This window comes from Chryseobacterium sp. CFS2 (assembly GCF_036543225.1).
Classification (GTDB): domain Bacteria; phylum Bacteroidota; class Bacteroidia; order Flavobacteriales; family Weeksellaceae; genus Chryseobacterium; species Chryseobacterium culicis_A.
Genome location: NZ_JAZHQU010000011.1, coordinates 57,672 through 115,342, shown reverse-complemented (window position 1 = coordinate 115,342; position 57,671 = coordinate 57,672). Strand labels below are relative to the sequence as shown.

Below are 57,671 nucleotides of genomic sequence, written 5' to 3'. Positions count from 1 at the left end.
AGTTATAGCTCACTGTTTTACTTAATCCTACATAAATTGCTTTTTGACCTGCAATCGCCAATTCTCCACTTGCCGGTGGCACAGAACTGGTCGTTAAGACCGTTTCATAGGCAGAAACCCCATCATTTTCCCAGGATACTGTAGCTTCAAAAATAGAAGAATTTAAAGAAGAGGTTGTTTTTGAGTACATTGCATACCCTGGTTTTATACAAGTTGTGGTATTGCTGGCCAAAACGGTAACAGGTCCTGCCCAGTCGCTTCGTCCATTGCCTATCCCACAATTTTTTCTCACATACAGATCATATTTATTATCTTTATAAAGAGGGAGATTATAGGAATTCTTATAGGTGACAACTGTAGTTCCCTTTCCTAAAGAAAAACCCTGTTCCCCGTACTGTATTTCATAATATCCTTCGCCCTGACTAATAAAGCTCCATGAAAGCAGGTTAGTTCCTTTTTCAAATATCAGGTTCGTTGGAGTTCCACATTTAGCCTGCGGATCATACGGGCTATCTCCTATACATCCTGCAGTACATAATCCAAAGAAGAGTAAAATCGAAATTATTCTTTTCATCGTTATTTTTCTGACCGTGAATTTACTGTAATTTCCTTAATGAATAAACGTGTTCCATCTTGAATATCTCCAAGTGAAAAGTCATGTATTTTATAAATGTACATTCACTATCTTTACAAAAATTTAATACAGCTATGTTAAAAGCAGGTTTGGTAGGTGCCGGACACTTGGGAAAAATACATTTAAAACTTCTTAATCAGTCTGATAGATATGAATTTGTAGGTTTCCATGATAAAGATGTTGAAAACGGAAAGAAATTAGAAGCCGAATTCGGGTATACATATTTTGAAAATTTTGATGATTTGTTGGAGCAGATTGACATGCTTGACATTGTGACGCCAACAGTTTATCATTATGATTATGCTTTAAAAGCCATTGAAAAAGGGCTGCATTTTTTTATTGAAAAACCGGTAACCCAGACTCTTGAACAGGCGGAAGAAATCCTTCGTCTGTGCCAGGAAAAAGGAATCAAAGCACAGGTAGGACACGTTGAAAGATACAATCCTGCTTTTATTGCCACTAAGGAATATATCAGCAATCCGATGTTTATTGAAATCCACAGGCTGGCAGAGTTTAATCCACGTGGTACGGATGTTTCTGTGGTATTGGATCTTATGATTCACGATCTTGATATTTTATTAAGTATTGCGAAATCTAAAGTAAAAAATATTCATGCAAGCGGTGTTTGTGTAGTAAGTAAAACTCCGGATATTGCCAATGCAAGAATAGAGTTCGAGAACGGATGTGTGGCGAACCTTACCACTTCCAGAATTTCTATGAAGGCGATGAGAAAAAGCAGATTCTTCCAGAAGGATGCTTATATTTCTGTTGATTTCCTTGAGAAAAAAGCTGAAGTAATCAGAATGAAGGATGCTCCTGAAAGCCCTACTCCATTTGATATGATCATTGAAAATGCAGAAGGAGAAAAGAACCAGATCCTGTTTGAATATCCGAATATCCAGCCTAACAATGCTATTTTGGATGAATTAAATTCTTTCGCAGATGCTATCACAGGCGACAAAAATGTAGAGGTTTCTCTTGAAGATGGAACTGAAGCTTTGAAAGTGGCTTTAGAAATTATGAAACTGATCAGTTAAAAATATACTGTTTTCCTAAACAGTAACAGAGATAATGCTATCTTATTAATCAGAAGAAATTGGTTATGAGATAGCATTTTTAATTTCTAATCTTATTATTGTAAACGTAAAGATTCCATCTTAGCTATGTATTATTTTAAGCAAGCGAAGGTTGAATCGATTAATAATCGATTTGATGAAGCTGTAGTACTCATTCTGTTAATTTCTGCTTGTGTTCTTTAAAACTTGTAATGAAATAAAAACTTTTTATCAATAATTACTGATTTATTAATAAAAAATCCTTTTCAAAATAAAAAAACAATATATTTGAGGAATAATTCAATAAAGTATTGAAAGATTTTGTTTTACATATATGGATATCAGGCAACCTCAATGAACTGAATACAGGTTCAGCTTGTGCTGTCATCATTCATTATAATTTCTAATATTTTCCTATTATTTTAAACCATTGAAACTACTATGAAAAGAGCCATTCTATTATCCGCACTTTTATTGTCTCAATTTGGGACATCACAATTACTGAAGACTTCAGGACAAAAAATCGTTAATGATAAAGGTGAAAATATTCAATTGAAAGGTCTTGGACTTGGCGGTTGGATGCTGCAGGAAGGATATATGCTGAAAACTGCTGATTTTGCAGGAACTCAGTATAAGATTAAAGAGAAAATTGCTGAATTAATTGGCGAAGACGGATTGAATGAGTTCTACAAAGCTTATCTTAAAAATGGAATCACCAAGCAGGATATTGACTTTTTAGCCAAAGCTGGATTCAATTCTATCCGGCTTCCGATGCATTACAATCTTTATACGCTGCCTATTGAAAAAGAACCTGCAAAAGGAAAAGATACATGGCTGGAGGAAGGTTTCAAAATGACTGATGACCTGCTTCAATGGTGTGCTGATAATAAAATTTATCTGATTTTAGACCTTCATGCTGCTCCGGGCGGACAGGGAAACGATGCCAATATTTCTGATAACGATAAGTCAAAACCATCGCTTTGGGCTAATGAGGAGAATCAGAGAAAAACGGTTGCTCTATGGAAAAGGCTGGCTGAACGATATAAGGACAGTCCCTGGATTGGCGGTTATGATCTTATTAATGAACCTAACATCAATTTCACAGGGAAAAATCCGAATGGCACTGATGAAATGTCTAATGCTCCGCTCTGGAAACTTCAGAAGGATATTACAGCAGCCATCAGACAGGTTGATAAAAAGCATCTTATTTTCATTGAAGGAAACGGATGGGGGAATAATTATAACGGATTGCCAGCTCTATGGGATGATAATATGGCGTTCAGTTTCCATAAATACTGGAATTATAATGATGATCAGACGCTGAAATTTGCTCTGGAGCTTAGGGAGAAATACAATATTCCAATCTGGCTTGGAGAAACGGGTGAGAATTCCAATGTCTGGTTTACGGAACTGATCCAGCTTTTGGGTAAACACAACATCGGGTATGCTTTCTGGCCTATGAAAAAGATTGACAATATTGCAGGAATTACCAATGTGAAAACTACTCCTGAATATGAAAAGCTATTGGATTACTGGAAAAACGGTGGTGAAAAACCATCTAAAGAGTATGCTAAAAAAGCTTTACTACAGATTGCCGACAATTATAAGCTGAACAATACGGAAATTAAAAGAGATGTGATTGATGCGATGTTCAGACAGATCACGGATTCCTCCACAAAGCCTTTCAGAAATCATCAGGCTCCTGGAAGAATTTTCGCTTCGGAATATGATTTGGGAAGAATGAGTGCTGCCTATCTTGATAAGGATTTCATTAATCTTTGGGTAAGTGATCCGGCTAAAAGATCAGAATGGAATTCCGGACAACAGATGAGAAATGATGGGGTGGATATTTATCAGTGTAACGACAAGGTTACCAATCAATATTATGTAGGAAAAACAGAATCCGGAGAATGGCTTCAATATACTGTTCAATCAAAAGGAGACAGAACTTATACATTGGATATCCGATATGCAGCAGCCAATGATTCTAAAATAAGAATTGAAACGGCTTCCGGAAAAGTCTTAGCTACAGTATCACTGGCATCCACCGGAGGAAATGAGAACTGGAAAACAGTTTCTGCAAAAAATATCAGCCTTCAGAAAGGGGAAAACAAAATCAGAATTTTCTTTGAAAATGATGGTGCCAATCTGAATTATTTTGAACTAAAATAGTAATAATTATCTTAAATTGCAGCTCTCTTCCGGTCTTTGGAGGAGAGCTTTTTTAATTACATTATTATGAAAAAAACAGCCCTTCTTTTTCTTCTGATTTCAGCATTCACTTTTGCTCAGACATCACTATTGGAACAAAAAATAAATACAATTCTTAAGAACAAAAAAGCTACTGTAGCAGTTTCTGTCTTAGGCTTTGAAAACGGTTTCAAATATGATAAAAATGCAGACAAAAAGCTTCCGATGCAAAGTGTATTTAAATTTCACATTGCAGCAGCAGTTCTGAATTTTGTAGATCAGGGAAAACTTTCCCTGGATCAGAAAGTTCTACTGGACAAGTCCAATTTATTAGAAAATACATGGTCGCCGCTTCGTGATCAATACCCTGGAGGAAATGTTGAAATTCCACTAAGTGAAGTGATTGAATATACGGTTGCCAGAAGTGATAATAACGGCTGTGATATTCTTATCAAATTATTGGGAGGAACCCAGACCGTTCAGAAGTTTATGGATTCAAAAGGAGTAAAAGGATTTCAGATCAAATATAATGAAGAAGCCATGCATAAGGACTGGAATGTTCAGTATGAGAATTACAGCACTACAAAATCTGCAGTTGATGCCCTGAAAAAACTGTATGACGGGAAATTATTATCAAAAAAATCTACGGATTATCTGATGAAAGTTCTGTGGTCTACTTCAACGGGATTAAATAAAATGGTGGAACAACTTCCGAAAAACACTCCTGTCGCAAGAAAAACGGGAGCTTCCGGGAAGAATAAAGCAGGTTTAACGGGGGCAGAAAATGAAATAGGAATCGTTACTTTACCTAATGGCAAACATTATGCATTAGCTGTATTTGTCAGTAATTCAATGGAAACCGATGCGGTGAACTGCAGGATGATTTCGGATATTTCCAGGGAGGTTTGGGAATATTTTAATAAGTAAAATTTTAAGCTTATTTTTAAAGCGATTTAACATGAAAAAAATAATAATAACAACAGCTCTATTGGCTTTCACATTCTTTTATTCGCAGAAGAATCAGAATTATTTAGAGATAAGCTACGGAAGTGTATGCTGTGGTCCTGCATCTGACAAACCTGTCATGAGCTTTCTGAAAGAATTTAAGAATAAAAGCCAGATAAAAAGCATGGAAATCCTGATCCAAAAAGGAAGAGGCAGAGAGGGCGAATATACATTATATGTAGGCACTGATTTTCTTACCAAGAATCAAAAAAAACGACTGGTACGGGGATTAACAGCTGCTGTTTCCAACCAGAACAACAATAAGAAAAGTCAAAGTGTGGGAAATGTTTTCTTTGATTCCACAGCTGTTGTTACACAATCTGAACTTGCAGACGTAAAAAATTTAACTATCTATAAAAAATAAAGGAAAAATGATCAAAAACATTGTAGTTATCGGAGCGGGAACCATGGGAAATGGTATTGCACATACTTTCGCACAAAGCGGTTTTAAAGTAAATCTTGTAGACGTATCCCAGGACGCTTTGGACAGAGGTTTAAAAACCATTACTACCAATCTTGACAGAATCATTGCAAAAGGAAACCTTACAGAGGAGCAAAAAGCTGAAACACTAGGTAACATCACTACTTTTACAGCATTGAATGATGCCGCAGGATCCGCTGATCTTATTGTAGAAGCTGCTACGGAAAATCTTGATCTTAAACTGAAGATTTTTGGTCAGATGGATGAACTGGCTCCTGCCAACTGTATTCTTGCAACCAACACCTCATCTATATCTATTACAAAAATTGCTGCAGCTACCAAAAGAGCTGATAAAGTAATTGGTATGCACTTCATGAACCCGGTTCCTATTATGAAACTGGTAGAAATTATCAAAGGATATTCTACTTCCAAAGAGACTTTTGATTCTATCTATGAAATGAGCAAAACATTGGGTAAAGTTCCTGTAGAAGTGAATGATTATCCTGGTTTTGTAGCCAACAGAATTTTAATGCCTATGATCAATGAGTCTATCGAAACACTTTATAACGGTGTGGCTGGTGTAGAAGAAATTGATACGGTTATGAAATTGGGAATGGCTCATCCGATGGGTCCTCTTCAGCTTGCAGACTTTATTGGTCTTGATGTATGTCTTGCGATCCTGAATGTGATGTATGATGGTTTCAAAAATCCTAAATACGCTCCGAACCCATTGCTTGTAAATATGGTGACAGCCGGAAAATTGGGTGTAAAATCAGGAGAAGGGTTCTACGATTATTCTGAAAGCAAAAAAGCTGAAAAAGTTTCAAAAATGTTTTTGAAGTAATCTTAAATCAATAATTTTAATTATCTTTGAGAAAGTTAAAACATTAAAAAAATGAAATTACCAAAGTTTTTATTAGCAGATAATTCGGAATTTCCAGAGGATCTATTCGTGGTTCATACAGAATATCCAAGATTTATCTTAAACGTTGAGGAAGAAGAAGTTGAGTGGTTAGATGATCTTGAAGGTGATGATGAAGAAACGATGGCAGACGAGGCTACTAAAGTAGTAGAAGCAGCGTTCAAATGGTGCGACGAAGAATTGGCTAAGTACGACGAAGAAGAGGAAGATTAATAACACTCTAAACATAAAAAAGGAACTCAATTGAGTTCCTTTTGTTTTTTTATTCTGATTTTGTGAATTTCAATAGTAAAAGATTGTCTTTATACAATTCTAAAGTATTTCCGGAAATCACATATTTGTTTGCTTTTCCCATCATATCCATAAAGTTCTGCTCTACTCCGATGTTGTTGCACATCATTTTTGTAGATCCCATTTGTCCTGCAGTAAAACTTCCAGTAGACGGATCTATTGTAGCCGCTCCGAAATAGTTATTACATCCTGCATTTCCTGTGATCTTCTCTCCTTCAATGTTCAATGTTGGAACTTTACCTTTTACCGTTTCAGCCAAAGTCCATTTGGTATTGGTAAGAGCAGGCTGAGCTTTTCCTACTTTAGACGCAGACGGACTTGTCATTGATCCACAAGAAGCCAATACTGCAGCGGTACATATACTTAAAAAAAGATTTTTCATTTTTTTCTTTTTGAATTAACCCAAATTTACGGAAATTATATTATTTAAACGGGTTGCCATGAATTTTATTATTCTTTAACAGTTGATATTTTGAATATTTTTCCGGGATTAATTTCAGTTATAAATGCCTTTTTTTGTTTTAATAAGGTTGGAAAATGCTATTTTCTTTTAAACACGAATAACACTAATATTTCCACTAATATCACTAATACGATTCAATAGGAACGGGCTTTAGCCCGTTTTTACTTACAACCAATATTCAATTGGCTTTAGCCGAAACTTACTACATGAATACATTTTTTTTAAAAATTAAAAACAAAAAAACGGACTTTTTGTAAGTCCGTTTTAGTTATAATGAAATAAGTATTTTCAAGTATTAAGATCTCAACTCTGCGTTGAATTCCTTCTGGAAAGCTTTAATCAAAGAGTCCATTACTTCGGTAATCTCTTTTTCTTCCAGTGTTTTTTCTTCGTTTAACAGCTCAAAGCTCATAGCATAAGACTTCTTACCTTCAGGAAGATTTTTCCCTTCATACACGTCGAACAGGTTGATGCTCTTAATGAACGAAGATTTATTCTTTTTAGCAGTCTGATATAAATCCTGATAGTTTACATTTTTATCAATCAATAAAGCAAGGTCTCTTCTGATTTTGTTGAATTTCGGAATGTCTTTGAATTTCAATTCATTTTTAGAACGTAATTCCTGAGCATATTCCAGTTCAATTTCTGCATAGAAACACTCCTGGTCAATATCAAAGTCTTTTAACAAAGCTGGAGCTACTTTTCCGATTCTTACCAACGTTTTACCTTCTGCCTCATATGCCAAAGCATCAGAGAATCTGTCATCAGATAGAGCAACTTCTTTGTAATCTACCGCAAGTCTTTCCAATAAAACTTTTACATAAGCTTTAAGGTTATAGAAACTTACAGCAGACTTTGGCTGAAGCCAGTTTTCAGCAATATCTCTTCCGGAAACCAATAATGCCAATTGTTTTCTTTCTTCGTATTTATCTTTTTTGTGATAAATTTTTCCTAATTCGAAGAATTTAATATCCTGATTCTTTCTGTTGATGTTATAAACTGTATTCTGAAGAAGTCCTTCCAATAAAGACTTTCTCATGAACGCCAAATCACCGCTTAAAGGATTCAATAGTTTTACCGCATCCGTTTCATCTTTTACAGAAGTCAATGAATTGTTCATTACTTCATTGAAGCCAATGCTTTGTAAAGTTCTTGCCCAGTTGTTTTCCAGTTCATCCTGATCGTTAGTACTCAGCTTAACCGGCGTAAATGAAAACTTCTGTGGAGCATCAATTTTATTGTATCCGTAGATTCTTAAAATCTCTTCAATCACATCAATTTCTCTTGTCACATCTGCTCTGTAAGCAGGAACGGAGATTTCAAAACCATTAGGAATTTCATTTAATACCTGAATTTCCAACGCTTTTAAAATTTCCTTTACTTTTTCTCTGTGAATTTTTGTTCCTAAAATCTGCTCAATTTTAGAGAATCTGATAATCACATAGTTATCTTCTATTTTTTTAGGATATTCTTCCAGTAACTCTCCTACTAATTTTCCTTCAGCAATTTCCTGAATCATTTTAATAGCATGAGTGATGGCTGTTCTTGTAAGGTTCGGGTCTACTCCTCTTTCAAATCTGAAAGAAGCATCGGTATTCAAGCTGTGCGCTTTAGCTCCTTTTCTTACAGCAATCGGATTGAAGTAAGCACTTTCAAGGAATATAGTTTTTGTTGTTTCAGATACTCCTGAATTCTCACCACCAAATACTCCGGCAATGCACATTGGCTTATCTTTACCGTCTTTGATCATGATTTCAGAACCATTCAATGTTCTTTCAACACCATCTAAAGTAGTGAACTTTGTTCCCGGTTTTACAACCCCCACTTTCACTTTCTTATCTGCAATTTTATCAGCATCAAATGCGTGAAGCGGCTGTCCGTACCCGTGAAGAATATAGTTGGTAATATCTACAACATTATTGATTGGGCTAAGTCCAATGGCTTTCAGTCTGTCTTTTAACCAAGATGGAGATTCTGCAACTTTTACGTTTTCAATAACAGCTCCGATGTATCTTGGGCACAATTCAGCATCTTCAATTTCCAGTTTGAAATCATGAGTTCCCTCATTATTCAAAACTTCAGAAGCTACTTTATTGAATTGAGATTTCAATTGATTGGTAGAAAGATAGGCATGTAAATCTCTGGCAACACCATAGTGAGACATAGCATCTGTTCTGTTGGGTGTTAATCCGATTTCAAAAACCTCATCATTGGTAAGCTCAAAATAGTCAGCAAAGTTTTTCCCCACTTCATATTTGGTTTCATCAAGCACCATGATTCCTCCGTGATCTTCGCTAAGACCTAATTCATCTTCTGCACAGATCATTCCCTGAGAAACCTCACCTCTGATTTTTGCTTCTTTAATTTCAAAAAAGTTTCCGGTTTTGTCATAGATTTTAGTTCCGACAACGGCTACAGGAACAGTTTGTCCTGCATCTACATTAGGAGCTCCGCAAACAATGTTCAACACTTTTCCGTTTCCTACGTCTACTGTTGTCTTCTTCAGTTTGTCAGCATTAGGATGTTTTTCGCAAGTCAGTACTTTACCTACAACGATTCCTTCCAGGCTGCCTCTTACACTTTCAAATTTATCTATCCCTTCAACCTCAAGACCAATATCTGTAAGGAATTCACCGATTCTTTCAGTTTTTGATTCCGTTTTTACAAAGTCCTTCAGCCAGTTGTTTGATATTTTCATTTGTTAATCTATCTACTTATTTAATTCGTCAGATGAGTTCTAAGATTTCACCTGCTCTATTTTGAAACTTTTATTTGAAATTCCACACCTTATTCCGGTATGATTTTTCGAGCTACAAATGTCGTGTTTTTTTGAGAAATAGAGAAATTTAGAAGCGATTTTAAGATAATAAATTTTCGTTAATCCTTCTGTTACGGATTCGGGAATCTATTGGCCAACGGTCTTACGATCTTCTTCAGGCTGTCAGAAAATAATACCAGCCCTCCGGCCATCATGATAATATCTTTCAAAACCAAACGTCCTGCTCCTGACAAATAGGGAAAACCATACTGAGGAGTCGCATAATCTCCGCCCAGATTGGGTACATATACTTCCGGCGTTGTTATCAGGAATGATAGTGTGACGAATGACATTAAAAATGTTAAAACACCTCCAACGGCTCCTATTTTAGGAAACCAGATTCCTAACAGCACCAAAAATCCGATTATAACAATCATTGATCCCAAACCATAGGAAAAAGTATACGTTCTGTTTTCCTTATGCCAGTCGATGTTTTTCTGGATCACTTTCCCTTCAGGATTTTTATACAGAGTATATTCTGCAACAAGCTTTTTATCTTCATTGAAAACTTTATGATCTGCATTTTTGTAAAAGAAACTCATCAAAGGGCTGTTGGCAACGAAAGGGACAATCCCATCCGCTTCATAATGAAATGCCTTTAAGCCTCCAATCCAGGCCATAACAATGAAAATTGAAATTCTTAGAAAATTGAAAAAGTAAGTATCCAATTGTAATAAATGGCGGTAAATACTGTTGTTCTGCATGTGATTTATTTTTTATCAAAGGTATTCACATGCTTACCGCGCCAACATAGATATTTGAGGACATTACATGGACATTTTCGCCACTACCGAGATTCCCACTTTTTCTCTGTATTTCTTTGGGGAACATCCTACCGATTTTTTGAAATACCTGCTGAAGTAAAACTCATCTGCAAAGCCAAGTTCCGAAGCAATTTCTTTGACAGACCTGTAGGTTAAATGCAACAGTTTTTTAGATTCAAGAATAATTCTTTCATTAATAAGCTGAGTAGGTGTTTTGGCAAACTCCTTCTTTACCGCTTTACTTAATGTATTATTGGTAATGCTCAGTTTGTCACTGTAAAAGGAAAGTTCTTTTTCATTTTTAAAATGGACTTCCAACAGTTTCTGAAATTCTGCAGCATTTTTATTAGGCAGCTTATCATGAGAAACCGTAGTGTTTTCCATACTGCTTTTCTGTTTACTTCCAATAGCAAGAATAAGCTGGATATAGGTTTTGATAATGGATTCCGAGAACGGATGTTTTTCAGATTCTTCTTTTTCAATATGATTAAATAGCTCAAGAATATAATGATAGTTTTTCTCTGACAATTCAATTCCCGGGTTCAGATAAATATTATTGAAAAGCAATCCGTTGCATGCCACCTCTTCTTTATGATATTCTATGCAGTAATAATCACCATGAAAGAAAAGCATATGAACAGTCTCATCAGATTCTAAAGCCAGTTTAACCTTCTGATAAGGGGAAAGAAACAGAATATTATATCCGCTGTAAGAATAGTTGATATCATCTACAGAAAAAACACCAGCTCCTTTCCACAGAATGACACTGTAGTTTTCCGTAGTCAATTCTGAGGGAAAATCTGAGGTATGATAAGACTGTATTTTTATTTCCATGATGAGCAATTTTAAACACTAATGACACTAATGACCCGCAAATAACACGATCCGTATGGTTTTCATTTGTGATTTTTGTGAAAAAATTTGTGTAATTCGTGTTTTAAACAAAAAACATATTTTCTATTCTTTCAGGAATTACCAATATTACATAAAAACAAAAGCCGGAAAATTCCGGCTTTCTATTATTTGTTATCTTAAGATTACAATCCGATTACCGGCATTGATAACATTAAGATATTTTCATTTTCTTCAAGACCGTCAAGAGGTTCGATGATCCCAGGTCTGTTAGGTTGAGACATTTTCATAGTGATATCATCAGATCCTAAGATCGTCAGCATTTCAGTTAAGAATTTAGAGCTGAACCCGATATTGATATCTTCTCCGTTGTAGTCGCAAGGAATCTGCATGTCTGCTTTGTTTGCATATTCAGTATCTTCTGCATGAAGGTGAAGAATATTTCCGGAAAGCTTGAATCTTACCTGATTGGTAGATTTATTAGACATAATAGATGCTCTTTTGATCGCTCCTAGTAATAAGTTTCTGTTGATTGTCAATACATTTGGATTTTCTTTTGGAATTACCGCTGTATAGTTAGGATATTTTCCGTCAATCAGTCTACAGATCCAGATATGCTTACCAAAAGTAAACTTAGCCATATTCTCATTGAAGTCGATGGTAACGTCTTCATTGGAACTAGCCAGGATATTTTTGAAAATGTTAAGAGGCTTTTTAGGCATGATAAACTCCATTGGTTCGGCATTCATCAGATCTGCTCTTTTGTACACCACCAATCTGTGGGAGTCTGTAGAAACGAAATTGGTTTCGTTTTCTCCAAACTGGAAAAGAACTCCTGTCATTACCGGACGAAGAGAGTCGTTACTTGTAGCGAATAGTGTGTTTGTCAAAGCTTCAGACAACACTCCTGCCGGCATCGTTACGCTTTGTGAAGCGTCAAATTCTGGCAATTCAGGATAGTCATCAGCATTGTCTAATGCTACTGCGAAATTATCTTTTTCATCTAAAATCTCAAGCTGGCTTCCCGTTCCTTCCGCATTGTCTTTTACAACAAATGTTAAAGGCTGTTCACCATATGTCTTGATAAAATCCTGAAAAATTTTAGCAGGAACAGCAAATTTACCTGTATCATCAGACTTTACTTCCAGAGAAGTAACAAGAGTTGTCTCGCCGTCAGATGCTGTAATGGTAACATTATTTCCGTCTAATTCAAAAAGATAGTTTTCTAAAATCGGTCTCGATTGAGAGCTTGATATTACGCCACTTACAGTTTGCAACGCCTTCTGCAGTTCACCACTTGAAATAATAAATTTCATAGATTTATAAAATAAGTTTCTACAAATATAATAAATAGATACAACAAAGAAAAGAATAATATAGAGGAGTTTTTCACAAAGATCCTTAATTTGTTTTGAGCCTTGACATTATGCTTGTATTTCTTCGGAGATTCATTTTTTTATCAAAATACAAAGACTATCTTTGTCTGAAAAGTTCAAAATCATGCAAAAACCTCCTATCCATAAAAGTTTTCTCAATGCTTTCAGGGGTATTTTTCTGATGATTAAAACGGAAAGAAATTTCCAGATTGAGCTTCTGGTATTTTTTGTGAATCTCTTTTTTATTTTTTATTTCAGACTGAGTAATACAGATGCTGCATTGGTTTTCATCGCTTCATTTGCTGTTTTAAGTGCCGAAATTTTCAATACAGCCATTGAAAAGATCTGTGATATCATTCAGCCTAATTTCGACAAAAGAATCGGCTTTATTAAAGATATTTCTGCTGGAGCTGTAATGCTGACAGCCATTGCATCCGTGATTGTCGGAATTCTGGTGTACTGGAAATATGTTTTTAGATAAAGAAATCTGAAACATTGCTTGCAAATACTTAGGTTACATGTTTGACCACCCCGTCAAAAATTCTTTGAATTTTTGCCACCCCTCCGAGGGATGGGAATGTCACATCTTCAGTTCAAACAATTGCAAAAGCAAGAGATTTTTCTGCGTTTTATTTCACAGCAATTAAAATATCAACTTCTGCATCTGAAGGATTTTGTGCTTTTTCTCCATAGATTTCAAAATCGGCTGTAAATATTCTTCCTAAATCCATTTGCCAGATTTTCAACCATTCATTGATAACAAGATCTTTTGACAGATCTCCTTTTGCTGTAAATTTCACATATGCTCCACCCTCAAAAGAATAGCCTACCATTCCTTCCGGAATAGTGTCAAGATTTTCTACTTTACACCCAAGAACTGTGGTATAAGGCCTGGTATGGTCTTTTTCGTAATCCGTATAGATAGAGTAAATAGTATGGTCTATTTTATTCGGAATTGCATTGAGAATATCCTCGCTTATCATTTTTTCCCATAATACCGGAATATCTTTTCCTGCCTGTCCATTCTCATTAGTGGTTCTTACTGAAATACCGATTACCTTAAAAGGTTCTACTTTCACGTTATTCATTTCTTGATTTTTTGTTATAAGACAAAGATAAGGACAGGTTGTGACAAGGGTATGTCAGGAGGTTTTTAAAGTTTTGGCTAAAGCCAATGGATTTGTGTTTTTTAGAATGAGTGGGCTTTAGCCCACTCCTATTGAATGCCTTTGTAAATTAAAAATAATGTTTATTGAGATTGCTTCGCTTTGCTCGCAATGACTATTTCCCGACATAGATAAATCCATTCTTCCCGGATTTAAAAACAGTTTCTATCCTTTTATAATCATCCACTTCGTATTCATCTGCCTGAAGAATTTCTGCTTCTGTCACTTCAAAAAGTACTCCTTCTACCTGATCGCTGTCATTTCCTGAAAACTTCAGAACCGGATGGTATTTCTGACCGCTTTTTCGCAGTACTTCCGGATCTGTAATTTCAAGCATATTTAATCTGTAGCCGGATAAAATATCTTTTTCACCTTGTAAAAGTCTTCCAAAGGTTTCCATTTGAACCTGCTCTTTCTGCAGGGTTCCGTAAGAAAATAAATGGGGCATTATAAATGTTTTTCAATGATTGGGATTGCGATTTCGGCCATCATTCCATAGCCTTTTTCATTCGGGTGTACACCGTCTGATGAAAGCAGGATCTCTTTATCATCCAGGAAGGCGGAATAAAAATCAATATACGTCAAAGAGTCTTCGGCTGCAATATTTTTCAGAATCTGATTATAAGCAACGACATCTTCATTGATTCTTTTTTTACCAGAACTCACCACAACTCCATCTATTTTTTGAGAGAAAGGGAGAATGCTTACAAGATAAATCTCATTGGAGAATCGTCTGGCATGTTCAACAGCTTTTTTAATATTGCTTCTAAATTTTTCAGGATTTACCATCTGTATTCCCTCCTTCATAGCCAGATCATTGGCTCCGTAGCTTAGAAAAACAATATTTCCATCAGGGGAATTTCTTGCGTCTAATTCGTGAGGAATCCTTTTCAGTAAACCTTCCGTAGTTTCTCCTCCTATTCCGAGATTGAAGAGAATCAGTTCATCTCCATTTCCTTCGTGAAATTTCTGCAGAGCATATCTTTTCAAAATATCTACCCAACCTCCAAAAACGCCATCATATTCCCCATAGGTAATGCTGTCACCGAAGAACAGCCCGTAAATAATTTTCTTCATTCCACTTTTATTGTTTCCTGTTTTTTGTTGAAGTAAAAATAGTAAGAAAAATGATTAATGTCTTTTAGCTTGCATAGTTTTTAACGCAAAAGGCTCTAAGTGTTTATATTAATTTTATTTTTTTCGTTCACAAAGGCGTTTCACTCAGCAATAGACAAACTGATGCTCTAGCTGAAAGAAGTGATTTAAACCGTTAAGATTTTTGAAGAGGTGAAGAATAATTAAGACAATTGCTAAAGATATTACGAAGCAAAATCCTTTATTCATCAGCAATGAATCTTAACTTGTCTTAAAAACTTCACTATTCTTAATGGTTAAATATTTATTCTGCTTTTTAACGAAGATTTTATTGTTATTATGTTGATTCCAGGAAGCAAAGAGAGAATCAACAAGTTGATTTTATGAAGCTGATGTAACACTCTAATTATAAAACTATTGAACCATTAAGATTTCATAAGGAATGAAGAATTATTAAGATAAAAGCTAAAGCTCTTATTAAGCAGACTGTTTTATTCATCGTTGATGAATCTTAACTTGTCTTAAAATCTTTACTGTTCTTAATGGTTTAAGATTCTCATTACTCATCATTCCAACCTCAACGTAATATTGGTATGTGATTCTATAATCTCAATTAGAATATCAAAAAGGGTCTGTCCTTTTCCTTCAGTCAAATCATCTAATTTTTGCTGAATCAATTCTGTGTTGAAAGGTTTTCCCTGTCTGATTTTATTTTCGTAGAATTCACGTGTGGCAGTAAAGCCCAGATCTTCTTTTGATTTCTGTGATTCTTTCCAGATAATTTCAATTTCTTCTTTATTTTCAAATACTCCGAAACCACCGTATAGAATATCATCGAAGCCATCCAGCGTTCCTACTTTCCAATCCACATCTTTCATCAGAACGTTGGAAACTTCTTCATAGAAACCTCCTAAAGATGAAAAATGACCGCCATGGATGACGATCATTTTTCTTGTATTATTATTTGAAGTATTCAACTCCATTTTTGAATATGTTGTGATAATTCGCGGTAGGTATATTTTTCATGAGACCTTCTGCAAATCGTTCCGGGTGACCCATTCTTCCGTAGATTTTTCCACATGGGCTGGTAACTCCTTCTATTCCGAATAATGAGTTATTCGGGTTGAACGGCATCCCGTGGGCGATGTTTCCATCAAAGTCTATATATTGGGTTGCAATCTGCCCATTTTCATACAGCTTTTTGATCTCTTCTTCTGACGCCATGAAACGTCCTTCTCCGTGAGAAATCGGAATAGTGAAAGTTTGACCTTTCATTCCTTTTAACCAAGGGCTTTCATCATTCACTACCTGTACAGTTACCATCTGAGAGATGTGTCTTCTGATAGCATTGTGAGCTAATGTCGGAGAATTCTCATCCAGATCTTTGATTCTTCCGTAAGGCAGCAATCCTGATTTCACAAGCGCCTGGAATCCGTTACAGATCCCGATGATCATCCCGTCTCTGTCTAATAATTCGTGTACTGCATTTTTCATTTTCTCGTTTTTCAGAACGTTAACAATGAATTTTGCAGAACCATCCGGCTCGTCTCCTGCGGAGAAACCTCCTGAGAATGCCAGAATCTGAGAAGTTCTGATCTCTTCAACCCAAGCATCAATGCTTTCGTCCAGTAACTGGTGGTTGATATTGATCAAAGGCAAGCTGCTTACTACGGCACCTTCTTTCTGGAATGCATTCAGCGTATCATACTCACAGTTGGTTCCCGGGAATACCGGAGCAAAAACTTTAGGCTGTGCAATTCTGTGTTTTTTAATGATAATATTTCTTGGGTGGATTGAATTTGATTTTTCATCAATTTCAACCGTGATCTTTTCTTTTTCTACTGTCGGGAAAAGGTTCTCGAATGTATTGGTATTAGCAGATACAAGATCTACGATATTGGATTCAAGACCGTTGATCTTTACCATACCAGAATCTTTTACTTCTCCAATCAACTGAAGAGCAGCAAAGCTTAATTCTTCTTTTGCTTCAATGATTAAGCTACCGATATTTTTAGCTAATACTACATTTTCATCAGCATTAACCTCAGCACCTAATCTGTTTCCGAAGCTCATTTTTGCCAGTGCCACCGCAAGGCCTCCTTCTTTTACTGTTTTTACAGAAACGATTTTTCCTGCTTTGATGTTTTCGAAAATGAATTCAAAAACGTCTTTTAAAGCATTATAGTTTGGAAGTCCGCTTTCCTGAGCAACATGATTGAAGAAATACAGTTTGTTTCCTGCATTTTTCAGTTCAGGAGAGATGATATTTTCTTTATCTCCGTTGGCACATGCAAAAGAAATCAGGGTTGGTGGTACATTCAGATCCTGATATGTTCCACTCATGGAATCTTTACCTCCGATCGCTGCAAGACCTAAATTGATCTGAGCATCATAAGCTCCTAAAAGTGAAGCTAAAGGTTTCCCCCATTTCTCAGGATTCTGCCCTAATTTTTCGAAGTATTCCTGGAAGCTTAGTCTGATGTTTTTGTAATCACCTCCCATGGCAACAATCTTCGCAACACTTTCTACTACAGCATATGATGATCCTAATAGTGAGTTTTGTTTTGAAATTTCTGCATCAAATCCCCAGCTTGCCAAAGAAACGGTTTTAATATCTTTTGCTCCTAAAATCGGTAGTGTCTGTACACTTCCTTCCATCAGGGTTTGTTGGTATTTTCCACCTAAAGGCATGGCTACTGTAGTTGCTCCAATGGAAGAGTCAAACATTTCCAATAGCCCTTTTTGGGAAGCTACATTTTTATCTTTTAAGATGTTCAGGAAGCTTTCTGCGGTGAAAGCTTTCGTTTCTTCTTTTACGTCTTCAAGGTGAGTGATTTTCACTTCCTGAGATTTTGAACATCCGTTGGTATCTAAGAAAGCTCTTGAAAGGTCTACAATTTTGTCTCCTTTCCAGAACATCTGCATTCTTCCGGAATCTGTTACTTTTGCCACTTCTACGGCAACAATGTTTTCAGCTTCACAGAATTTGATGAATTTTTCTTTATCCTGAGGATCTACAACTACCGCCATTCTTTCCTGAGATTCAGAAATAGCCAGTTCGGTTCCGTTCAATCCTTCATATTTCAATGGTAATACATCAAGGTTCACTTCTAAAGAGTCTGCAATTTCACCGATGGCTACAGAAACACCTCCTGCTCCGAAGTCGTTTGACTTTTTAATCAACTTGGTTACTTCAGGATTTCTGAACAGTCTCTGAATTTTACGTTCTTCTACCGCATTTCCTTTCTGAACTTCAGAACTCATGGTGTGGATTGAAGTCTCGTCCTGCTCTTTTGAGCTTCCGCTTGCTCCTCCTACTCCGTCACGACCTGTTGCTCCTCCTAAGATAATGATAGAGTCACCGTTTTCAGGCTTCTCACGTCTTACCCAGTCTACAGGAACAGCTCCGGTAACGAAACCTACTTCCATTCTTTTCGCCTTATAACCTTCGTCATAGATTTCAGAAACCATTGTGGTAGCAAGACCAATCTGGTTACCATAAGATGAATATCCGTTGGCAGCCTGTTTTGTAATCGTTTTCTGAGGTAATTTCCCTGGTAATGTTTGGTCTACTGATTCTAAAACGTCTGCAGCCCCTGTTAATCTCATCGCCTGGAAAACGAAAGATCTTCCGGATAATGGATCTCTGATGGCTCCTCCCAAACACGTTGATGCTCCACCAAACGGTTCAATTTCTGTAGGGTGATTGTGTGTTTCGTTTTTGAATAATAAATACCAGGGTTCTTTTTTACCATCGTATTCAGCTTCGATCTGGATGGTACATGCATTGATCTCATCAGAAATGACAAGGTTATCCAGATTCCCTGTTTTATGGAAATATTTACCGCATACTGTTGCCAGATCCATTAATGAAATTGGCTTCAGCTCACGGCCTAAGAATTTTCTTTTTTCGATATAGTCATTGAAGATCGTTTCCAATGTGTGTTTGAACTGACCTTCAAACTGAATGTCTGACAATTCTGTTTCAAAAGTCGTGTGACGACAGTGGTCACTCCAATAGGTGTCTAATACTTTAAGTTCTGTTTCCGTAGGATTTCTCTCTTCAGTCTTGAAATATTCCTGAATGAATTTCAGGTCATCCAATCCTAATGCAAAACCATGATTGTTATAGAAACTCTCCAGTTCAGCATCATTGAAATTGATGAAATTTTCGTGGATGATTACTTTTGACGGGGTTTCATCTGCAGGAATATCCAAAATAGATAAGTCTTTTTCCTGAGATTCTACTTTGTTGATCAAAAGGTCTTTGATTTTAACCAAGTCAGCTTCAGAAACTCCTTCAAATTCGATCAGTTTTCCACTTCTTACTTTTGATTTTTCATTTTCTGTCAGCAAAGCGATACACTGCTGTGCAGAATCTGCTCTCTGATCATACTGTCCTGGCAAAAACTCCATTCCGAAATGAATAGCTTTTGCAGGGTTTTCTGTATGTAAAATATCAGTAACAGGGTCTACGAAAGTGTTGTTCACCACTTTTTCAAATTCTCCGTCATTCAAATTGAAAATATCATATACATTGTATACTTTCACGCTTTGAACAGCCGGAACCACCGCTTTTACTTCATCAAAAATTTTTGGACTTTCAACATCGAAAATTCCTCTTTTTTCTACGAAAATTCTTTTGTTATTAGACATTAGATGTCAGATTTTTAATATTAGATTTATTTTTTATTTTCAAATTTATTTCTTGCTATCTCTATTGAACGATGCAATTTTTCAAGCAAAACTTTTTCAGAAGGTAAGATAAGTAAATATTCTGCTACTTTTATATTATCTCCTTCCAGATTCATGAGTTCTATATGTTCGGAATTTTTCCCGGAACAAAGGATTAAACCAATGGGCGGGTTTTCACCTTCTACTTTTTCATATTTATTAAGATATGAGAGATAAAGCTCCATTTGCCCTTTATGGCTTGCTTCAAATTCACCTAATTTCAGTTCGATAACGACTAAAGATTTTAGTTTCCTATGATAGAAAAGTAAATCCAGGTAATAATCTCTGTTATCTATTGTGATTCTTTTTTGTCTTGAAAGAAAGGCAAAATCACTTCCTAATTCAGAAATGAACTTTTGTAGTTCCACAATAATGGCTTCTTCTAAATCTTTTTCAGAAAAGGTATCTTTCAATTCTAAAAAATCAAGAAAATAGGGATCTTTAAAAACTAAGTCAGGGTTTAAAATATTATTTTCAGACCAGTTTTTCAGTTCTTTATCTATTATTTCTTCGGGCTTTTTGCTTATTGCTGTTCGTTCAAAAAGCAGAGAATTGATTTTTTCTCTCAAGACTCTGACACTCCAATTTTCAATTTTACAAACTTCAAGATAAAAGTTTCTTTTAGTATCTTGAGAAATAGGAATAAGGAGTAGAAAATGAGTCCACGATAATTGTCGCATCGCTGATGCGACAATATTAAAATCACTGAAAACAGACGCAAACTGCATCATTTTCCGGATATTTTTTTCAGAAAATGAATTTCCAAATTCTAACGTAAGTTGCTGAGAGATTTGTACAATAACTTCTTTGCCATACTCTGCTCTCTTATTATCTAAAACATCTTCATTTATTCTTTTTCCTATTTCCCAGTACAAAACCACCATTGCCGAGTTTACCTGAGCTGCAACCTGACTTCTTGTCTTGTCTACCAGCTCCTTAAGATCTGTCATTAATTGTTGATGATTTTGATTCTGTAACATTATTAAAAATTAGATGTCAGATTTTTAATATTAGATTTATTTTTCTTTTTACTTTTTCTAAGCTAAAGTTTTTTTCTTTAAACCCATCTATATTGGAAATTTTTGAGAGAAATATTTCCCTCTAACCATTATTCTGTACAAATTTAAAGGAATAAGTCGTATTTTCTTCAAATTTGACCTATGGAATTTCCAAATTTATTTTATTTGTTTATAAACTTATTAGGATTGTCCTTATGTTCTTTCTGAAAGTTCTCTGCATTTTTTATTTCTTCTTTCAACCAGTTTTCAAAAGGAATTTTCTTTTCATTAAAATCCTCAATCGCATAAAATGTTTTCCCATCTTCTGAAACCAGGAATTTGAAGCGGTAAAGCATATCCAAATCCTTTTTCTTCCAATTATAAGTATTCACCTGATAATAGGGAAAGTTTTCTTTTGGCCTTTCTACAATTTCAAAAAACAGATTCTTTTCTTTTTCAGACAGTTTATTGTAAAAATTTACATAATAAAGATCTGAAAGCTTTTTCTTCTGTTTTTCAAAGAACTGAAGGACATTCTTCTCTTTTTCATTGTATTGAAAAGGATTCGGGTAGTATTTCCCGTCTATTTCAACATCCTGCTCTGTTGGTTTCGCCAATGGCTGAATGATTTGCCCTTTGACGTTCATCACACCCCATTTTCCACCTACGATGGATCTGTGCTCGTCATTTGTTTTTTCCCAGTCACAGCCGTCACAAAAGGTGGCGTATCCGTAATTAAAAGGAAATGCAAAGTCATGCTCAGCTCTAATAACAGTATTCCCGTTTCGGTCTGCAAATCCTACTTTACCATTTTTAACCAATCTTCTTAGTCCTTCAGAGAAATAATCTGCTCCATTGTCATAAAGGAATGGCTGATACAGAAATTTACCTTTTCTGTCGTACACATATCCCCATGCATTTTTTTCTGACTTTTCACCTTCTTTACTGCCATCAAAAAGAATTGTTTCTCCTTCTACAGGATCTCCATCTTTTAGGAATGAAAAGATTTTGAACTGTGCCGGAACAATTATTTTTCCGGCCTTATCTTTTACTCCAACTAAAGAATCTTTGGATTTAAAATAATGTAAATCCCCTTTAGTCTGAGAAAAAGAAATGATTGGTGCTAACAGAATGGTTAATAGTAGTTTTTTCATATTATTTGGAGTGGGAAATAAAATATGCAGCCCAAAAGACTGCATATTGTTTTATACTTTAAGATCAGCTTCCAATCCTATTAAGTCTTTGTTTTGGTCTATAATCGGCTGCACTTCATTTTTGATGAATTCCTCCGTCTGGATTGGCGCGAAACCAATAAAGTTTTTAGGATCTAAAACTTCTTTCAGTTTTGATTTGTCTAGTTTTAAAGAATCATCGTTTAAGATTCTTTCGATAAGATCATTCTCTTTTCCTTCTTCTTTCACTTTCTTGGAAGCTTCCATCGAGTGAACTCTGATCACTTCGTGAATCTCCTGGCGGTCACCACCAGCTTTCACTTCTTCCATGATGATATATTCAGTCGCCATGAAAGGAAGTTCTTCCATAATGTGTTTGTTGATTCTGTTTGGATAAACAACAATTCCGTTCATGATGTTATTCCAGATTAATAGGATTGCATCCACCGCTAAAAATGCCTGAGGAATTGTTAATCTCTTATTTGCAGAGTCATCCAATGTTCTTTCAAACCATTGTGTGGAAGCTACCATTGCAGAACTTGTTGTCAAAGACATTACGTATTTTGCCAACGCCCCGATTCTTTCGCTTCTCATTGGGTTACGTTTGTATGCCATTGCAGAGGAACCGATCTGGTTTTTCTCGAATGGTTCTTCAATTTCCTTAAGGTTTTGAAGTAAACGTAAATCGTTTGTGAATTTGTGCGCAGATTGTGCAATATTTCCTAATAAAGCAACTACTTTCGCATCAATTTTTCTATCGTAAGTCTGTCCGGAAACTCCGAAAACTTTTTCGAAACCGAATCTTTTTGAAAGTTCTTTATCTAAATGTTTTACTTTAGAATAATCACCGTTGAAAAGTTCAAGGAAGCTTGCAGCAGTTCCTGTAGTTCCTTTTACCCCTCTGAAACGAAGAGTTTCAAGAAAGAAATCCAGTTCTTCGATGTCAAGAACCAAACTCTGTAACCAAAGTGTTGCTCTTTTCCCAACTGTTGTCAACTGAGCCGGCTGGAAGTGAGTAAATCCTAAAGTAGGAAGATCTTTATACTGAATTGCAAAATCCGAAAGATTCTTCATCACGTTCACCAACTTTTTCTTTAGGATTAAAAGTCCGTCACGGATCTGAATTAAATCTGTATTGTCTCCTACAAAAGCTGAAGTTGCTCCAAGGTGGATAATTCCTTTTGCTGAAGGCGCCACATCACCATAGGCGTGAACGTGAGCCATTACATCATGACGGAATTTTTTTTCGTACTCTGCTGCTTTTACGTAATCGATATTTTCAGCATTAGCTTTCAATTCTGCAATCTGCTCATCTGTGATATCAAGACCAAGGTCTTTTTCGATCTCAGCAAGAGCTATCCAAAGCTTTCTCCAATTCTGGAATTTGTTATTGTGCGAGAAGTTAAATAACATTTCTTCACTGGAGTAGCGTTCTTCCAATGGATTTTTGTAGGAATTCATTCGTTCTTTTACTTTTTAGATGTACAAAAATACGGTTTTTCGGTGAGAGATAAAAATCTTGCTTTTATGATTTTTCAACCATATCCTGAATCAAATAAAGAGTTTTCATTTATACTTTTACCTTGAAGCAAAAGTATACAAAAGTTCAAGACGGGAATCATCCGCTAAAAATAGGCTGCCTCATTTCTGAAGCAGCCTGTTCTTTACATTATTGTCATCAATCAGATTAATCAATAAGTCCGCATGGTGATCCCACAGAAATGCATTTTTTTACAAATGAACACCAGAAATATCCTGGCAGACACATTGGGATTCCTCCCTGAACTGTTTTTAATTCTCTTTTTGAAAGTTTTCTTAGGTTTTTCATAATACTAATTTTTTGATTTTTTTTCCTACTCTATATGCTTTTCGGATTACGCTTTAATTTGGTAATACCAATATACATTTTTTTCAGATATAAAAATATAACTTATTCATTTCATACTACTTATATCATCCCATAACCTTCTACCCCTTTCACCAACCCCCTCTACCCCCTTAGGTAAGGGGGTATACCCTGTTAAACAAGTGGGTAAAGGGAATTCAATAAGGGGCTTGAGACCGTTCAGGAACAGGCTATAGCCTCTTGATAAAGTGGGTGTAGAGGGTTATGGAAGTGGCTGGAGGGACTTCTGAAGGGGCTGGAGACAGTTTATAGAGTGGTTCCCGATACTTGGTGAAGTGGCTCGAGATACTTACCATAGTGCCTAAAGGCAGTTTCGAAGGGGCTGGAGACGGTTTACAAAATGGTTATAGCTAATTAGTGAAGTATGTAAGGAGACCTATAATAAAACTTATAGTATAAACAAACCCTTGCACAAATGCAAGGTTGTTATTTATTCTGTCGTGGACACGAGCAGCATGCTCGCGCCAGCGGGCGTACAAGATAATTAGAAATAAAAATGTATGCTGGTTCCATATGACAAAGCCAATTCAAACATTCTATTAATTTCATTTGAGCTATTAGAATTTTTCTTTAACTCATTCAATGAATTATATATAGAATCTAAATTTGTAATATGTTCATCTTCAAAATCATCTATATTGCTATTGGATATTTTATTAATTAGAATAAAGATACCTCTATCCCATAATTTCTTAAATTCACCATTCGCTATACTTAATTCTACAATCTGATCTGGACCTGCAACATCATAATCCAATGCAATTTCAGCTTCTTTATTCTTGGGTACAATAATTTTTTTTGACATATTTAATCAATATTATTACAAAGAGTTACTTGATTATATTCACTTTGCCTTCTTCCCTTGCTGGCGCGAGCGTCTCGTTCGTGTCCCTGTCTCAATTATTAAGTTCCCATATATAGATTCTCAGAATTCAATTATAGATTAAGCTTCTGCTGAAGGAAGCAAAGTTGTTTTTTATTCAAAGTTTAAAAGTAGTAAAACTTATAGTATAAACAACCCCTGCAAGAATGCAAGGGTTGTTATTTATTCTAGTGTAAAAACGAGCGAGACGCTCGCGTCAGCGAGGAGAAATTATTTAAATTTTGTAATGATATATTTACCTGCATAATCATCAAATGAAATTAAATAATTATCTAAATACATTTTATATAGTATTGTTTGAACTTGGTTTAAAGCTCTATCCTTTGGATAAAAACAGAAAGTTTCCTCATTTATTTTTTTCAAATATTGTTTTTCTACATGATGATTAGAAACTTGAATTATTTGACTATCTAAACTAAATGTTATTCCTTCATATTTATATATTTGATTTATTTTTAAATTAATTTTTTGATTTAAAGCATCTTGCAAAAAATCATAAAAAGTTTTATAATTATTTTTATAATAGTTACTATAAATATCTTGTAATTCTAAAGCGTTTATACATAACATTTTGTTATTCTCTAATTTCAAGTATAATAAATAAGTTGCTTTTTCTGGAATATAGGATGAAGTAACATCCCTTTTATTACTTTTATCAATGCTTGATATTTCTTTAATTAATGTATCATTAATATGAATTTTTGATTTGGAACAAGAATTCAAAATTAATACTAAAAAGAATAAAATTATTTTAATATTAATATCTAATATGGATTTCATACTATTTTTAATGTATTGAGTTATCTTGGGGTAAATTTGTTTTTTTTCTTTCTTCTCTAAGTCTATCACCGGGTAAAATATAATTTGGAGGATTAGGATTAATTTTGTCTTCTCCATAATTTATGCGTTTTGGTAAACCTTCTATTTTTCGTGCTCTATTTTCTGTTTTAACAGCCCTTTGCTCTAAGGGATCTCTTGCTGATTCTTTATCAGAATCTTTTGTACCAAAAGCATTTTCTATTTCATAATCATATTGATGTTGCATTTCATGTACAACTGTTGAAAAATCAGAACTGGGAACTTTTTCTGATTCTTTAAATGACTCCTTTCGAGATTGACTAAAATCATATTGAGTTATAGTCCCATCTCCCTCATAATTTTTAGCAGAATTCTTTCTAAGGATAAAAACATTATTTGCACTCCCCTCTTGTATTTGATGAATATTTTTACTTTTTTCCAGTTGATGCAACATTCCTATTAATACTTTATCACCGGAATTTTCGATTTTTCGATATGCTCTCGCTAATTTGAACAGCGTTTTGCTTATAGATTGATTGCGCCCATCGTATATCTGTCCACTTAAATTTCCACTTGTAAAATAAAAATTTCCATTCCTATATTGAAGACTTATTCCATCTTTTGTGACAAATATAATATCTTTCCCATCCGGATCGATTGCATTAATAGGTGTATTTACAGCATAAGTATAGGATGACCAGCTACGATACTTTTCTGCTTTTTCATCAATCACACCCCATCTTCCAATATCCGGCATGTAGAACCTCGCCCCATAATCATACATTCCACTTTCCTGAAGTTCCTTACCATTGTATTTGTACTTATAAGCTAGATTTCCTGTTAATACATTATACCCCTCATGCTTCAATCCAAACGGATAATAATTGCTTTCTTCAATGATCTCTGTTCCTGCTCCATTTTTAGCATAGCTTAATCTGGTATTTCCAAGGTGGTCTGTATAATTATATACATACTTTCCTGTTTCAACATTAAAATACCCTTCTGCTGTTGGGAAGAATTTCAATACAGAATCCGTATACTGGAAACCATCAAGATAGTCGGTTGTTTCTATACCGAAAACCTTTCTTACTTTCACCCCGTCTGCTCTGTAAATATAGTCTGTTACTTTGGCGTTTTGGATAACCTTTTCTGGTAAATTTAGATAATTATACTGAATGGAGGAATATAATTATTAGAATCTATTTGTATATAAAAACCACTGCATGAGCAGTGGTTTTGTTTTGGTTTCTAGACACGAGCAAGATGCTCGCACCAGCTTGGGGGAGGGGAATTGTTTATTAACGAAAGTTAAAAGTCATCAAATTTAGGTATGAACCTTTCATTACAAAATATTATAAATTCATCAGAATTTATTGGAGGTGGTTCTTCCATTGTAATACAAGCAATATCTGAATGCAAATACTTTTTAACCTGTTTAAAAATTTGAATACTGCTTGCCGTAGACAGATCATCTCCAATGATAGATATTCCAAAAATTATATTTCCATCATCTGTGTACTGTAAGGTGATTTGCTTGATTTCTGATAGTTGATTATTGTTTTGAAAGTAAATAGTATATTCGAAATTAGGCATTTTTTCCAAATGCAAAAGCAATTCTTTTGCTGAATAAAAAGTTACGTCAGGATAATCAGAAAATTCAGGAAACGGATAGTCTGCTGCTAATTCTTTTCCTCCAGCAGGAAAGTATTTCTTGAAGAAATCATTCACTACGTCTAACTTTCTATTATAGACAAGATAATATGAATCAATATATTGTGGCATAATTTAATTTTTAATAGTTATGGCATTTTTCCTGAGCTTATAAATTTACCTTGTAGGGTTTCATAGTAATAATATTTTTGACCGTTAATTACAGGTTCTGTTCTATTTACTGTAGTTTTAACCCCATTTATTAATTCTCGTGAATTAAAAAAACCTTTAACACCAGCAGCTTTAACATTTGTTACAGCATTATTGAATAACTCCTGGTTAATTTCAACTTGAGATTGTGACCAATTAGGAAGATCAAATTCTTTTGCATGCCTTGAATAACTATGCTGAAAAGCTCTTCGCTCTGCATTCGTCATTTTAGCCCAAGGTACTGTATGACCTACTTGTTCAACTACATCATCTACTTGGGATAAATTTCTTAAAAAGCTTCCAGTCCCTGAGAGCAACAAATCAATTGCGGTGGCTTGTACTAGAGGGTGTTCAGAAACATGCATTTGAATATCTGTTTTTCCTCTTGAATCAGGAATAGAACTAAATGTAGATCCCCACGGATCACCAGATGACGGTGGAGTACCTAAACCACCTCCTTCAGTACTATCTGTATAAAGTGTATTAACTAATCCTTTTGAATTAAAAGTATCTTTAATACTTAAATTGAGGGTATGTGATGTTACGTTCCAAGTACCATTGTTACCTTTATTAATAGTTACATTGTAATTACCAGAGCCTAGCTGATCTGCCCATTGTTCCGCATGAATTCTTGCATCAGATTTCGTAAGATTGTTCCAAAATCCAGCACCTCTTACCCATCTTCCATCTGGATCTGTAAAATTAATAGGGTTATTTACTGTATAATTATATTGAGAATATCTTCTATACATTTCTGCTAAAGGGTCCATCACTCCCCATCTACCCAGATCTGGCATATACATCCTCGCTCCATAATCATACATACCACTTTCCTGAAGCTCCTTACCGTTGTATTTGTATTTATAATTTGGATTTCCTACCAACACATTATATCCCTCATGCTTCAATCCAAACGGATAATAATTACTCTCTTCAATGATCTCTGTTCCTGCTCCATTCTTAGCATAGCTCAACCTGGTATTTCCAAGGTGGTCTGTATAATTATACACATACTTTCCAGTCTCGTAATTAAAATACCCTCCTGCCGTAGGGAAGAATTTTAATACTGAATTAGTATATTGGAAGCCATCCAGATAATCGGTTGTTTCTGTTCCGAAAATCTTTCTTACTTTCACACCGTCTGCTCTGTAAATATAATCAGTTACTTTGGAGTTTTGGGTAATCTTTCCTGGTAAATTTAGATAATTATATTGAATGGAAGAAATTCCTTTATCCAATTGAGTCTTCATATTTCCATTGACATCGTAAGTAATGGTACTTCCTGTACTTCCTGAGGCTAACGGATATCCGCTTATGGCATTTCCTGTTCCGATTTCTTTAAGATAAGATAACTTATTACTTTGTTCCCCATTTTCATAGTGATATTCAAGATTGTCCATTACTTCAGGGGCTGTATATCCCGGAAGCTGCTTTCCTCTTCTTAAAAGACTTTTTATATTGCCGTTAAGGTCATAGGTAAGTTGTTCATGATATTCTCCTCTTTCTAAGTTCATGGCATCCCAGAAACGGCCTTCCTTAAGTCGGTTAAGGCCATCATATTCATAGGAATAATTTCTCAGTACCGCATCATTCTGTGTAATCCATGACATTTGGGAAATATTTCCATTATATCTCGCAGAACCTGAAAACTGGCTGTTAGGTCTGCTATAGCGCAGTTCGTAAGCAAAGAGTTTATTCTGCAAATTGGCAGGATCATTAACTTTTGTCATCCAGCCTCTAATGTTGTAGGCATATTTGACACTCTGTAGTGGACTGCCTGTGGTATTTCCTACATTTTTAGTCTGCAATTGCCCCAAATCATTATACAGATTTTCTGCCAACAGTTCCTGAGCACCTCCGTTTACCTGATTCCAGTGTCTTACCAGTCTTTCCTGGTGATCATATTCAAAAGTTTCTTTGATGTTTACTTTGGTATCATTCGCTGATCTTTTGTGTTCAACAAGACTATACTCAGGTACTCCTGAAAACTTCAGGAAGCTTTCCGTCTTTGTATATCCTCCCAGATGATTCAAAGAATGGGTAGTGATGGCTCTGCCTTTCTTATCATAGTAAGTATATACTTTTGTCCAACCATCATTTTCAATATTTTTAGTAAAAGAAGCGGTTGGAAGACTTTTGGTACTTACCTCTGTACTCTGTGTTGGCTGCGGCAATACTTCCTGTCCTAAGACTAAAGCTACCGCTGGCGCTCCCTGAGGATAGGTATCATAATAATTAACAGTAAGAAGTTTAGCAACTGATGTAGGATAAGAAGCGTTTCCATATTCAATGCTTATTCCATTCAGGGTAAAACTTCCACCGCGGGTTTCAAAAGTATCGCCAGATTGATTATCAATAGTATTCTGTATCGTATTTCTTGGATTGGTATCTCTGGTAATCCCGGTATACACTACTCTTCCGAAACGGTCATATTTGGTAAACATCCATGACTGATCCGCTGAAAAGTTCGCAATTCCATTTTTGAGGGCAAGATCACGATACAGGATGATCTGATCTTTTTTGTTGTACACCATCTGCTCCAGGCCTTTCCCTGGAAGTTTCTTTTCTACAAGCCTGTTTTTACCATCATATTTATATTGATAGCAAAGATGCTCCAAAGCAGAAGCTGAAACTGTTGCCGAAGCCGAAGCCAAAGGTGGTATAACAAACGCCAGTTGGTTATATTCATTATACACATAATAGGTATCTGCATTTTCTGAGGCACTGATTACTTTTCTTACCAGTAAAGTCTGTCCTCTGCCATTTTTAAATTCTACGGTCTTATTATTATCTTCATCGGTTACCGTGTTTTTATACAGCTGCGCATTTCCGTATGTACCGGATACACTAAGTTCAGAAGAAGTAGCTCCATCAACCCATGTGGTAACAGTAGTATATTTTTTAACCTCACCTGCGACATTGGCTTCATATCCAAAAACAACAGGTTTGCTTTGCCAGTCAGTCCCTGGATTTTTTTGGTTTAAAATTCTGTCAAGTGGAGAATTTTCCAAAGTTTTATGAGCAAAAGGATAGGAATCATTAATGCCGTTAGACTGATAGTAGCTGTTAGCACTTCCTTCTACTCCGGTCTGGATATTTCCACTTAATGAGGACATAGGAACCGGAAGCCAGCTATCCACCTGCCTTCCATATCCATCATAAGGAATATGAGTTACAAGATCTTTTCCTGTAGGAGTTGATTTAATACTGACAGACTGCTTGGGTCTTCCCAGTCCATCAAAAAACTGAACACTTTGTATCTGCTGAAGGGATCCGTCCGAAACTGCTGTAGGAACAAGATATTGCCTGGTATAGACATAATTTTCTGTACTCGGAATATTAGACGAATAATTGACTGTAATGGGAGTATACGTTTCTCCATTGCCAGATGATGATCCACCAATATAGGCCCGAAACGTTCCGTTAGCAGAACTGAACTTGAATCCTGGAAGCATACGTATACTTTGAGGGTCTGCCAATTCAGTATTAGGAGTGGGAGGAGCGGTTAAGACGATCTGTCCAAAGTGATGAAGGCTCCATAGCAACCCAATGCTTATATATATTTTTCTAAACATTATTCTATTTTAATGGGGTTGTATTGGACTTCATCATAAGAAACTGCTCTTTCAATTGCTTGATTTCTGAAACAGCGTTTTTTAAATCTGAATTTTCTCCTTGTAATTTTTGTATTTTTTCCTGCTGGTCCTTTAATTGTCTCTCTTGTTTAATAGCATACAGAGTAAGTTCTTCGATTTTCTGCAATAGCTTAATCTGAAATTCACCAACATTTACTCCTTCTTTTTCCATCACTTTTGCAGACGCAATTTCAGGAAGGTGCTTTTTCTCTTTAATATGTTTTGCTACCTCTTCCAGATTGGGAAGATCGTAGTTCTCTTCAAATACAAAGTCAGCAGTCGGGGTTAGCGTTACTTTAATTTCTTTAGCTTCCAACTTACCTTGTAGTAAAGCATTTCCTGTAGAAGAAATTCTCATGATTTCCGGCATCGAAACTGGTGAATCTATGGCTACTTGCTGAGAGGCTGATGCTAATAATTTTAAACCTTCATTATCGAGCGTAATTGCTGTTTTTACAAAGTTCCCTTCCCCACTGCTTGACAACCATCCTACATTTGTTCCATTTGCTTTTACTCCATAGCTCATATAAGAGGAGCCCGAGCTTCGCAATGCCCCCCAGTTATTCATTGAACCACTGGCATAGGGTATAGAAAAAGCATTAATCCCCGTCACAGAATCACCAGCTCCTGCCATAATGGTTCCCGCAACATGAAGTTTACTTAAAGGAGTTACTGTCCCAATTCCCACATATCCGTTACTGTCATTAATAACCAATTTGGGATTCGTATAATCTCCTTTGGAAACAATCCACTGGCTGCCATGCAAATCACCAAAAAACCATCCATTAGTTCCGTTAAGATATTGGGTTTGAATCCCTCGGATAAATCCTCCATCATTAGTACTTCTTTTTAAATATAAAATAGGAGAAGGATTTTGAATGGTTACTTCAGAAAATGCTCCTTGTTGTGCAAAAGATAATTGAGCTGTTAAAATTCCTGCAATGAATAGTATTTTTTTCATAATTTAAGTTTTTATTGTTTATAGTTATATTTGAATTCTTTTAATAGGTTACCTGTATAGCTTTTTTCGCGGATTTCTTTAAGCCTGTTAGCTGAATCATAAATATATATTTCCCTCATCCCCGATGGAGGTGTGATGCTTCGAACACCAATTAATGGATCATAAGTATATGTTGTGATCTGATAGTTTGGCAAACTATTTCTGAATGTATTCAGTACAGATAAAAGTGAGGTTTCATCATTATTAGCCGCTGCAGAAGCATCTGTATTGGAAGCCGTCACAATAGCATCAATTAAGGACTGCTGGATATCTGTTAATTTCGCTCCGTCTATTTTCGCAATAGGCTTAGTTTGATTGTAACCCCAGACAATTACCGTCGAAATACCATCTTTAGTTGTATACTGCTGAAGGTTGCCTTTCACATCATATTGATCGTAAGTAACTTCTGTAGAAACAGCACCTTGTAGATCAGTAGAGACTACTGAGCTCGGAAGTAAGTTCGATGGATTTTCATATTTGGTTTCCGTTTTGGAAACAACTTTTTCATTAGGATCGTTAAGGCTCTGCTTTTGTATTTCTGTTACCTCTAAGGGAACCCCAACCATATTGGCTGTAATTAATTTTTGATTGTTTTTCTCATGAGCAAAAGCAAATGCAGACTCATTTACCTTATTATCTGAATAAGTGATTCTTTCCTTTATTGGGCTGAGATGTTTATAGTTTGGATCGTAAAAGTATTCTTTACGCTCAGAGAGCTCCTGATTATTAAAATAGGTTTTTGATAGTATGCTTTTCTGCTTGACCCAAGCGGAAGAAATCTGATACCGTTCAACACTATAAAATGCTCTATAGCTTGCAGGAAAAGGAGAACCAATATTAATAAATAAATGATAACCACTAACTAAAATAGAATAAGGCTTTATTGTCAAATAAGGCTCCGCAGCAATGTAATCGTTAGAAAATTTATTAAAATAATAATCATTTTCATATTCAAAATCCGTGCTTCTTACTAATTTACCTAATGAATTAAAATATTCTTTCTTTTTAATTTGCCCAAGATTATATTTACCATCAAAATAGGTAAACACAGTCGGATTAAGCACAATGGGATTCAACCCTCTATTATTGGAATAGGTATCTACAACTTTATAATTTTCCTGATTTCCGATATATTTTGTCTGTACTCTATCATAAACAATAGGTTTTCCATTGATTGTACTTGAATTAAATGCACCAATATTACCAATTGTCGTTATTTGACATATATTGCTAGAGGGATCAGTTTGCAAAGGAGAGGTATAAATGTAATTGACATCATCTCCTACATAATTCCCTGTAGACTTTCCTTCATCATCATTGTAATTATACTCAACACTTTGGGCAACAGCATTATTCTCATCTCTTTTAATGATCTTTTTTACTCTTAATCCACCTGTTTTATAATTTCCTGTTATTTGAGATGTTGATATTTCTGTCCAGCTTAATCCAAGTGTGGCATAATAATCGTCAAGATTAATGTGCGGAGCCTGCCCACGCAAATTAACTTTTCTGATTCTTAATCTGTATGCATCCTTTTTATCTAAGGTTAAAGGCAAGGAACCAGTAAAAATGAAATTAGCCAAAACATTATCATCAGTATCCATAATTTCACCCTCAAAATAAGATTTTACAGGAAGGTCAAGTGTTGTATTTTCAGGATTAACAGGGCTAGAGAAGTAGGAAGTAAAAGTAACTTTACCTCCATAGGAGTCTACAATATTATGTCCGGCAATTGAAAATTCATAATAAGGGGCAACATCACTGTCAATGGTAACATTTTTTTGTTCAAACTTTACAAGTTTCCTCGTTGTATAGTAATCATCACCTTCATACTCAATTTCCATACTTCCCCCTGTTGGATACTGAATTTTTTTCAGACTGCCTGAAACCGCATATTCAAGATGCTGTTCTTTATCGATATTAGATCCATACGTCTTTCCTGCAAACTGTGTGAACGGTATGCCTGTCTCTGAACCTCCTCCGTTAGAAAAACCAAAATGATCCGTAGCATCTGAAAGTCTGTTGGGTAAAACTTTGTCTTCATTATAGAAAAGCTTATATTTTGAACCATCATTTGAATTAACAACTTCTTTTAATTTCAATCTTTTCGCCGTGGTAGCATCCCCTGCAATTACCTCATAGCTGTTAAAGTAATCTTTAACCAAATCATGTGTTGATATCGTTTGACTTCCATTTTTAACGATTATTTTATCAAGTGAAAGTCCATTATTCAAATCCTGTCTATTATTAGAGTAAATAAATTCAACTTTCTCATTTCCAAACTCTATACTTTTTATTGACTGTTCATCAAAAACTTCTGTTGTGCTTAAAAATTCTCTAAATACAGAATTTGTTGTTGAGTATTGACAATCTTTATAAATTTCATACCTTTTTGTACTGTTGCTTATATATTTATAATAATCTGTTTTAAGATAATTGAATTTAATTTCTTTTCCAGATGGAAATTTAATCTTATCAATCTCATAATCAGTCATTGACAACAAATAATCATCATCTGTAGGCATAGAACCGCCAAGGGTTCTGGTTTGGTTGGCAGCAGAAAAATAATAGATGATCCCTTGATCATCTGTTATTTCAAACAAGCCTCCATTTAATACAATTTTAATATTATTGTAAGGAACCTGAATAACCTGGCCTGTACTGCTTAAATAAAATTCCCCTGAAAACTGCCCAATAGAATAAGAAAAGATATCAGGCTGGGTATCATGTTTTTTACCCGGGACATCTGGAGCATTTGCCTGGAAACCTGTTATAATAGCTGCAAGGCCATTATCATTTTCAACTTCGTTAGGTTTAAATGAAACCGGGTTAACATAAGGAATCCAGCCCCTATCATCTGCTCCAAAGATCTGTTTAGATAAAGAAATACCTCCCATACTTAATGACCAGCCTAAACCTACCTTAGTTGCCATCTCTCTTACTTTTACACCTGAAGCATGATTTTTCAACTCAATAGGCAATTTATATCCATCTACATTTAGCGTATAAATAGGAATATCAACACCAATAGTGCCGGTAGAAGTCGCATTAGGGATATCTATAAATTTAGACAACTGGCTGGCATCAGGACTTTTGACTGAAATTGCAAATTTATTTTCAGGTGAGACTCCTGAACTTTGACCCAATGCAAATATTGTGGATAATGTCCCCAACAGCATAATTGTTTTCTTCATCGTAGTTTATTTCTTAATTAATTTGGCATTCGCCATTTTATTCGAATCCGTTTTTATCGTCACCAGATAAGCTCCCTGAACCAAAGCCTGGGTATTAATCTTCGTTACTCTGTTCTTTGTTTTTATACTCTGAAGTTGCCTTCCACTCATGTCATACAATAAAATATCAGCCTCTTTAAAATCAAAGCCAATTTCTACGTAGGCATAATCTGATACAGGGTTTGGATAGATTTTGATATCATATTTTTCAATGAGCTGATCCACCTGTCTATCACCCAGTTTTACGATCTTCCAGTTTTCTTTCCCCAATTCTTCTGCACTGGTTCCGGCCAAAATAATAGAGCCATCTCGGTTCAGTTTTAAGTCGGAAAGCCTTTCTTCTTTTTGTCTGGATTCTCCTTTCACGTGTTTTCTCCACTGCTCATTTCCATTCTGATCCAGATAGAGCATCCAGAAGGTTTCATCATCGGTCTGTATTCTTCCTTCAGCCTGGGTATAACCTCCCAACAATATTCCTTTTGTAAAGTCTTGATTCTTGGTTCTTGTATCTTGGCTCTGAATCACACTCATTCCCATTAAGATATCCCGGTTCTTGAAATTGTAGGATTTCTGCCATTGTTCATCACCTCTTTCATTTAGGGAAATCAGCCAAAGGTCTGTTCCTTCTTCCAGGCCTACCGTTTTATTGCCTGATCTTTCTGATCTGGATTCTCCACCAATGACAAAGCCAGTTGAAGTTAAGGCCAGGGTTCTGATGTGGTCATCACCTTTTCCACCAAAGTTCTTTTCCCATTCTACTTTTCCGTTTTTGTCTAACTTGACAATCCAGTAATCGCCTTCACCGAAGTTGTCGCTTTGCTTTGAGGTTGCAGATAACAGGTTATGGGTTGCAGTTCTGTCAGACGGAATATTAGTGTTAGTCGTTGATTGCTGATTATTTGTTTTAACAGATGTGCTTCTTGAATAAATTCCAAGCAATGCGCCGCCGTCTTTTGTGGGAATCATCTTTTCGACTTCATCTAAGCCTTTTCCACCTAAGATTAATTGGGAAAGTTCTTTTCCGTTTTTATCCAATTTTGTGATCCATACATCTTTGGAGCCGTACCCTTTTGCCGAATTCTGTACATTCCCGGCTACAAAGAATCCTAGATCTGTAGTTTGAATGACTGCTCTGGCCTCTTCATCGGAAGAACTACCTAAGGTTTTCTGCCATAATTCATCGCCAAATTCATTGATTCTGATTAACCAGATATCGGAGCCTCCTTTGGAATCTTCTTTTTTATCTAATCCTTTACCGGAATAAGAAGTTCCAGCCAAGAGAAATCCGCCATCCTGAGTGGTAACAGTTGCGGATAAATAATCATGGTTGGATCCCGAGAAATACTTCTCCCAGACTTCCTGTCCCTGCTGGTTGAGTTTTACCAGATGGAAATCGTAGCCGTTGTTTTGCTTACTGCCCAAAGTCTGCTGCTTATCGCTTTGAATAGAACTTCCGGTGATCAGATATTGCTGATCGATGGTGGTGGTGACCTGGCTTAGAAAATCCTGGGTAGAGGATTGGATGTCTTTCTGCCACACCACTTCCTGAGCGGATACGCCCAAGATTGTGCATAGGGTGAATGCACCGAGATAAAGTTTTTTCATTCCCGTGTTGTCGTTTTTTGAGTTAGTAATTAGTTTCTTAAAACTTCGCAAATTTAACATTTTTTAAGGTAGAAAGTCACTTTTATGTGGTACCGTTAATCATGTTATTTATCATTTATTCTAGTATATTTTCATTCTACGATATGGCAAAAATATCTACCCACAACGACAAAACTTGTCGTATTAAAATCCAATTGAATTCATTGATTTTATACCACAAAAAAACCACTCTTCCGAGTGGCTTCGTATTTTTTAATTTAATCTTACTGATAAATTACTTCATCATTCTTCTTGATTTGGTAGCTTTTTTTATATGGAGTTAAAACATAGCTGTCTTTAATATGAGAACCGCTTTTCCAGACCTTTCCTTTTCCCTCTTTATTCAGGATAATGCTTTTTGCAGCTCCATCCGGAATAAAAACTTCAGCTTTTTTCATGTCTTTTGAGAAAATTATTGCTGTCATTGAAGTATAGCTTTTATCCGAATTTACTTCTTTGAGTTTTATTTTCTGCCTGAAAGTTTGTATACAGTCATTTTTTAACTGTGAATAGGTATATCCCGCGGAACCAATACAACCATGAACATCTCTGTCACCTCCCAGAACAGGAGTACTTTTTTGAGCAAAAACAAATGAACCAAGGAACATGGTACTGAGTAAAATTATTTTTTTCATATATAAAATTTTTGTTTTCTGATGGATTAAAAATATCCCAAAAATGTGATATTAATTAATTTCTCCCTAAGGTACAAAAAAAACCACTCTTGCGAGTGGTTTTTCTTTTTTGAAATCTGATCTTACTGATAGATCACGATATTATCTTTTTTAAGCTGATAACCGTTCTTTTTGTAAGGAACCAATACGTAACCATCCTTTTTCCATGCTTTGGCTTTACCTCCTGCTCTGGTAAGAATAATACTTCTTTCACCGGCATCTTTTACAAAAACCTCAGCTTTTTTCATGTCTTTACTGAAAATAACTGCAGCTATTGAAGTATAGCTTTCTTTCGGAGCTACTTCTGTTAACTTAATCTTCTGTTCAAAAGTTCTTACACAGTCTTTCTTAATTTGAGAGTAAGTATACCCTGCAGAACCAATACATCCGTGCGCATCTTTGTCACCACCTTTTATTACTCCTTTCTGTGCAAATGCTAAAGAACCCAGGAACATTGTGCTTAATAAAATTGTTTTTTTCATGTCAATTTGTATATAATAATTACACGAGGTATTATTAAAAATCATGCCAAAAAAGACATAATACACAATTCTGTGAGCAACTTTTCTTCTATTACTTGGTCCAGTTAATTTTTGAATGCTGAACCTGATCAGAGCTTGTTCCGATCATGATATCAAATTCACCTGATTCCCAGTCATATTTCAAATCTCCGTTATAGAATTTAAGCGTTTCAGGAGTGATATCGAAAGTAACTTTTTTGGATTCTCCTTTTTTCAAAAATATTTTTTGGAAACCTTTCAATTCTTTTACCGGTCTTGTAATAGTTCCCACCATATCTCTGATATACAACTGAACAACCTCAGCTCCGTCATAGTTACCGGTATTGGTTACCGTAACAGATGCCTGAACGGTTTGATTTCCTTTTGGATTCGCACTGGAAACTGCCATATCAGAGTAATTGAATTTCGTATAACTCAATCCATATCCGAAGGCATACAATGGAGTATTACATTCGTCCATATAGTTTGAACGGAATCTTTGGTATTCACATTTATCCGTCAATTCCTGACTTAATGGGCGACCTGTATTTTTAGCATTATAATAGATTGGCACTTGTCCCAGGCTTCTTGGGAAAGTCATTGGAAGTTTCCCGGACGGATTTACTTTTCCAAATAAAACGTCTGCAATTGCATTTCCTGCTTCAGATCCTGCAAACCATGCGTTCAAAATAGAATCAGGAGTATCTTTTACATTGGTTAAAGCTAATGGGCGACCTGTAAAAAGAACCATGGCAATTGGTTTTCCGGTTTTCTTTAGTTCATTTAATAAGTCAACCTGAGACTGAGGGATGGTAATTTCAGTTCTAGAAGATGATTCACCACTCATTTCTGCAGATTCTCCTATGGCAAGAACAATAACATCTGCTTTGTTGGCAACATCCACAGCTTCTTTTAACAATTCTTCTTTCGAACGGTTGTCTCTGTCTGTTTTTTTACCGTGAGCAGCATAGATGTCTTCTAATTTAGCATCATAATCAATATTGGCACCTTTAGCAGAAAGGAATTTCACCTCTTTACCATAGTTTGCCTGAAGACCCTGCATCAGGTTTACAGCTTTATCATGTTTTGCAGCAACACTCCAGGTTCCGGCCATATTGAGTGAATTGTTTACCAATGGTCCAATGACCGCAACAGTTCCTGATTTTTTCAAAGGAAGTACCTGGTTTTCATTTTTCATTAAAACCATAGACTGGGCAGCAACATTTCTTGCAACATTTCTGTTTTCCATGTTGTAAACTTCTTTTGCCGCCAGTTTTGCATCCCCATATTTGTATGGATCTGTAAATAATCCCAGGTCATATTTTGCTTCAAGAACTCTTTTGGCTGCCAGATCAATTTCAGCTTGCGTTATTTTTCCTTCAGATAAAGATTTTTTTAATGTTGTTAAAAAACCTTCTCCTACCATATCCATATCAACACCTGCTTTCAGAGCCAGTGCAGAAACCTGCTGAAGATCTCCCATACCATGATCAACCATTTCATTGATCCCTGTGTAATCCGTTACCACAAAGCCTTTAAACTTCCACTGATTTCTTAAAACTTCGGTTTGAAGCCATCTGCTTCCGGTTGCAGGTACGCCGTCCACTTCATTGAAAGAAGCCATCACAGAAGCTACTCCTGCATCAACAGCTGCTTTATAAGGCGGGAAATATTCGTTGAACATTCTCACGTGGCTCATATCAACCGTATTGTAATCTCTCCCCGATTCTCCAGCTCCATATAATGCAAAATGCTTCACACAGGCCAGAATGGTGTTTCCAACAGATAAATCTTTACCCTGATAACCATACACCATATTTTTTGCAATTTCACTTCCTAAATACGGATCTTCACCGGAACCTTCGGAAACTCTTCCCCATCTTGGTTCGCGGGAAATGTCTACCATGGGAGAGAATGTCCAGTTGATTCCATCAGAAGATGCTTCTTTTGCTGCTACTCTTGCTGACTGCTGAATCAGATTCATGTCCCATGAAGCGGCTAAACCTAATGGAATCGGGAATGTGGTTTCATAACCGTGAATTACATCCATCCCAAAAATCAAAGGAATTTTCAAACGGCTGTTTTCTACTGCTACTTTTTGAACGGCTCTGATTTTTTCCGCTCCTTTTATATTGAATAATCCTCCTACTAAACCCTGTTCAACTTTTTTACCGATATCTGAACTTTTAGCCAGACCTGTGGTAAAGTCACCTGAACTTGGTAAGTTAAGCTGGCCGATCTTTTCATCCAAAGTCATTTTAGATAAAAGATTATCTACAAAAGCTTTCTTTTTAGCCTGATATTGAGCTGTCTGATAAGACTGAACGGGCTTCGTTACCATTTCCTGTGCAGAAAATACAGGAGCTAATGCTAAAGTGGCAATTACAATTAACTTTTTCATAAATCTATCTTCTTAAATTATTGTTTTTATATTTTTAGTTTTAATTCGATGGGTTTATCTTTCAATCATTGTGTGTCAGGCTATTTTCCTTTCTTTTTTGACAGCATCCATTCATATAGCGCAGGATTTGAATAGGCTGAATCCCATGAATTATGATTGTCATTCGGGAAGATAACCAATTCTGCTGTTGGGTTGACAGGATGCAGCTTTTGATAAAAATTAAAAGCATTAGCGGGCAAAACAATATCATCCATGCCGCCATGAAATATTTTCATATTCAAATCCTTAAATTGATGAATATTAGCAGTCATTACCTGATCTGTAGGGGCACAAACTGAAGCCACAGCAGCAAACATTTCCGGATGCTCCATGGCCAGCTTTAAAGTTCCCCATCCTCCCATGGAAAGTCCTGTAAGATAAATGCGGGAGGTATCAATTTTATATTTCTTCTGAATTTCTTTGATCAGATTATAGACGGTAACGGTATCCCACCATGTTCCTTCCGGACATTGAGGTGCCAGAACAGCCACCGGTTCTTTGATCAGATTTTTATAGGTGAACGGGCTGTGAGCTTTTACCAAATCCAGATTAGTTCCACGTTCTCCTGAACCGTGTAGAAAAACAATCAAAGGTACATTTCCTTTTGTATTCTGTGGGTAATCCAGAATATAGGATACTTTTTCCTGTCTTTTAATTTCTTTATTGAGTTCCCCTTTTATCTCCTGTGCATTCATTTGTAATGAAAACGGCAATAGTAAAAGAGGGATATATTTCAGTTTTAGTTTCATATTGTTATTTATGTTTTGGCTAAAGCCGGCGGATTTGACCTGTTTTATTTAAACGGACTAAAGCCCGTTCTATTGAATTATTTTATTCCATATTTGGTTGACTGGAAGCTTAGTTTTTTTAATCCCTGCTGAATTTCCGGGGCATTCATAAACAACTTCCAAAGGAATCCAGATCTGTAGTTTTCAACCATTGGTGCAATGGTTCCCTGGTCTATTGCAAGATATCTTGGGGTAAACCAATTGTTATAATTAACAGAAGTGGCATCATAAGGTCCTGCAGATCCTATAAATTCGGGTTTCTGGGTATAAATGAATCTCAGGAACGCCATTGATTCTTTTGGAGTATATGGAAAGCTGCTTAAGGCTGCTGTAGGAGTGATCACTCCATTATCATTATTGCCAGGCATATGAGCGGTGTATCCTGTGCTTCCATCCTCATTTCTGGTATAACCGGCTGTAAGTCCCCAATAGCTAGGTCCATAACCTTTCCATTGTTTTGGATTTTCAACGCAATATTTATAGTCGATGAGGGTTTGATTTTTATTGACGTCAAAGTAGTTTTTGACAAGCTTATCGGATAATCCTGTTGGATCAAGTCCGATATACGAATATTGCGCCCAGAAAAGCGGTCCGCCATATTCTTCAGCATAATTGTGTTTTACATACAGGGGTAACCCGTATTTTGTTTTGTCTGTAAGGTAGGTTCCATTTCTGGTCCAGCCTTTATAATAGGTTTCCGCATCAATGGAATAGGTAGGTGAAGATGCTGCTAAAATATAAGTGATCAGACATTCATTATATCCTTCAAGAGGAAAATTCATTTCCCATTGGTAATCCGGTGACCAGTGCCAGTAAAGAACTTTCTGACCTCCTTTTGTATACCAGTTCCATTGGATTCCTTTCCATAGCTCATCACATTTTGCGGCAAGGGCTTTTTCTTCGGCACTTCCATTTTTAAAATATTCACGAACCATCAGTATTCCTGAAGTAAGGAATGCCGTTTCCACCAAATCACCACCATTATCTTTTTTTCCGAAAGGAACGGTCTTTCCAGTTTCCCCATTGATCCAATGTGACCATGCTCCTTTATGACGGTCTGCCTTTGCAAGAAAATCCATGATGTGGGTAAGTCTTTTCACGGCTTCTTTTCTTGGAACAAATCCTCTTTCTACCCCTACCAGAATGGTTGCCAGTCCAAATCCTGAGCCTCCTGTAGTAATCACGTGCTTATCATTATCCGGATAGACATTGTCTTCATGATAACGCTCTCTCCCAAGCATTGAATTGGGCTCTGCATAGTCCCAGAAATACTTCAAAGCATCTTTCTGTACTCTATCCATCAGTTGTTCATCTGTGATATTGCTTTTTACTGCTTCAACTTTTCCTGCTTCCTGTTTGGCAACGGGAGCATTTTTACAGGAATACACAAAGAATAAAGAGGTAATAGCCATTGATAATACGTTCCTTTTCATGAGATCTCTTTTTATAGGGTTTCTAACTAAAAGAAGAGGAGAACTTTCATTCTCCTCTAATGTTTATGATTTATTTTTAATATCCAGGGTTTTGAGCCGACAATCCACCTGATTCCATAATAAAATCTTGTGGAAGTGGGAATAATTCGTGCTTTCCAACCTTGAAAACTTTTCCTCCGTCGGCAGCCATTGCAGCCTGAGCCTGACCTGTTCTTACTAAGTCAAACCATCGGTCATGTTCAAAAGCCAATTCCAGCCTTCTTTGCTTCCAGATATCTGATCTTACATCTGCCTGAGAAGAAGCAGGAGTATTACCAATGTTAGCTCTGTTTCTTACCTGATTCAGGAAAGGAATAGCTGCAGATGTTTGTCCCAATTCGTTCATTGCTTCAGCTCTAATTAATAATACTTCTGCATATCTTAGATAACGAATGTTTACGTCTGTTGATGCCTGATCTCTATAATTTGAAGAATAAGCTTTATAATTATAGAATTTATTTTCTGTATTTGGACCTACATAATAACCGTCATATAATGTCATATCTCTGTGGATAATAGTAACATCTCTTCTTGAATCTGTTGCAGAGTAAGCATCATACAAACCTTGGGTAGGTGTAGCAAACCCCCAGCCCCAGCCTGTAGTACCTCTGGCTCCCTGAACCTGGCTATACTGTTGGATTGCTCTTCCTGCTGTTCCTCCACTCCCATTAATTTCAAAGATAGATTCAGCATTATTTTCTCCTGAAACTTTATAAATATCCTGGAAAACAGGGGTTAATGAGTAACCTGTAACCTGATTGGTTTCATCTACAGCCAACTGCCATTTCTTCTGATATAAATACACTTTAGCTAGAAGGGCATGAGCAGCACCTTTAGTAGCTCTTTGTCCTCCAGTTCCAGAAGGCAAAACTGCCGCCGCGTCTTTAAGGTCTTTTTCTATAAATGCGTAAATTTCTTCTTTACTTTTTCTGGTAAGCGTCATTAATTTATCTGCTTCAACTCCTGTTACAGGAACATGATCTACTAATGGAACTCCTCCAAAAGATCTCACTAAAGTAAAATACATGAACGCTCTTAGAAATTTAGCTTCCCCCGTTAATCTTTCACGTAATTGAGGATCTGCTTTATCTAATTGTGGGAGATATTTCAATGCTTGATTACATCTATTAATACCCTGGTAGTTAGAAGCAAACAACTCTTTAAATGATGGAGTTGAAGGTGTAAACGTTAAAGCGTCTAAAATATCTTTGTCTGAACCTGAATCACTCGCACTTGATCCTTTATCTGCATCATCAGAAACAATTGATGTAACCCCGATCCATGCAAATGTACTCATATTCCAGTCTAAAAACTTAGCGTAAATAGCCGTAACTAAACTATTTGCTCCTGCATCATTATTGTATATTTCACCCAATGCACTCTCAGGAATTGCTTCCGTAGGTGACACATCGATAAAGTCATTACTACAACTTTGGTTAACAGCTCCTAAAATTAAAAATGCAGCTGCTATGATATATTTCTTGTTCATTTTTTAAAAATTAAGGTTAACACCAAATACAAAAGATCTCAATGTAGGGTAAGCATCTAATTCTACCCCTGCACGTTTATATGGATCTCCTTCTGCAGTAGGATCCGTAGGATTATATCCGGATAATTCTGAAGAATATCCTGAGTATTTCTGGAACACAAAAGGATTAATTGCACTTACATAAAGCTTAATTGATTTTACATAATCAGTTAAATTCTTAAATGTATAACCTACCGAAATGTTATTGATTCTGAAATAATCTCCGCTTTCTAAATAGAACGTTGATGCAATTGGAATATTTGCAGGATTTACAGGATTGGCAGCATTAGTGTTTGTAGGTGTCCAGAAATTATTTGCTACAGAAGCCTCAACATTTTCTCCACCATTTCTTTGGGCTTTTTTACCATTGTATACTTTAAATCCAAAAGCTCCGTACCCACTAAGGGCAAAATCCCAGTCTTTATAAGACATTGAGATATTCACTCCTAACGTTGACTTTGGTATGTAAGAATCAAAGAAACGTCTGTCTCCCGGATCTGCACTTCCCGTAACACCGTTACCATTTAAGTCTTTAAACTTCAGATTACCGTTTGCATCATAACCATCTGCTTCCCATAAATAGAAACTTCCTAATGCATATCCAACCGCATTAGCATTGAAAAGTTTTGTATCTTGTCCGTTTCCAAGATTTCCTCCCACAATTTGAGAAACAGGCTTAGAAAGGTCAATGCTGGCAAGTTTGTTTTTATTATAGGAATAATTGGCACCAATTGAATAGGTAAAGTCTTCACCTACTTTATCAGCCCAATTCAGACTTACCTCAGCTCCTTTATTGACAACACTTCCCATGTGTGAATAATTCAAATCAGAAATTCCGGTTGCCATATATGGAACCACCCCCAAAATAAGATTTTTGGTTTTTCTGTTATAGATATCGAAAGTACCTGTCAATCTTTTATCCAGGATACCAAAATCCAATCCTAAAGAAGATTCTTCTGTAACTTCCCATCCTAAATCCGGATCGTAACCTTTATTAACAGTTACTCCATTACTTACTGGCGAACTTCCAAATGCATAATTGTAAGTTGCCCCCATTGATAGTGGTAAATAATTCAAAGGAACATTCTGGTTACCGATTTTACCCCATCCACCTCTAAGCTTCAGCAGATCAAAGAAACCATCTTTCATGAAGCTTTCTTCAGAGATAATCCAACCTGCACCAAATGATGGGAATGTACCCCACTTATTACCAGCCGCAAACTGAGAAGAACCGTCTCTTCTGATCGTTCCGCTTAATAAGTAACGGTTCATGAATTTATATTGGAATCTTCCGAAATAAGAAATTGTAGTATTTCTGTTTCCTTTTATTGATTCAAGAGCTTTTGTATCACTATCACTATACAGGTTACCATAGTAATCAACTCCGCTAAGGTTCCAGTAATCTTTTGAAACAGGAACATCTTTTCTGTTGATAATTAAAGTCTCCAGACCATTCTTTACCGAAGCTTCTGTACCTACAACAACTTCAATATCATGGTTTTCAATTTTCTTGGTATATGTTAAATAATTATTAAGCAACCAGTTGAAATAGTTCTGACTTTTATTGGTTAACCTTGTTAGTGGTGATGTAGCCGAGTATTGGTTTTCCGTTCTCATCGGATCACTATCTAACCAGAAAGATTTTGAATTTACAAAATTATAGTATTTATAATTACCATACTCTCCACTAAACTGAGAGGTAAATTTTAAATCTTTATAGATATCTATATCCAGTTTTAATCCACCTTGTAATAAGAAATTTCTACCTCTTTGATTATCGTAAGCAAGCTGCATCACAGGGTTACCTACGTTATTAAATCTTCCTCCTTCATAATCAATATTTCCGGTAGTCTTATTGTAAATAGGCTGACCATATTTTCCATTAGGGTAATATACAGGAACTAATGGTGATTGTTTATAAGCATTAGTAAAAGCTCCATACGATTTAGGAGTATCATTGGTAAAGGTAGCACTTAAAGTCTGAGCTAATCTGATACCTTTGGTAATTCTGAACTCGTTATTTGTTCTTACTGTAGTCCTGTTATAGTTTGTTCCTTTAAGGATAGATTGTTCATCGTAATTACTTAAACTTAAAAAGTATTTTGCAACTTCTGAAGATCCGGAAATAGATAAGTTATGTTGGTTGTAAATCCCTGTTCTTGTAATTTCTTTAAACCAATCAGTATCGTATGGCTGATTAGGATTCAAATAATTACTGGCTTTACCCGCATTATTATAATTGGCAAATTCAGATCCGTTAGCCATTTTGATGGTTTTTAAAGGAGTTCTAAATCCAACCAATCCATCATAAGAAACGCTTAGCTTTCCTCTACCTGATTTCGTAGTAATAATGATTACCCCGTTAGCGGCTCTGTTACCATATATCGCCAATGCTGCAGCATCTTTCAATATGTCATATGTCAGAATATCATTAGAGTTGATATTGTTGATGTTATCAGTAAACATTCCATCAACTACATACAAAGGTGTTCTTCCTCCTAGTACAGTACCAAGTCCTCTGATCATCACTGTCGGAGTAGATCCTGGTGCGTCAGAAGCAATTACCTGTACTCCGGCTGCTTTACCCTGAATGGCCTGTGATGCATTCAATACTTTAGTTTTAGTTACTTCGTCTGCACTGATAGAACTAATAGAAGTAGTGTTATCTACTTTTTTACGACTACCATATCCAATCATCACGACTTCGTCGATCTTCTGGACTTTAGCAGAATCCTGTGTAACCTGTGCATTCACATTCATACCGAAGTACAAAACGGCAATGAGACATGGATACTTTAAATTACTTTGTTTCATATAGTTTCAATTTTATTCAAATAAATCAAATTCAATTTTGTCTTTAAATAGTGGAGTTATTTAAAATCTCAAAAAAAGACATTAGCCAAAAATATAAAAAATATTGAACAATGTTAAATTATCTTAAATATTTAAAAATCATCCTTTTTTATTAAATCAAAAATGACAAATATTCAAATTTTATAATTTTATACTCAATATAACTATCAATTTATCATTATTTCATCAATGTTAAATTACTATTTTATGCAAAAAAATTCACCAAATCCCGCACTCACTTTAATATTTTGTTAAATAGAGAATAGTAATTACCTTTGGTGCAGTTTTTGACAAAAGCATCTTAGAAATACATAATAAAAAGATCAATGAAAAAATATATCATTGCAGCCGCTCTTATCATCGGGACCGGTGCTGTTATTACTACCAGTGTACAATCATGCACGTCACTGGCTACATCAGACATGGGGCTTTCCATTATTAAAAGAATCCTGCTCAATGGTATTGATAAAGGAATGGGTATTTACGGAAACAAAGAAGCGTTTTTACAGAATAATATGGTAGACAAAGCGCTTCCTAAAGAGCTGAGAGATATCAATTCTACACTGGAAAAAATTGCTCCTTCCCTGGTAGCCAAAGAAAGAGATTATATAGCACAGGCAGCGGCTTACACTGTGAATACTTCAAAACCTATTTTGCAGGATGCTGTAAACAGCCTGAACGCTCAGGATGTTACAAGAATTATGGAGGGAACTACCGCTACACAGATTCTTAAAGAAAAAACATCTCAACAGCTTATTGCTGCTATCGCTCCTAAAGTAGATGAAAAACTGAATGAATATGGAATTGTAAAAACCATTAATACCGCATTATCAGGAAGTAATTTTCTGGGCAGTCTTTTAGGAGGCAATAACAATACAGTCAATTCAGGAGGATTGAGTAAACTTGCTTCTGAACAGCTGGTGAATGGATTATTCAACATCATCGAAGATTATGAACATCAGAACTCCAAGTCTCTGCTGGGACCATTTGGAAAATAGGAAAAATTTCGTTATATTTATATTATATTAACAATTGCAGATGGATATATTACAAGGAAATCAACACGCAAGTCCTGAAGATTTTTATCAGTCTTTAAAGGAGAAACTGGAGGATCATCACGATTTTCCGGAAGATTATTTATTTAAATTTATTATTCCTACAGACAAGGCGAAACTTACTGAAATTTACAAAGTTTTTGATGGTATTAAATTTACCCTGGGAAACCGCGAAAGCAAAAATGGAAAATACACAGCCTGCAATATTAATGCATTTGTTCTGGATGCCAATCAGGTAGTGAATATTTATAAAGAAGTAGCCAAAATAGAAGGCGTTATTCTATTGTAAAAACACCAACCGTTTCATAGTAATGAGGCGGTTTTTTATTATATGAAATAAACAAAAACAGAATGAACATCCCACTGATCTTATTGAGCACTGCCCTAGCGGTCACTACTACAAGCTGTATTCATAAAAACAACAGCGAGAATACCTCATCGAATATCACCACTGCAGTTCAACAACAAAAGATTGAACAGGTTCAATTAATAGAAAGAACAAGAGGATTCAGCAGAAGCATTGTTGTTACTCCTTCCTCAAAAGCATCCAATATCAACGAAGAGATCACGAATACCAAGCTATCTCCTGCGGAATGGCAGGCAGTTTCCCAACTGGCAGGAAATATTGATTTATCCAAGATATCAGATCTTAAAGCTCCTACTACAGGCAGACATTCTGACCGGGCAATGATAGCCTCTATGATCATTACCTCTGGCGGAAAGGAGTATACATCTTCAGATTTTGATTCCGGGAATCCTCCAAAAGAGCTGGAAGCTTTATATAATGTGATCAACGGACCTAAGAAAACAGAAACCCAATAACATAAAAAAATCCGCTCTTACACAGAACGGATTTTTATTTATTTTTCAATAAAGAATTTTACATTTTCAATAGCCCTTCCCAGCATTGCTACCGAGCCTTTCACCAGAATTGGTCTTTGTATCAGAGAGGGATTTTCAGAAAGAATTTTTATCCATTCATCTTCTGAATAGTTTTTATCTGCATAGTTTTCTATATACAGCTTATCTGCTTTACGGATAATATGGAAAACACTCTGGTTCAACTTCTTAAGCACCGTTCTAATCTCAAGAGGGCTTAACGGATCTTCAACAATATTGATGATCTCGAAAGGCACTCCGTTTTCGTCAAGATACTCCAGTACAGCATTTGACTTTGAACAGTTTCCGTTATGTAATACTTTAACTACCATGATATAATTATTCAATAATTAAACTTGATCTAAACAAATTTAAAAAGAATTACCCTGAGTATGTCTTAATATTCTGATAAAAATATGTTAAAACAAACCATGCAATTCTGCCTCAATTTTCTCCAGAATAAATCCGAAATCTTCCGGTTTTTCTACAAAATCGAGATCATCCACTTCAACGATCAGAAGTTTTCCTTCCGTGTAATTGGAAATCCATTTTTCATATTTCTGATTCAGTTTTGAAAGATATTCAATACTGATGGATGCTTCATATTCACGACCTCTCTTATAGATTTTTTTAACCAGATTAGGAACATCTGATTTTAAATAAATCAGCAAGTCGGGAGCAGATACAAAAGATTTCATCAAATCAAAAACTGATGAGTAGTTATTGAAATCCCTGTCTGAAAGAAGATTCATATCATTCAGGTTCTCTGCAAAAATATGAGCATCTTCATAAATCGTTCGATCCTGAATAATGTTTTTGCCACTTTCTCTGATCTCTTTTACCTGACGGAATCTGCTTCCCAGGAAATACACCTGCAATGCAAAACTCCATTTGCTCATATCTGAATAAAAATCTTCCAGATAAGGATTATGATCTACATCTTCAAATTGTGCATCCCATCCGTAATGCTTGGAAAGCATCGTTGTCAAAGTTGTTTTTCCTGCTCCGATGTTTCCTGTAACCGCAATATGCATAATATTCTTTTTCCTTGTATTTACTGATTAGTTGATAAGTTTTTCGATGGCTTCAGTCTGAACTTTAGAAGTGTCTTCAATCAATTTCTGTAAGGTATTGTCTGAAGGTTTCTCTACCGTATTCTCATTCGGTTTTTCCTCAGTTGTTTCTACTGGTTTATCTGTAGACTGCTGCAGAGGTTCCGGCTGAGCTTCGAGCTGTTTTTGCTGTTTGGCTTTCTTTACTTTTTCAAGGCTGTAAAGATAGAGTTTGTTCCCTTTGATTGCAAAATAAGAGAGGATGTTTTTATCCACAATTTGCGCTTCCTGATCTTCAAAAACAGTCTCCATCCCTTTTTCCGGAACGTATTGTGAAATGAAATTAGTGGCTACAACCAGAATAACATCATTTTCTCTTCGAAACCGTTTTCCGTTTTCTAATGGGGCTTCAAACAGTTTTTCAAATTTCAGGCTGTAAATCCTGATATGTTTTCTTGTTAAGACATACACCTTATTTTCATAAACCAGCATATCCATTAAATCCTCAAAACTGATGTCAAATGGATAGGAATTAATGGTTGTATCATTCCTGAAATTGTACTGTATCAAACGTTTTGTACTATCATCCAAAAGCCACAGCTGCTGCAGGTCTTCGGCATAAGCCATTCTGATAAAACCAAATTTCTGTTTAAAATCCAACCTTTGAATTTCATTCATATTCTGGTCTACAAATTTCATTTCCTGGGCATTTTCAGAAAACAAGGGTACATTCAGAGGATTTTGTACGTTCTGCACTTTGTATGGAACGGTAAGCATCATTTTTCCAATCTGCTTTCCTAAAGAATCGTATTTGGTAAAACTAAAATCTTTGTTTTTATAGATATACAGATTTCCATAGTCATCGGCTAGCATATCTTTCGCTTCCTTTAGTTTCAAAGTATCTAAAGGAAGAATATTCTGCGCTGAAGCTGTACAGAAAAGGAAAAAAAATATTAAGTTTAAAAACTTCACTCTGTTTTTTTAATGGGGACAATTTACTGAAAAATAATTTCATCCAAAAGATGATAAAACCTGGTAGAATCTTCTTTGAACTTAATCAAAATCGAGACCATCTTCTGGATAAAAAGAAGTGTTTTAAAGAAAAATACAATGAATTTTATTTAAAAGCCACTTCGTATATTTTGGACCAGTTTTTTCCTGTTACGAGCATATTATCTCCTTTAAAAGCAATTCCGTTTAATACATCATCACTTCCTTTGGTATTCTGTTTTGCAATTTCTGTGAAATCAAAAGTTCCCACGACTTCTCCATTGGCGGGATTAATCTTTAGAATCACGGGTTTAAGCCAAACATTGGAATATATAAAACCATTGTGATATTCAAGCTCATTGAGTTGATCATAAATTGTGGTACTTCCGCCAACACAAACAGTTTTTACTACTTTTGACGGATCATTGACATCAAGAAAATAAAGATTTTTGGAACCATCGGTTGCAATCAGGTTTTTCCCATCATATGTCAGTCCCCAGCCTTCTCCAATGACGTTGGGAAGTGGAAATTGAGATATTTTTTTCAAGGTATTTTTATCGTAAATAAAACCAATTTTATTTTGATAAGTCAGCTGATATATTTTATCTCCAACAATTGCACATCCTTCAGAGAAAATTTCAGCGGGCTGCTTTGCCATGATTTTGGGCACAGATGATCCTAACGTATATTTTATAAGCTGTGAGGCTCCTTTCATTCCGTCACTTTCATATACTGTATTTCCTTCCACAACAAAACCTTCGATAAAGTTTTTAGGATCGTGAGGATAATCAGCAACTATTTTATAGGGAATATTCTGCTCCGGAGTTTTGGTAAATACATTAATGGTAGCATCCTGGTTCAGGACTTCACCTTTTTTTGTTTTGATGATAAAGATCACCTTGTTATCTCCCAGTGTGAAAAATTTAGGATCAATCGTTAAATCTGTTGTTTCCTTCCCTCTGAAACTGACGGCTATACTTTCTGTATTTGCTGTAATTTCTTCCGGCAATTCAATTTTATCTCCGAAATGGTAGCCTTTTTCTTCTTTTGAGTTGTTATAATCTGCAAGAGAATCAAGCATTTTTTCCTTGTTACTGCAAGAGACGAGTAATAAAACTGCTGCAAAACCAATGTTGATGTTTCGCTTCATAAAGGTATTAATCATTTGCCAAAAATACTAAATTTTAATCCTCAAAACGAAAATAACGCCCCCAAGGGAGCGCTACTTCTTCTTTTTATTAATAGCATCAGATTATTTGATCTGAACTTCGTAAATCTTTGGCCAGTTTTTTCCTGTAACCAGCATATTATCTCCTTTGAAAGCAATTCCGTTGAGTACATCATCACTTCCTTTAGTATTCTGTTTGGCAATGTCTGTGAAGTCAAAAGTTCCCACTACTTCTCCATTGGCAGGATTAATCTTCAGAATGATCGGCTTCTGCCATACGTTGGCATAGATAAATCCGTTGTGGTATTCCAGTTCGTTCAGTTGGTCATACGCCTGAGAACTTCCGGCAACAGCGATATATTTAATCAGTTTCGAAGGGTCATTTACATCAAGGAAATACAAAAGCTTACTTCCATCAGAAGCAATCAGATTTTTCCCATCATAGGTCAATCCCCAGCCTTCGCCTAATACATTTGGATAAGCAAATTCTGAAAGCAGTTTTAAAGAGCTTTTATCATAGATATATCCTTTTTTGCTCTGCCATGTCAACTGATAAACTTTATCGCCAACAATAGTGCTCCCTTCAGAAAAATCTTCCTGAGCCTGTTTGGTAGATGCAAGCGGAGTTGTAGTACCCAATGTGTACTTTAAAATCTGTGAAGATCCGTTCTGCCCGTCACTTTCATAGATGGTATTTCCTTCCACCTGGAATCCCTGTACAAAGTTTTTAGGATCGTGCGGATATTCTGCTACAATCTGATAAGCGATATTTTTTTCCGGATTTTTTGCAAATACATTGATCGTTGCATCCTGATTCAGGACTTCACCTCCTTTTGTTTTGACATTGAATGTAACCGCATTATCACCCAACGTGAAAAATTTAGGATCAATCGTTAAATCTGTTGTTTCTTTATCTCCAAAGCTGATGGTTACACTTTCTGCATTTTCCGTTACCTCTTTCGGAAGCTCAAGCTTATCTCCGAAATGGTATCCTTTCGCCTCCATTGAAGTATTATAGGTGTTCAGTGTATTAAGAATTTCTTTATCCTTATTACAAGACGCCAGTAATAAAATCGCTGCTAAACCCGCTATTATATTTTTTTTCATTGAATTTCTAAATATTTCTCCAAAAATAGCAAATTTTATTCCGTAGTGCCAATATTATCTACAGGTTCACCAAATTGTAATATATAGCCATTGCTGTCATAGATGGCAAATTCTCTCATTCCCCACTCAAAAGTTTCAATCTCATAGCATATTTTGGCTTTTGTTTTAAGATCTTCCCAAAGGTCGTCCACTTTATTTACATTGAAATAAAACGAACCGGAAAAACCGATTGATGTATTCGCTTCATGCTGATTGGGCTGAGACAGCATAATGTATATTTCATCTTTACGAAGTGAAGCCCATTGCCAATCATCATTCCTGTCCATCAAAGTAAACCCCAGAACACGACTATAGAATCCTATGGTTTCATCAAGGTTTTCTGTCCATAGAACGGGACGAAATGTGGTAAACTGTATCATGATTCCTGCAGTTTAAAAGTATTTTTATTGATTTTCATGTTTAGAGAAACCCATGTTTCCTTATCAATCCTGGCTTCACTTTTAACCTCCGGATCAAAATCAAAGCCTACTTTCCTGTAACATTCAATAGCTCCGGTATTCCAGTCGTAGACGTTCAGTTCTGCGGTTTCTTTATCAAAATGACTGAAACCATATTTCAGGAGTTCCAGCGTTACTTTTTTGCCATATCCTTTTCCTCTGTTGTTTTCATCCCAGATCAGAATTCTTCCCAGCAGAAATGTCTTTTCTTTTAAAAAAATCTGAGCATGACCGATTGTATTTCCGTCATCATCTGAAATTTTAAACAGGGTTCTTTTTTCATCATTCAAATCGGCCTCCAGCTGTTCTTCTGTGAGAGGAAAGCGGTATACAGGTCCGGCAAACTGAAGAAGCATTCTTTCGTCTTTTATCTTTGAAATCAACTGAGGAGCATCCTGAATGGTAAATGGAAGTAAGGTAATCATCATTTATTTTTCTAAATATTTTTTTAAACTCTGTCCTAAAATAGTATTCCAGCCTTCTGTAAAATTTTCTCTTGAAAAGCCTTCTCCCAAGTCTTTGAAGTTTTCAATGTCTTCATGGGTCAGCTTTACTAAAGTTTGTCCATCTTCAGGCAGTAATTCCCAGGTTACAATGGTCTTCAATGCTGAAAAATCAGGATAAGACCAGGTATGTTTCAATTTCTGATTAGGAATTACTTCTAAGATTTGCCCCTGATGGTGATATTTATTGGCTCCTCCAGGTTCATAGAAATTAAATTCAGCGCCTGTTTCCAATACAAAATCCTGGATATCAAAATACCAGGATTTCATTTCATTTTTATCGGTTAATGCTTTCCAGACTTTTTCTATCGGAGCATTTATTGTGAACTGAACAATGATTGGTGTACTCATATTATAGGTTTACTATGTTTAAATGTACACATTTTGTCCGTAATATTTAACCACAATAGTCACAAAAGTTTTATCTCTTAATGGTTTAAAGCTTAAGTTTCTACTCATGAAGAGCACACTTAAGTCATTAAAATCTAACGATTTTCATTTTGTGAACTTTTCACCATTCGAGCTTCTTCAGTCAATATTCTTTTGTGACTTTTGTGGCTTATTTTTTAATTATCCATGTGAAAAACCAGTGATCTTTGCTTCATCAAAATCCAATTGCATTTCAATGGTTCTCATGACGTGATCATCAAATATCTTTTCTCTTTTCATTCTGTGCAGTTCGTTTCTCTGTGCCTGAATGATCTGTCGTAAGACATCTTTGTTTTCATTAATGGCCGTTACATAATCTCCAGTAGAGGCCATACATTGGGCTTTATCTGCCATCAGCATCATTTCATTTTCCAGCTTATGTTTTTGATGGCGAACCAGACTGTTTGTGACCGCCAGTTCAGAGAAGTCATTATCCAGTTTATGCAATGCTGTTTCTTTCAGTTTACGCATAAGAATAACTTCCTGTTTTTCTTCCGGTAATTCGCTTCCGGCATCCTGGATATTTAATAATTTCAGGATTGGGCTGAGCAATAAACCTTGCCCTACCAGGGTAATCAATATGATAACAAAAGTTACAAATAAAATAATATTTCTGTGTGGAAATGCCTCTCCGTTTGGTAAAAAAGCAGGAATCGATAAGGCCGCTGCCAGTGAAACTACTCCTCTCATGGCTGCAAAACTGATGATAAACGGTTCCCGCCAGTCCGGTTTTGGAACTTTTAACCGTAATTCTTTGGAGCAGACTCTGGGGAAATACATCAATGCATAACTGTACAGAATTCTTGTTCCGATAATCGCTCCGCCAATGACAACACTGTAGAAAATACCTTCTGAAATAGTATATTCTTTCATTCCTTCTACTACAATCGGAAGTTCTAGACCAATCAGAATGAAAATGATGGTATTCATCAGGAATATCAGAACACTCCATACATTCCCTGACTGTATCCTTGAGGTATGACTCAAATAACAATGAGAATTATATGACATCAACAGTCCTCCTGCAACCACTGCCAGTACTCCTGAAAAATGGAAATGCTCTGCTCCCACATACATAATGTAAGGTACAATAAGGGTAATAATGGTATCTATATTGGAGTTGGTTGGAATAATCCTTAGTAAAGCTCCAAACAGAAAACCTACTGCCACTCCTACTGCAATTCCTCCGATAGCCATGGTAAAGAAATCCTGAACAGCATCTCTCCAAATGAACTGTCCTGAAATAACGGCAGCCAGAGCAAATTTAAACACAATTAAACTGGAAGCATCATTGATCAGACTTTCCCCTTCCAGAATATTAGTAATCTTTTTGGGAATTTTCATATGCTTTAATACTGAAGTAGCCGCCACTGCATCTGGTGGGGAGTTTACACCACCCAATAAAAACCCCATTGCCACAGTAAGCCCGGGAATAATAGAAGATGAAAGGTAAGCTACAACGATGGATGTTAAAAACACCAATCCAAAGGCCATTGAAAAAATCTGCTTTCTCCATTTATGAAAGTCCTGCCATGAAGTAAACCAAGCGGCTTCAAACAAGATAGGCGGCAGGAAAATAAGGAAAACAAGATCTGGTTCTATTTCAATACGCGGCATTCCCGGCACAAAGCTGATCAGCAATCCTGCAATGACGAGGAAAATTGGATAAGCAACTTTTAATTTCTGGCCGATCATTACCAATATCATCACAGACAGCAGTACTGCAATAGATATTATAACATAGCTGTGAATCATTTTAAGTAAGTTTTTTAAGTATTTTTTTAATTTAATTAAATAATGTATTCCGTTGGATTGATTTATATCAGCGGAAATCTTTTAATTCTCTATTTAATTACAGAACAATATTATTCTTCGGTGTGATTGCCGGCGGAAGATCAGATTCGTCCAGCATATCTCTCATATCAATTTCTATAGTACGGCTGATCTGGGTAATCGGCACATCATTGGGACTTCCTTCGAATGGATTAACAGAGGCTTCTCCTACGCTGTCTAATGTATGAAAGCACCATGTTACCAATAAAGAAAACGGAATATTAAACCATAAAGTCCATCCTTCTACCACTGTTCCGTCTCCTAATTTATCGAGCTCTTTCAGTAATCCGAAAGGCACAAAAACAATGAATAAAAGCAAAAGGTATGTGGTGATGGAAGAGAAATTTCTCGGATATGGAAAGTTCTTAATTCTTTCTGCTTTTCCCTGGTCATCGGTAAACTTTATCAGTTGCTGATTGATCTGTGTCCATTGAAAATCATTGAGTTCTCCTTTTTCATAGGCTTCAGACAACGCTTTACTCTGCTTCGCCATCAGTTGAGTAGCCCTGTTCTTTTTGCTTAAAATATACTGAAGTTCAGGTTCGGAAAGATATTTTTTCAATTCTTCATCCAGTTTGGACAACCTCTCCGGAATGTCATACTTTCTGGCATATTCATCAAACTGATCTGTCCCCATATTTTCCCATGCTCTCGGCTCCCGAAGCTGAAATCTCAAGGCGGTAAGCCATGCATAATGACGAAGAAACATCTCTTTTACTTTACCCGGATCTTTAGAAATCAGCGCATCTCTCAGGATATATCCAAAACTACGGCTGTCATTAATAATCGCTCCATAGATCTGTCTTGCTTCCCAGAGCCTGCTGTAGCTGGCATTGTTTTTAAATCCGACAATAAAGGCAACAGCTGTTCCCATGATGGCAATCGGCTGCCATGGAACGGAAAGAAACTTCCAGCCTAAAAAATACAGGACGGTAGGAATGGCTGATAATACAACCAAGGCGTAAATGCTCCGTCTTGTCCAGATAAT

The 57,671-nt window shown here is 35.9% G+C and carries 50 protein-coding genes (2 of these 50 cut by a window edge); 10 read left to right on the top strand and 40 right to left on the bottom strand.

What is annotated here, in order from left to right:
• Positions 1-574 carry the 5' portion of a hypothetical protein gene (locus tag ODR02_RS21395; RefSeq protein ID WP_309513498.1) on the bottom strand. It extends 74 nt beyond the left edge of the window, so 574 of the gene's 648 nt are visible here — the first part of the coding sequence; the start codon lies at positions 572-574; its stop codon lies beyond the left edge, outside the window.
• Between the two features lie 134 nt (positions 575-708).
• Here ODR02_RS21395 and ODR02_RS21390 point away from each other — a divergent pair, with 134 nt between their 5' ends.
• From ODR02_RS21390 to ODR02_RS21365, 6 genes are all read left to right on the top strand, one after another.
• Positions 709-1,671: a Gfo/Idh/MocA family protein gene (locus ODR02_RS21390; RefSeq protein WP_309513497.1), complete on the top strand. Its 963-nt coding sequence runs from the start codon at positions 709-711 to the stop codon at positions 1,669-1,671.
• A gap of 459 nt (positions 1,672-2,130) precedes the next feature.
• Positions 2,131-3,861, top strand: coding sequence for a cellulase family glycosylhydrolase (locus tag ODR02_RS21385; protein WP_309513496.1), 1,731 nt, complete (start codon positions 2,131-2,133; stop codon positions 3,859-3,861).
• Between the two features lie 66 nt (positions 3,862-3,927).
• Entirely contained in the window at positions 3,928-4,806 is an 879-nt protein-coding gene (gene bla-A, locus ODR02_RS21380; protein ID WP_309513495.1) for a CGA/CIA family class A beta-lactamase, read from the top strand.
• A gap of 31 nt (positions 4,807-4,837) precedes the next feature.
• Positions 4,838-5,248 carry a hypothetical protein gene (locus ODR02_RS21375; RefSeq protein WP_105680641.1) on the top strand — a complete coding sequence of 137 codons (411 nt, stop codon included), beginning with the start codon at positions 4,838-4,840 and terminating at the stop codon, positions 5,246-5,248.
• A gap of 10 nt (positions 5,249-5,258) precedes the next feature.
• Entirely contained in the window at positions 5,259-6,149 is an 891-nt protein-coding gene (locus ODR02_RS21370) for a 3-hydroxybutyryl-CoA dehydrogenase (protein WP_185126801.1), read from the top strand.
• Positions 6,150-6,200: 51 nt separating this feature from the next.
• The gene (locus tag ODR02_RS21365) at positions 6,201-6,440 is read left to right on the top strand and encodes a hypothetical protein (protein ID WP_002977986.1); all 240 of its coding nucleotides are present in this window, start codon (positions 6,201-6,203) and stop codon (positions 6,438-6,440) included.
• 49 nt (positions 6,441-6,489) lie between these two features.
• Here ODR02_RS21365 and ODR02_RS21360 read toward each other — a convergent pair whose 3' ends face one another.
• From ODR02_RS21360 to dnaN, 5 genes are all read right to left on the bottom strand, one after another.
• Positions 6,490-6,900, bottom strand: a complete 411-nt coding sequence (locus ODR02_RS21360) for an META domain-containing protein (RefSeq protein ID WP_209783969.1) — start codon at positions 6,898-6,900, stop codon at positions 6,490-6,492.
• A gap of 376 nt (positions 6,901-7,276) precedes the next feature.
• Positions 7,277-9,679, bottom strand: a complete 2,403-nt coding sequence (gene pheT / locus ODR02_RS21355) for a phenylalanine--tRNA ligase subunit beta (RefSeq protein ID WP_309513494.1) — start codon at positions 9,677-9,679, stop codon at positions 7,277-7,279.
• A gap of 191 nt (positions 9,680-9,870) precedes the next feature.
• The gene (locus tag ODR02_RS21350) at positions 9,871-10,503 is read right to left on the bottom strand and encodes a DUF417 family protein (RefSeq protein ID WP_309513493.1); all 633 of its coding nucleotides are present in this window, start codon (positions 10,501-10,503) and stop codon (positions 9,871-9,873) included.
• 63 nt (positions 10,504-10,566) lie between these two features.
• Positions 10,567-11,397, bottom strand: a complete 831-nt coding sequence (locus ODR02_RS21345; RefSeq protein ID WP_309513492.1) for an AraC family transcriptional regulator — start codon at positions 11,395-11,397, stop codon at positions 10,567-10,569.
• Positions 11,398-11,600: 203 nt separating this feature from the next.
• A complete protein-coding gene (gene dnaN, locus ODR02_RS21340; RefSeq protein WP_034699704.1) occupies positions 11,601-12,731 on the bottom strand; it encodes a DNA polymerase III subunit beta in 1,131 nt (376 codons plus the stop codon).
• Between the two features lie 184 nt (positions 12,732-12,915).
• On the opposite strand from dnaN, the gene ODR02_RS21335 reads away from it, so the two are divergent.
• Complete coding sequence (locus ODR02_RS21335; RefSeq protein ID WP_309513491.1) at positions 12,916-13,272, top strand: diacylglycerol kinase family protein; 357 nt, start codon at positions 12,916-12,918, stop codon at positions 13,270-13,272.
• 148 nt (positions 13,273-13,420) lie between these two features.
• Here the strand turns inward: ODR02_RS21335 and ODR02_RS21330 are convergent, their stop codons facing one another.
• From ODR02_RS21330 to ODR02_RS21215, 24 genes are all read right to left on the bottom strand, one after another.
• Positions 13,421-13,879 carry a GyrI-like domain-containing protein gene (locus ODR02_RS21330; RefSeq protein ID WP_309513490.1) on the bottom strand — a complete coding sequence of 153 codons (459 nt, stop codon included), beginning with the start codon at positions 13,877-13,879 and terminating at the stop codon, positions 13,421-13,423.
• A 193-nt stretch (positions 13,880-14,072) separates the two neighbouring features.
• On the bottom strand, positions 14,073-14,405 hold the full coding sequence (locus ODR02_RS21325; RefSeq protein ID WP_309513489.1) for a gamma-glutamylcyclotransferase family protein: 333 nt from the start codon (positions 14,403-14,405) through the stop codon (positions 14,073-14,075).
• The gene (locus tag ODR02_RS21320) at positions 14,405-15,034 is read right to left on the bottom strand and encodes an SGNH/GDSL hydrolase family protein (RefSeq protein WP_309513488.1); all 630 of its coding nucleotides are present in this window, start codon (positions 15,032-15,034) and stop codon (positions 14,405-14,407) included. The genes ODR02_RS21325 and ODR02_RS21320 overlap by 1 nt, the downstream gene beginning before the upstream one ends.
• A gap of 584 nt (positions 15,035-15,618) precedes the next feature.
• Positions 15,619-16,035: a ribonuclease inhibitor gene (locus ODR02_RS21315; RefSeq protein ID WP_309513487.1), complete on the bottom strand. Its 417-nt coding sequence runs from the start codon at positions 16,033-16,035 to the stop codon at positions 15,619-15,621.
• Positions 16,013-19,708: a phosphoribosylformylglycinamidine synthase gene (locus tag ODR02_RS21310; RefSeq protein WP_309513486.1), complete on the bottom strand. Its 3,696-nt coding sequence runs from the start codon at positions 19,706-19,708 to the stop codon at positions 16,013-16,015. Before ODR02_RS21310 ends, ODR02_RS21315 begins: the two co-directional genes overlap by 23 nt.
• Before the next feature lie 26 nt (positions 19,709-19,734).
• The gene (locus ODR02_RS21305) at positions 19,735-20,736 is read right to left on the bottom strand and encodes a PDDEXK nuclease domain-containing protein (protein WP_309513485.1); all 1,002 of its coding nucleotides are present in this window, start codon (positions 20,734-20,736) and stop codon (positions 19,735-19,737) included.
• A gap of 230 nt (positions 20,737-20,966) precedes the next feature.
• Positions 20,967-21,938 (bottom strand): WG repeat-containing protein, encoded by a 972-nt coding sequence (locus ODR02_RS21300; protein ID WP_309513484.1) that lies wholly within the window; start codon positions 21,936-21,938, stop codon positions 20,967-20,969.
• A gap of 51 nt (positions 21,939-21,989) precedes the next feature.
• A complete protein-coding gene (gene purB, locus ODR02_RS21295) occupies positions 21,990-23,417 on the bottom strand; it encodes an adenylosuccinate lyase (protein WP_076597264.1) in 1,428 nt (475 codons plus the stop codon).
• A gap of 226 nt (positions 23,418-23,643) precedes the next feature.
• Positions 23,644-23,784: a bacteriocin-like protein gene (locus ODR02_RS21290; protein WP_153816321.1), complete on the bottom strand. Its 141-nt coding sequence runs from the start codon at positions 23,782-23,784 to the stop codon at positions 23,644-23,646.
• A gap of 562 nt (positions 23,785-24,346) precedes the next feature.
• A complete protein-coding gene (locus tag ODR02_RS21285; RefSeq protein WP_309513483.1) occupies positions 24,347-24,667 on the bottom strand; it encodes a hypothetical protein in 321 nt (106 codons plus the stop codon).
• A 288-nt stretch (positions 24,668-24,955) separates the two neighbouring features.
• Complete coding sequence (locus ODR02_RS21280; RefSeq protein WP_309513482.1) at positions 24,956-25,525, bottom strand: hypothetical protein; 570 nt, start codon at positions 25,523-25,525, stop codon at positions 24,956-24,958.
• Positions 25,526-25,532: 7 nt separating this feature from the next.
• Positions 25,533-26,639, bottom strand: coding sequence for an RHS repeat domain-containing protein (locus tag ODR02_RS23610; RefSeq protein ID WP_408916072.1), 1,107 nt, complete (start codon positions 26,637-26,639; stop codon positions 25,533-25,535).
• 212 nt (positions 26,640-26,851) lie between these two features.
• On the bottom strand, positions 26,852-27,325 hold the full coding sequence (locus ODR02_RS21270; RefSeq protein ID WP_309513481.1) for a hypothetical protein: 474 nt from the start codon (positions 27,323-27,325) through the stop codon (positions 26,852-26,854).
• Positions 27,326-27,342: 17 nt separating this feature from the next.
• Positions 27,343-30,978, bottom strand: a complete 3,636-nt coding sequence (locus ODR02_RS21265; RefSeq protein WP_309513480.1) for a DUF6443 domain-containing protein — start codon at positions 30,976-30,978, stop codon at positions 27,343-27,345.
• A gap of 4 nt (positions 30,979-30,982) precedes the next feature.
• Entirely contained in the window at positions 30,983-31,999 is a 1,017-nt protein-coding gene (locus ODR02_RS21260) for a hypothetical protein (RefSeq protein WP_309513479.1), read from the bottom strand.
• An 11-nt stretch (positions 32,000-32,010) separates the two neighbouring features.
• Positions 32,011-35,232: a hypothetical protein gene (locus ODR02_RS21255; RefSeq protein ID WP_309513478.1), complete on the bottom strand. Its 3,222-nt coding sequence runs from the start codon at positions 35,230-35,232 to the stop codon at positions 32,011-32,013.
• Between the two features lie 6 nt (positions 35,233-35,238).
• Entirely contained in the window at positions 35,239-36,876 is a 1,638-nt protein-coding gene (locus ODR02_RS21250; RefSeq protein WP_309513477.1) for a T9SS type A sorting domain-containing protein, read from the bottom strand.
• 263 nt (positions 36,877-37,139) lie between these two features.
• Positions 37,140-37,550 carry a hypothetical protein gene (locus ODR02_RS21245; protein WP_309513476.1) on the bottom strand — a complete coding sequence of 137 codons (411 nt, stop codon included), beginning with the start codon at positions 37,548-37,550 and terminating at the stop codon, positions 37,140-37,142.
• A 122-nt stretch (positions 37,551-37,672) separates the two neighbouring features.
• Complete coding sequence (locus ODR02_RS21240) at positions 37,673-38,071, bottom strand: hypothetical protein (RefSeq protein ID WP_209783949.1); 399 nt, start codon at positions 38,069-38,071, stop codon at positions 37,673-37,675.
• A 91-nt stretch (positions 38,072-38,162) separates the two neighbouring features.
• Entirely contained in the window at positions 38,163-40,490 is a 2,328-nt protein-coding gene (gene bglX / locus ODR02_RS21235) for a beta-glucosidase BglX (RefSeq protein ID WP_309513475.1), read from the bottom strand.
• A gap of 80 nt (positions 40,491-40,570) precedes the next feature.
• Positions 40,571-41,278 (bottom strand): prolyl oligopeptidase family serine peptidase, encoded by a 708-nt coding sequence (locus tag ODR02_RS21230; protein WP_309513474.1) that lies wholly within the window; start codon positions 41,276-41,278, stop codon positions 40,571-40,573.
• 77 nt (positions 41,279-41,355) lie between these two features.
• Positions 41,356-42,750 carry a glucoamylase family protein gene (locus ODR02_RS21225; RefSeq protein WP_309513473.1) on the bottom strand — a complete coding sequence of 465 codons (1,395 nt, stop codon included), beginning with the start codon at positions 42,748-42,750 and terminating at the stop codon, positions 41,356-41,358.
• A gap of 76 nt (positions 42,751-42,826) precedes the next feature.
• Positions 42,827-44,278, bottom strand: a complete 1,452-nt coding sequence (locus ODR02_RS21220) for a RagB/SusD family nutrient uptake outer membrane protein (RefSeq protein WP_309513472.1) — start codon at positions 44,276-44,278, stop codon at positions 42,827-42,829.
• 3 nt (positions 44,279-44,281) lie between these two features.
• Positions 44,282-47,131 (bottom strand): SusC/RagA family TonB-linked outer membrane protein, encoded by a 2,850-nt coding sequence (locus tag ODR02_RS21215; protein WP_309513471.1) that lies wholly within the window; start codon positions 47,129-47,131, stop codon positions 44,282-44,284.
• A gap of 365 nt (positions 47,132-47,496) precedes the next feature.
• Between ODR02_RS21215 and ODR02_RS21210 the strand changes: the two genes are divergently transcribed.
• The 3 genes from ODR02_RS21210 to ODR02_RS21200 all read left to right on the top strand — a co-directional run bounded on the left by ODR02_RS21210 (position 47,497) and on the right by ODR02_RS21200 (position 49,047).
• Positions 47,497-48,168, top strand: a complete 672-nt coding sequence (locus tag ODR02_RS21210; RefSeq protein WP_209783943.1) for a DUF4197 family protein — start codon at positions 47,497-47,499, stop codon at positions 48,166-48,168.
• A gap of 40 nt (positions 48,169-48,208) precedes the next feature.
• A complete protein-coding gene (locus ODR02_RS21205; RefSeq protein ID WP_209783942.1) occupies positions 48,209-48,514 on the top strand; it encodes a DUF493 family protein in 306 nt (101 codons plus the stop codon).
• A 62-nt stretch (positions 48,515-48,576) separates the two neighbouring features.
• Complete coding sequence (locus ODR02_RS21200; protein ID WP_309513470.1) at positions 48,577-49,047, top strand: hypothetical protein; 471 nt, start codon at positions 48,577-48,579, stop codon at positions 49,045-49,047.
• A gap of 38 nt (positions 49,048-49,085) precedes the next feature.
• On the opposite strand, the gene ODR02_RS21195 is transcribed toward ODR02_RS21200, so the two are convergent.
• The 10 genes from ODR02_RS21195 to ODR02_RS21150 all read right to left on the bottom strand — a co-directional run.
• Entirely contained in the window at positions 49,086-49,436 is a 351-nt protein-coding gene (locus tag ODR02_RS21195; RefSeq protein WP_309513469.1) for an arsenate reductase family protein, read from the bottom strand.
• Positions 49,437-49,523: 87 nt separating this feature from the next.
• The gene (locus tag ODR02_RS21190) at positions 49,524-50,138 is read right to left on the bottom strand and encodes a deoxynucleoside kinase (RefSeq protein ID WP_002977952.1); all 615 of its coding nucleotides are present in this window, start codon (positions 50,136-50,138) and stop codon (positions 49,524-49,526) included.
• 27 nt (positions 50,139-50,165) lie between these two features.
• Positions 50,166-51,128: a hypothetical protein gene (locus ODR02_RS21185; protein ID WP_105680673.1), complete on the bottom strand. Its 963-nt coding sequence runs from the start codon at positions 51,126-51,128 to the stop codon at positions 50,166-50,168.
• Positions 51,129-51,273: 145 nt separating this feature from the next.
• Entirely contained in the window at positions 51,274-52,296 is a 1,023-nt protein-coding gene (locus ODR02_RS21180; protein ID WP_309513468.1) for a glutaminyl-peptide cyclotransferase, read from the bottom strand.
• A gap of 102 nt (positions 52,297-52,398) precedes the next feature.
• A complete protein-coding gene (locus tag ODR02_RS21175) occupies positions 52,399-53,421 on the bottom strand; it encodes a glutaminyl-peptide cyclotransferase (protein ID WP_309513467.1) in 1,023 nt (340 codons plus the stop codon).
• A 35-nt stretch (positions 53,422-53,456) separates the two neighbouring features.
• The gene (locus tag ODR02_RS21170) at positions 53,457-53,840 is read right to left on the bottom strand and encodes a VOC family protein (protein WP_309513466.1); all 384 of its coding nucleotides are present in this window, start codon (positions 53,838-53,840) and stop codon (positions 53,457-53,459) included.
• Positions 53,837-54,346, bottom strand: a complete 510-nt coding sequence (locus ODR02_RS21165; protein ID WP_245169671.1) for a GNAT family N-acetyltransferase — start codon at positions 54,344-54,346, stop codon at positions 53,837-53,839. The genes ODR02_RS21170 and ODR02_RS21165 overlap by 4 nt, the downstream gene beginning before the upstream one ends.
• A complete protein-coding gene (locus tag ODR02_RS21160; RefSeq protein WP_309513465.1) occupies positions 54,347-54,772 on the bottom strand; it encodes an SRPBCC family protein in 426 nt (141 codons plus the stop codon). It lies immediately after the preceding gene.
• 219 nt (positions 54,773-54,991) lie between these two features.
• Positions 54,992-56,605, bottom strand: coding sequence for a Na+/H+ antiporter (locus tag ODR02_RS21155; protein WP_105680677.1), 1,614 nt, complete (start codon positions 56,603-56,605; stop codon positions 54,992-54,994).
• Positions 56,606-56,702: 97 nt separating this feature from the next.
• Positions 56,703-57,671: the 3' portion of a bestrophin family protein gene (locus tag ODR02_RS21150; protein ID WP_209783936.1), read on the bottom strand. It continues 36 nt past the right edge of the window; the window shows 969 of its 1,005 coding nt (coding positions 37-1,005); its start codon lies off the right edge, out of view — the gene reads right to left on this strand; it ends in the stop codon at positions 56,703-56,705.

What these genes read in the sequence shown, in the direction of transcription:
- ODR02_RS21220 (WP_309513472.1), bottom strand. Translation starts at nt 44,278, where the DNA reads ATGAACAAGAAATATATCATAGCAGCTGCATTTTTAATTTTAGGAGCT.
- bla-A (WP_309513495.1), top strand. Translation starts at nt 3,928, where the DNA reads ATGAAAAAAACAGCCCTTCTTTTTCTTCTGATTTCAGCATTCACTTTT.
- ODR02_RS21345 (WP_309513492.1), bottom strand. Translation starts at nt 11,397, where the DNA reads ATGGAAATAAAAATACAGTCTTATCATACCTCAGATTTTCCCTCAGAA.
- ODR02_RS21215 (WP_309513471.1), bottom strand. Translation starts at nt 47,131, where the DNA reads ATGAAACAAAGTAATTTAAAGTATCCATGTCTCATTGCCGTTTTGTAC.
- ODR02_RS21290 (WP_153816321.1), bottom strand. Translation starts at nt 23,784, where the DNA reads ATGAAAAACCTAAGAAAACTTTCAAAAAGAGAATTAAAAACAGTTCAG.
- ODR02_RS21195 (WP_309513469.1), bottom strand. Translation starts at nt 49,436, where the DNA reads ATGGTAGTTAAAGTATTACATAACGGAAACTGTTCAAAGTCAAATGCT.
- ODR02_RS21365 (WP_002977986.1), top strand. Translation starts at nt 6,201, where the DNA reads ATGAAATTACCAAAGTTTTTATTAGCAGATAATTCGGAATTTCCAGAG.
- ODR02_RS21350 (WP_309513493.1), bottom strand. Translation starts at nt 10,503, where the DNA reads ATGCAGAACAACAGTATTTACCGCCATTTATTACAATTGGATACTTAC.
- ODR02_RS21165 (WP_245169671.1), bottom strand. Translation starts at nt 54,346, where the DNA reads ATGATGATTACCTTACTTCCATTTACCATTCAGGATGCTCCTCAGTTG.
- ODR02_RS21240 (WP_209783949.1), bottom strand. Translation starts at nt 38,071, where the DNA reads ATGAAAAAAACAATTTTATTAAGCACAATGTTCCTGGGTTCTTTAGCA.
- ODR02_RS21385 (WP_309513496.1), top strand. Translation starts at nt 2,131, where the DNA reads ATGAAAAGAGCCATTCTATTATCCGCACTTTTATTGTCTCAATTTGGG.
- ODR02_RS21200 (WP_309513470.1), top strand. Translation starts at nt 48,577, where the DNA reads ATGAACATCCCACTGATCTTATTGAGCACTGCCCTAGCGGTCACTACT.
- ODR02_RS21180 (WP_309513468.1), bottom strand. Translation starts at nt 52,296, where the DNA reads ATGAAGCGAAACATCAACATTGGTTTTGCAGCAGTTTTATTACTCGTC.
- ODR02_RS21230 (WP_309513474.1), bottom strand. Translation starts at nt 41,278, where the DNA reads ATGAAACTAAAACTGAAATATATCCCTCTTTTACTATTGCCGTTTTCA.
- ODR02_RS21390 (WP_309513497.1), top strand. Translation starts at nt 709, where the DNA reads ATGTTAAAAGCAGGTTTGGTAGGTGCCGGACACTTGGGAAAAATACAT.
- ODR02_RS21310 (WP_309513486.1), bottom strand. Translation starts at nt 19,708, where the DNA reads ATGTCTAATAACAAAAGAATTTTCGTAGAAAAAAGAGGAATTTTCGAT.
- ODR02_RS21330 (WP_309513490.1), bottom strand. Translation starts at nt 13,879, where the DNA reads ATGAATAACGTGAAAGTAGAACCTTTTAAGGTAATCGGTATTTCAGTA.
- ODR02_RS21250 (WP_309513477.1), bottom strand. Translation starts at nt 36,876, where the DNA reads ATGAAAAAACTTTATCTCGGTGCATTCACCCTATGCACAATCTTGGGC.
- ODR02_RS21335 (WP_309513491.1), top strand. Translation starts at nt 12,916, where the DNA reads ATGCAAAAACCTCCTATCCATAAAAGTTTTCTCAATGCTTTCAGGGGT.
- ODR02_RS21315 (WP_309513487.1), bottom strand. Translation starts at nt 16,035, where the DNA reads ATGGAGTTGAATACTTCAAATAATAATACAAGAAAAATGATCGTCATC.
- ODR02_RS21255 (WP_309513478.1), bottom strand. Translation starts at nt 35,232, where the DNA reads ATGAAGAAAACAATTATGCTGTTGGGGACATTATCCACAATATTTGCA.
- ODR02_RS21260 (WP_309513479.1), bottom strand. Translation starts at nt 31,999, where the DNA reads ATGAAAAAAATACTATTCATTGCAGGAATTTTAACAGCTCAATTATCT.
- ODR02_RS21360 (WP_209783969.1), bottom strand. Translation starts at nt 6,900, where the DNA reads ATGAAAAATCTTTTTTTAAGTATATGTACCGCTGCAGTATTGGCTTCT.
- ODR02_RS21300 (WP_309513484.1), bottom strand. Translation starts at nt 21,938, where the DNA reads ATGAAAAAACTACTATTAACCATTCTGTTAGCACCAATCATTTCTTTT.
- bglX (WP_309513475.1), bottom strand. Translation starts at nt 40,490, where the DNA reads ATGAAAAAGTTAATTGTAATTGCCACTTTAGCATTAGCTCCTGTATTT.
- ODR02_RS21210 (WP_209783943.1), top strand. Translation starts at nt 47,497, where the DNA reads ATGAAAAAATATATCATTGCAGCCGCTCTTATCATCGGGACCGGTGCT.
- pheT (WP_309513494.1), bottom strand. Translation starts at nt 9,679, where the DNA reads ATGAAAATATCAAACAACTGGCTGAAGGACTTTGTAAAAACGGAATCA.
- dnaN (WP_034699704.1), bottom strand. Translation starts at nt 12,731, where the DNA reads ATGAAATTTATTATTTCAAGTGGTGAACTGCAGAAGGCGTTGCAAACT.
- ODR02_RS21160 (WP_309513465.1), bottom strand. Translation starts at nt 54,772, where the DNA reads ATGAGTACACCAATCATTGTTCAGTTCACAATAAATGCTCCGATAGAA.
- ODR02_RS21175 (WP_309513467.1), bottom strand. Translation starts at nt 53,421, where the DNA reads ATGAAAAAAAATATAATAGCGGGTTTAGCAGCGATTTTATTACTGGCG.
- ODR02_RS21205 (WP_209783942.1), top strand. Translation starts at nt 48,209, where the DNA reads ATGGATATATTACAAGGAAATCAACACGCAAGTCCTGAAGATTTTTAT.
- ODR02_RS21375 (WP_105680641.1), top strand. Translation starts at nt 4,838, where the DNA reads ATGAAAAAAATAATAATAACAACAGCTCTATTGGCTTTCACATTCTTT.
- ODR02_RS21170 (WP_309513466.1), bottom strand. Translation starts at nt 53,840, where the DNA reads ATGATACAGTTTACCACATTTCGTCCCGTTCTATGGACAGAAAACCTT.
- ODR02_RS21325 (WP_309513489.1), bottom strand. Translation starts at nt 14,405, where the DNA reads ATGCCCCATTTATTTTCTTACGGAACCCTGCAGAAAGAGCAGGTTCAA.
- ODR02_RS21190 (WP_002977952.1), bottom strand. Translation starts at nt 50,138, where the DNA reads ATGCATATTGCGGTTACAGGAAACATCGGAGCAGGAAAAACAACTTTG.
- ODR02_RS21305 (WP_309513485.1), bottom strand. Translation starts at nt 20,736, where the DNA reads ATGACAGATCTTAAGGAGCTGGTAGACAAGACAAGAAGTCAGGTTGCA.
- ODR02_RS21265 (WP_309513480.1), bottom strand. Translation starts at nt 30,978, where the DNA reads ATGTTTAGAAAAATATATATAAGCATTGGGTTGCTATGGAGCCTTCAT.
- ODR02_RS21245 (WP_309513476.1), bottom strand. Translation starts at nt 37,550, where the DNA reads ATGAAAAAAATAATTTTACTCAGTACCATGTTCCTTGGTTCATTTGTT.
- ODR02_RS21270 (WP_309513481.1), bottom strand. Translation starts at nt 27,325, where the DNA reads ATGCCACAATATATTGATTCATATTATCTTGTCTATAATAGAAAGTTA.
- ODR02_RS21280 (WP_309513482.1), bottom strand. Translation starts at nt 25,525, where the DNA reads ATGAAATCCATATTAGATATTAATATTAAAATAATTTTATTCTTTTTA.
- purB (WP_076597264.1), bottom strand. Translation starts at nt 23,417, where the DNA reads ATGAATTCCTACAAAAATCCATTGGAAGAACGCTACTCCAGTGAAGAA.
- ODR02_RS21225 (WP_309513473.1), bottom strand. Translation starts at nt 42,750, where the DNA reads ATGAAAAGGAACGTATTATCAATGGCTATTACCTCTTTATTCTTTGTG.
- ODR02_RS21155 (WP_105680677.1), bottom strand. Translation starts at nt 56,605, where the DNA reads ATGATTCACAGCTATGTTATAATATCTATTGCAGTACTGCTGTCTGTG.
- ODR02_RS21320 (WP_309513488.1), bottom strand. Translation starts at nt 15,034, where the DNA reads ATGAAGAAAATTATTTACGGGCTGTTCTTCGGTGACAGCATTACCTAT.
- ODR02_RS21285 (WP_309513483.1), bottom strand. Translation starts at nt 24,667, where the DNA reads ATGTCAAAAAAAATTATTGTACCCAAGAATAAAGAAGCTGAAATTGCA.